Source organism: Aromatoleum toluolicum, from assembly GCF_012911005.2.
Lineage (GTDB): Bacteria > Pseudomonadota > Gammaproteobacteria > Burkholderiales > Rhodocyclaceae > Aromatoleum > Aromatoleum toluolicum.
The window spans coordinates 1-57,671 of the sequence record NZ_WTVS01000008.1 but is presented as its reverse complement, the minus strand read 5'-3'; the positions used below and the strand labels follow the sequence as shown (position 1 = coordinate 57,671).

Sequence of the window (57,671 nt, the reverse complement as noted above, 5' to 3'; positions counted from 1 at the left end):
CGAGCCAACCACTTCCGTCGCAGCGACCGCCGCAAGCCTGCAACCGACGGAAGCCGCCACCGACAAGCACGGCGCGCCGCCTCGCCGTCACGTACGCCCCATCGCGGTCCTGCTGGGCGGACTGGGCCGCAAGTAAGCCGTCCGACGGGCGACTGCGCGCAGCGGACGGCAATCGGGTGGAATTGGGGCCACCATTGCCAGCTATTCGGCGCAATCGTTGCGACACGTTCAAGTATTCTGGGGCAACGCCGAAACATCGCCCGAATACGTGGAATGATCGACCCCATGAACGCAGCCCGTCGCCCGCAGGGTAACGAAAACCCCGAAGAGCCCTTCATCCCGGATTTCTCCGAAGGCGCGGAGACGGGGCTCTACCTTGCTCTCTTCGAGCTGATCGACGAGGGACTGATCATCACGGGCGACGAGGTCGTGCTGGAAGCCAACAGCGCGGCCTGCCGCCTTCTCGAACGCGACTACCGGCAGATTGCCGGCAAGCCCCTCGCCGACCTCTTTCCTTCCGAGCGCGATTTCCTCGACGCGCGCGCCCGTCTCTTCATTCAGGGCGAGATGCGCGGCAGCCTGCGCGTGTCCTTGCCGGGCGAGCGGCATCGCGACCTGCGCTTCGTTGCCGCGGCGCGCATCCGACCAGGCATCCACGCGCTGATCCTGAGCCCGGACGTCATCGCCGAGGCCTACGCAAGCAGCACATTCGACGAAACGCCGGCAGTCGATGCGTTGTGGCCACGGCTTGCCGCAGCGCTCGAGCAGCCGGTCATCGTCATCGACGAGCGCGACCGCATCGCCGCTGCGAACGCGGCGGCCCTCGGCGCACTGGGGCTCACGCGCGGCAGCCTGGTCGGGCAGGCGATCGGCGATTGTCTCGACATCGACTGGCCGACCGCGGACGCCGCCCAGGTCGCACGGCTGAACGTACCGGGACGTGCCGGCAAATTCGCCGCACGCGTGCTCGCCGGACCGAAGCCGGACTGGCGTCTGCTGATCCTTCCGCCCGCACAGCACGGCACGGCTACGGATAACCTGCCTGCGGGACCCGGCGAGAGCGTGCTGGAGCGCATGTTCGTCGACAGCCCCTTGCCGACGATGCTGTGCGAGGGGCCGCAGCTGCGCATCCTTGCCGCCAACGCGGCCGCGGCGCGGGTGTATGGCTATTCGCGCGAAACCCTGTGCACGATGGAAATCGGCGCCCTGCGCACGACTCCGGGCGACGGCCGGCATGCCGCCGAACCGGGCATCTGGCAGCACCGGCGTCGCGACGGCAGCACCTTCGACGTCGACGTCGTCACGTATGCGCTGGACGCAACCGCCCATCCCGGACTCGTGGTGGTGATGCACGATCTGCCCGACGCGCCCCTGCTGGCCTTCGAGACGCGCTTGCGCCAGGCCGTCGATCTCGGTCAGCTGGACGTCCATTTCCAGCCACTGGTAGACGTCCGCGACGGCACCGTGCATGCGGGAGAAGCCCTGCTGCGCTGGCAGCATCCCGAACTCGGGCTGATCCCGTTCCAGCGTTTCGGCGGCGTCGCCCGCGATTCGGGCCAGCTCGTGCGCATGGGCGACTGGGTGCTGCATGCAGCCTGCACGGCCGCAGCGGCATGGCCGCGGCACGATGGTGGTCTCGTGCGCGTCGTCGTGAACGTGGCACTCGAGCAGTTGCTGTACGGCAATCTCGCGGAACGCGTACAACATGCGCTGAGCGCGTCGGGCCTAGACCCCGCGCGGCTGGAGCTGGATCTCGACGAGCGCGTGCTGAACGACGAGCACACCCGCCTGATCGGAATGCTGCAGACGATCGCGGAAAAAGGGGTACGGCTTGCGATCGACGATTACGGCCGCGGCCTGTCGTCGATTCCCCGGCTCAAGCGCTATCCGCTGCACGCCCTGAAGCTCGACCCCCTGCTCGTGCGCGAGGTCGGAATTCGCGAGGACAGCGAGGCCATCGTCGAGGCGATCACCGGCATGGCCGGGGTGCTCGGACTGGAAGTGCTCGCGCGCGGGGTCGAGACCGAGGCGCAGGAAGCCTTCCTGTCCGCCCTTGGATGCCGGTTGCAGCAGGGGCCACTCTTCGGCCCGCCGATGACGACGGACTCCTTCTGCGGCTTTCTCGCCTAGCGGCGGATCAGTAAGCGAGCAGCGTCCGGCAGGTTTCCGCGCGGCCGGTGATGCGGCTGAAACTCGCGAGCTGCGCCTTCACGAAATCGTCCGGCACGCGGTCATCTGCGCAGTAATCGCGCAGCTGCAGCGCATAGGCGAGGTTCTGGAGGTCACGCTGCGTGCGCGACAACGCGGGATAGCGGTAGCCGGCGGTATCGCGGAAGGGGCGATCCGGTTTAGCTGTTTCCGGCGCTACAGCAGAGGCAGACGGCGTGTCCGCTCTCGCGGGCACGGTCTGCGCCGGCAGGGCCGCGGGGAACAGCAGGGTCACACTCGCAAACAGGGCGCGCAGTTGCATCGGCCAGTCCTCGCCAATCACCGGTTCCCGATTTTACGGCACGACCCGCCGCTGACTGAAGCGGCCTGCGGCCCCTTGCGGGCGCCGCAGGCCGCCTACGGACGACGCTCAGACCTCCAGCGCCTTCACGTGGGTGATGACTTCGCCGATGATCTGCTGCGCGCTGCCGTACAGCATGCGGCAGTTGTCCCTGAAGAACAGCGCGTTCTCGATACCGGAGTAACCCGCGCCCTGGCCGCGTTTGACGACGATGACGTTGTGCGCCATGTCGACGTTGAGGATGGGCATGCCGTAGATCGGGCTGGACTTGTCGGTGCGCGCGACCGGGTTCACGACGTCGTTCGCGCCAATCACCAGTGCCACGTCCGCCTGCGGGAAGTCGGCGTTGATTTCCTCGAGGTCGAAGATCTTGTCGTAGGGCACGCCGGCTTCGGCGAGCAGCACGTTCATGTGACCCGGCATGCGGCCCGCGACCGGATGGATCGCGAACACCACCTCGACGCCACCTTCTTCCAGCAACTGCGCCATCTCCCACACCTTGTGCTGCGCGCCCGCCACCGCCATGCCATAGCCCGGCACGATGATGACCTTGGAGGCATAGCGCATGACCGAGGCCGCATCGAGCGCGGAGAGCTCCTTCATCGAGCCCTCGATCGCCTCGCCACCGCCCGCAGCCTCACCGGTGATCGGCGTGAAGATGATGTTGCGGATCGGGCGGTTCATCGCCTTGGCCATCAGCTGGGTGAGCAGCGTACCGGAGGCGCCCACGACGATACCCGCTACGATCAGCGCCGGGTTGCCGAGCACGTAGCCCTCTAGGCCCACCGCCAGACCGGTGAAGGCGTTCAACAGCGAGATCACCACCGGCATGTCGGCACCGCCGATCGGGCTGGTGAGGATCGCACCGAGCGCCAGCGCGACGACGAAGAAGGCGATCACGAGGGCCGATGGCGGCGTCTCGACGACCACGATGCCCAAGCCCAGCAACACGGCGAGTGCGGCGAGGCCGAGGTTCACCATGTTCTGCGCCGGCAGCCGCCAGGCCTTGGTCATGATGCCCTGCAGCTTGGCGAAGGCGATGCACGAGCCGGAGAAGGCGACAGAACCGATCAGCGCGCCGAGCACCGCCAGCGTGGTGCCGGCCACGCCGTGCGTGCCGCCACGCGCGAACTCGAGCGCCGCGATCGCAGCCGCCGCACCGCCGCCCATGCCGTTGTAGATCGCGACCATCTGCGGCATGTCGGTCATCTTGACCACCCGCCCACTCCACCACGCGATGCCGCCGCCAAGCACGATGGCGGTGATCATCAGGCCGTAGTTCTGCATGCCCGGCGTGTAGAAGGTGACGAGAGTGGCCGCGATCATCGCGTAGCCTGCCCAGACGATGCCCTTGCGCGCGGTGACCGGCGAGCTCATCGCCTTCAGGCCGAGAATGAACACCACGGCGACGCCAAAATACGCCAACTGGATGAGGCCGCTCATTGCGCACCTCCCGACTTCGACTTGAACATCGCGAGCATGCGCTCGGTCACGACATAGCCGCCAGCCGCGTTGGCCGCACCGAGGAACACCGCGACGAAGCCGATGGCCAGTTGTGCCGGATCCTCCGGATCGGCGTGGCCGAGGACGACCATTGCGCCGACGAGCACGACGCCATGGACAAAGTTCGACCCCGACATCAGCGGGGTATGCAGGATGACCGGCACGCGCGAAATCACCTCGTATCCGGTGAATGCGGCCAGCATGAATATGTACAGCGCGGTAATGCCTTCCACTTTGCGTCCCCCTTTACAGTCCCAGAACCTGCTTGACGCCCGCGTGCCGCAGCTCGCCCGCGTGGGTGAGGCAGCAGCCGGCCACAACTTCGTCCTCCCAGTCGAGCACGAGCTCGCCGTCCTTGATGAAGGGGGAGATGAAGTTGAAGAGGTTCTTGGCGTACATCTCGGACGCATGCACGGGCATGCGGCTGGCGATGTTGGTGGGGCCAATGAGGAGCACGTCGTTGACCCAGGTCTTCTCGCCGGCGATGGTGCCCTCGACGTTGCCGCCGGAGTCGGCCGCCATGTCGACGACGACCGCGCCCGGCTTCATGCGCGCGACCATGTCGGCGGTGATGATCCTGGGCGCCTTCTTGCCCGGGATCGCGGCGGTGGTGATCAGCGCGTCGCACTGCGCGACGGCCTTTGCGAGGCGTTCGGCCTGTTTCGCCTTCTCCTCGTCGGTCAGTTCGCGCGCGTAGCCGCCCGTACCGGCAGCGGACACGCCGGTGTCGACGAACTTCGCGCCCAGCGATTCGATCTGCTCGCGCGTCTCGGGGCGCACGTCGTAGGCCTCCACCATCGCGCCGATCCTTCGGGCGGTGGCGATGGCCTGCAGGCCCGCGACACCCGCACCGATCACGAGCACCTTGGCCGGACGGATCGTGCCGGCCGCATAGGTGAGCATCGGGAAGAACTTGGGGCTGTGGTCGGCGGCGATCAGCGCGCACTCGTAGCCGGCGACGGCGCCTTGGCTGGAGAGGGCATCCATGCTCTGCGAGCGGGAGATCCGTGGCAACAGTTCGAGCGCGAAGCTGCTGATCTGTTTTTCCATCAGCTGCTGCACGCGCTCGGCGCTGGACCAGGGCTGCAGCATGCCCAGCAGCACCGCGCCCGGTTTCATCGCCGCGATCAGCTCTGCCGAAGGCGGCTGAACGCACAGCACGGCGTCGGCCGCGGCGCACAACTCGACGCCGCTCGACGCGAACTGGACCTCCGCGAACATGTCGTCGCGCAGATGCGCGGACACGCCGGCGCCGGTCTGGATCATGACCTTGGCACCGAGGCCGAGGTATTTCTTCACTACATCGGGAACGACCGACAAACGTCGCTCGCCCGCAATCGCTTCCGCTGGCACTCCGATCAACAGAGCCATTGGTGTCCTCCCAGACTGGGTTGGTAAATGTGTACGCTTGCGCGGGCCAACTCCGACGGCGGACATAGCAACACTGCGGCCGACTGCTCCGCAACGCAATTTCCGTTTTCGACTCTCCGATGATCCGCGACTGAATCTGCAGGTGCTTGCGCCATCACCTGTTCTATTGTTTCGATGCAAACTGCAAATTCCTTGCAATTTGCGCAGGGCGCTTGACGGATAATACCGATTGCGATTTACAGCGCAACCTGTTCATGCAAGAAAGTTCCCGATGAAGACCTCACGCAACGGCACCCGACGCCGGAAAACAAAGGCCATCACCACGGCGAAGGCCGGTCTTCCACCCGGTTCGCTGGTCCACGTCGGCGCGGTGAAGACCGATCGCCCCGAGATCACGCTTATCGCCTACGACGAGAACGGAATCGAGGAGAGCCGCTTCGCGAGCATCGTCGAATCGCGCGAATACAAGCCGGCACACAACCGTCTGTGGCTCAATGTGCACGGCCTGCAGGATGCCGAGATCCTCGGCGAGATCGGGCGGCGCTTCCACCTGCATCCCTTGGTGCTCGAAGACATCCTTAACACGCACCAGCGACCGAAGATCGAGGACTATGGCAGCTACCTGTTTTGCGTCCTGCGCGTGTTCGAGTACGACCCGGAATCGCGCACGCTCGGTTCCGACCAGGTCAGCGTGGTTCTGGGGGAAAACTTCGTCCTGACCTTCCAGGAGCGGCGCACGGGCATCTTCGAGCCGATCCGTGACCGCCTGCGCACGCCCTTGGCACCCATACTGAAGCGCGGCACGGACTACCTCGCCTACACCCTGCTCGATGCCGTCATCGACCGATATTTCATCGTCGTCGACCAACTCGGCGACACGGCCGAACAACTCGAGGACGAGGCACTCGCAAGCCCCACCCCGGAGCTGCTACGCACGATCAATCTGGTCAAGCACGACACCCAGCTGCTGCGACGCGCAATCTGGCCGCTGCGCGAGGTCCTGAACAGTCTGCTGCGCGGAGAAAGCGCATTCTTCCAGCAGGAAACCCGCCTCTACCTGCGCGACGTTTACGACCACACCATCCATGTGATCGAGACGCTGGATGCCGTGCGCGAGTTGCTCGGCGACCTGATGGACATCTACCTGTCGGCCGTCAGCAACCGGCTGAACGTCGAGGTACGCATCCTCACGGTGCTGACGACGCTGTTCCTGCCGGCGACACTCATCACCGGCATCTTCGGCATGAACTTCGAACGGATGCCCTTGATCGCGGACGAACAGGGTTTTTCCGTCGCGCTGGCGATCATGGCCGCAGTCGCTGCCGCGATGGCCGCGGCGTTCTGGCGGCGCAACTGGCTCAGGCTATGAGGCGGAAGCCTCGACGAGCTTGATCAGCGCCAGGGAGATGTTGTCGCCCGAGCCCGCCCCGCGCTTGCGCGCCCGCTCGATGAGCACCTCGGCAGCATCACGGGCGCGGCGCGAGCATACCTCCGCGGCGATCTCCGCATCCGAGAGCAGGCCCCAAAGCCCGTCCGAACACAGGAGAAAACTGTCGCCGGCCTGCGGCCGGACAGCCTGTCCGAGGGCCACCTCGGGAGGCCTCTCGCTTCCCAGGCAGGACAGCAGGACATTGCGCTGGGGGTGAATGCGGGCTCCGGCATCGTTGAGCTTCCCCTTGCGCTGCAAGTCGCCGACGATGGAATGGTCCTCGCTGCGGGCCACCAGGGCGTTATCACGAAAGTGATACAGGCGAGAATCTCCGCAATGCGCCCAGCGTATCTCGCCGGGTTGCAGCACGAACACCACCGCGGTGCTGTGAGGCTCCTTCTCGCTCGTCAGACGCGTGAGGCGGATGATCAGGTGAGCCTCGCTGACGATGGTGTTCAGCAGGCTCCCGGCATCCTCCGAGCGCGGCGAATAGTCATCGAAGTTCTGCCGTGCCTTGAGCAGCACCTGCTCTGCCGCCATGGCCCCGCCGGTATGCCCGCCCATCCCGTCGGCCAGTACCGCCATGAGCATCCCGGGCTGGCGCGGGTGCGCGAACACCCCCACCCGGTCCTGCTGTTCGCGCCGATCACCGATGTGGCTCGCAACGCAGGTTTCTACGGTAATTGGCATGGGCGACAAGGCTCGTTCTTTTTCGCCGATATTACAGTGCCTACCCAATTGGCGGTAGATCGCGCGCCGCCGGCTTGCACGTCGTCGTGACGAGAATCACACCCCGAAAGGGGCATCGGCGCGCCACCCCCGCGATGCTGCCGCACGGGGGTGGCGAGGACGCGAGCACGACGCACGTATCGCCTGCGCAGCGAAACGGCTCACCCCGGATGGAGCGCGCCGCAGACGCTCAGAGCGGGAAGCCGTTGAGCCGGCTATCGACCAGTTCGACCCAGTGCCGCACCGGTGTCGAGGTGCCGGCCTGCAGGTGGGTCATGCAGCCGATGTTGGCCGAAGCGATCATCGTCGCCCCGCCTTCCCCCAATGCCGCAAGCTTGTTGGCACGCAGCTGCTTGGAAAGTTCCGGCTGTAGCAGCGAGTAGGTACCCGCCGAACCGCAACACAGATGCCCGTCGCGCACCGGCGTGAGCGTGAAGCCGGCCGTCGTCAGCAGGCGCTCGACCACACCACGGATCTGCTGGCCGTGCTGCAGCGTGCACGGCGACTGGAAGGCCACCGCGACGACTTCGCCGCGCCGCGTCGCGAGCAGCTCCTGCAGCTTCTCGCCCTCGGCCGCGACGATCTCGCTGACATCGCGCGTCATGGCGGAAATGCGGGCCGCCTTCTCCGCATAGGCAGGGTCCTGAGCGAGCAGGTGCCCGTAGTCCTTGATCTGCACGCCGCAGCCCGAGGCTGTCATCACGATCGCCTCGACCTCGCCGCGTTCCACCGCCGGCCACCACGCGTCGATGTTGCGCCGCGCGTCGTCGCGCCCGCCGTCCTGGTCATTGAGGTGGAAGCGCACAGCGCCGCAGCAACCGGCACCTGGCTGCTCGACGAGCGAGATGCCGACGGCGTCGAGCACGCGCGCCGTTGCGGCATTGATCGACGGCGCCATCGCGGGCTGAGCGCAGCCGGCCAGCGCGGTCATGCGTCGGGCATGGCGTGGCTTCGGCCACGGGCCGCTGGGACGCATATCGGGAATCTTCTCCTTCAGCGCTTCGGGCAGCAATCCGCGCACCGCGCGGCCGACCTTCATCGCGACACCGAACACGTCGGCACGCGGCACGAACTCGCGCAGAGCCCAGCGTTTGGCCGCCTCCGCGCCGCTTCGCGGCACACGCTGCTCGACGATGTGGCGACCGATGTCGGCAAGACGGCTGTAATGCACGCCCGACGGACAGGTCGACTCGCAGGAACGGCAGGTCAGGCAACGGTCAAGGTGCAGGCGCGTCTTCTCGGTGACGTCGTGACCTTCGAGCAGCTGCTTGATCAGGTAGATGCGCCCGCGCGGGCCGTCGAGCTCGTCCCCGAGGAGCTGGTAGGTCGGACAGGTCGCGGTGCAGAAGCCGCAATGCACGCACGCGCGCAGGATCGCCTCGGCCTCGCGCCCTTCCGGCGTGTCCTTGATGAAATCGGCAAGTTGGGTCTGCATGTTCAGATTCCGTCGTAGAGGCGGCCGGGGTTGAAGATCCCGGCCGGATCGAAGGCCTGCTTGAGGCGGCGCTGGATCGCCATCACCGGAGTGGGGAGCGGCTGGAAGACGTCGCCCGGGCGGTCGAAACTGCGGAAGGCCGTCGCATGGCCGCCCAGTGCGGCGACACGCTCGCGGATCGTTGCCGCAGGCGCATCCGAGCACAGCCAGCGCAGCGCACCGCCCCACTCGAACAGCTGCTTGCCGGGAAGCTTTACTGGAGCCGCCGAACTCGGCAGCGACAAGCGCCACAGCACCTCGCCCGGCGCCGCGTCCGCGAAGAAGGCGTCAGTCTGCTCACGAATGTCCTGCCACAGGGCAGCAGCCGCATCGTCCGCCAGCACGTCGCCGCCGAGCTTGCGCTCGGCCGCACGCACCGCCGCCTCGGCGCCCGACAGGCGCAGGTGCAACGCGCCATCCGCCCAGGTCGAGGCAGAAACCGGCAATGGCTGCCCACCCCAATCGTTGAGGCGATCGATCGCATCCTTCTCGCCGATCGCAAAGCGCAAGGTGGTCTCCGCTAGCGGCCGCGGCAGCACCTTCAGCGACACGTCGAGGATGACGCCCAACGTCCCGAGGCTGCCTGCGATGGCGCGCGACACGTCATAGCCGGCGACGTTCTTCATCACCTGGCCGCCGAACGAAAGCACCTCACCGCGTCCGTCGAGGATGCGCACGCCGAGGACGAAGTCGCGCAGCGCCCCGGCCGTCGCACGCCGCGGGCCTGACAACCCGGCCGCCACACACCCGCCGACCGTCGCGCCGGCACCGAAATGCGGCGGCTCGAACGCGAGCATCTGTCCGCTACCGGCGACCTGCGCCTCGAGTTCCGCCAGCGGCGTGCCCGCCCGCACGGTCACGACCAGTTCCGTCGGCTCGTAGCTGACGACACCCGCATGACCACGGGTATCGAATACTTCGCCGACCGGGGTGCGCCCATAGAACTCCTTGGTTCCTCCACCGCGCACCTGCAGCGCCGTAGCCGCCGCCGCGGCGGCGCGCACCTGCTCGCGCCACTGTTCAGTCAAATCGCTCATTCCCTCTCCGCCTTGTTCCCTGCCTTGTCCTTGATGCCAAGCTCTACCATCCCCTGTGCCTTCGGCACGCCCGGCTTCCGGTCGTGCCGCTCGGCGATCGCCCGCAGCGCGAGCCACGAGCCGATCAGCGACAAGATTGGCACCACCACCAGAAGAAACTGGATCCAGCCCCGATCCATCAGAAACGGGGGATATCCGGATACGGGACATGCCCGTTGCTCACTCGCATGCGTCCGTACTCGGCACAGCGGTTGAGCGTCGGGATCGCCTTGCCCGGATTGAGCAGCCCGCGCGCATCAAATGCGCCCTTCACGCGGAAGAACATCACGAGCTCGGGCCGCGTAAACTGGCTGCACATCTGGTTGATCTTCTCGATGCCGACGCCGTGCTCGCCGGTGATCGTGCCGCCCAACGCGACCGACAGTTCGAGGATGTCGGCACCGAAGGCCTCCGCACGCTCGAGCTCGCCTTCCTGGTTTGCATCGAACAGGATCAGCGGATGCAGGTTGCCGTCGCCGGCATGGAACACGTTGATGCAGCGCAGGCCGTGCTTGCCCTCCATGTCCTGGATCGCGGTGAGCATCTCGCCCAGGCGCTTGCGCGGAATCGTCCCGTCCATGCAGTAGTAGTCGGGCGAGATGCGCCCGGCCGCCGGGAAGGCCGCCTTACGCCCGGCCCAGAATTTCATGCGCTCGGCCTCGTCGCGCGACACACGGATCTCCGTCGCGCCGCTGCGCTCCAGCACCGCACGCACGCGCTCGATCTCCTCGGCGACCTCCTCGGGCGTGCCGTCGGACTCGCACAGCAGGATCGCCTTTGCGTCCAGCGGATAGCCCGCATGCACGAACTGCTCGACTGCCACCGTCGCGGGCTGGTCCATCATTTCCAGCCCGGCGGGGATGATGCCGGCGGCAATGATCTCGGCGACCGCCTCGCCCGCCTTGATGACGTCGTCGAAGGCCGCCAGCACGCACTGCGCGAGTTGCGGCTTGGGCGTCAGCTTGACGGTCACTTCGGTGACGACCGCGAGCATGCCTTCGGAGCCGATCACCAGCGCCAGCAGGTCGTAGCCGGGCGCATCAAGGCCGTGGTTGCCGATCTCGACGATCTCGCCGTCGATGGTGACACCGCGCACGCGCAGCACGTTATGCACCGTCAGGCCGTACTTCAGGCAATGCACGCCGCCCGAGTTCTCCGCGACGTTGCCACCGATCGTGCACGCGATCTGCGACGACGGGTCCGGCGCGTAATACAGCCCATGCGGCGACGCCGCCTCGGAGATCGCGAGATTGCGCACCCCCGGCTGCACGACCGCCGTGCGCGCATGCGGATCCAGATGCAGGATGCGATTGAAGCGCGCAAGCGACAGCACGACGCCGAACTTGTGCGGCAGCGCGCCGCCCGACAGGCCCGTGCCCGCACCGCGCGCGACGACGGGCACGCCCATCTCGCTGCACACCTTCAGCACCGCCACCACCTGCTCCTCGGTCGTCGGTAGCGCCACCACCATCGGCATCTGACGATACGCCGACAGGCCGTCGCATTCGTACGGCCGCAGATCCTCCGCGTCGTACATCAATGCGCCCGCGGGCAGCACCCGCGCCAGCGCCTCCACCACGCGAGCCTTGTCGACGGAAGAGAAATCCGCCTCCTGCTCGCCCAGGACCACCGGGTCCGCCGCAATGTTCATCGCCCCTCCTCCAATCTGTGCAGCTCCTCGTGGCGCGCATCCGCCGCGCCCCCCCCCTTCGTCGCAACCACCTCGCCCCAGCGCCGCTCGTCCAGCCCGAGGCGCCGCACCGCTCCGGCGAGATGCTCCGTGGCAGCCGCCCGTGCGGCGGCGCCGTCGCCCGCCGCGATCGCCTCGAATATCCGCACGTGCTCGGCCTGCGAGTCCCGCGCCAGGCCGGCGCGATGCCCCGCCTCGTTCCAGGTCGGCGCACGCGAATCTGAAAACTGCTGCCCCATGAACGCCTGGAAACGCTCGATCTGCGGGTTATGCGTGGCTGCCGCAACCGCGACGTGAAAGGCATCGTCGTCCGTGTGCGCGTCGGCGCCGGTCTCCAGCGCGGCCGCCATGCGCTCCAGTGCCGCGCGCATGCGCTCGAGTTCCTGCGGCGACCGGCGCAGCGCCGCCAGCTCGGCCGCACCCGCCTCGACGAGGTAGCGCAGCTCGAAGATGTCCGATATCTCGCGATCGGAGACGCCGCTGTCCGTCTCCCCCTCGCCATTGGCGCCCCCCCGCAACAGGCGGAAGGTCCCCTGGCCCGGCCGCGCCGCGACATATGCGCCCGAACCCTGTCGCGTCATCACGCAGCCGTCGGCCTTCAGGCGCGAAATCGCCTCGCGGATCACCGCCCTGCTCACACCGAAGCGCTCGCACAAGACCCTCTCGGTCGGCAGCAACGCTCCCGCTTTCAGCCCCTGCTCGCTGATCCAGGTTTCGAGCTGGCCCGCGACGACGACGCTCAACCGCGGTCCGCGCCCCGATCCTTCACTTGCCCCCATAAGCCCGGCACCCCAAGTTGTCTGACAACATTTGCATCATAGATCCACTTCGCCCCGATGTCAGCATTGGGGAATACCCGCATCCGGCAACATGCCCGCCAAGCCCCCGGCACCTGCGCCTAAGCGCTGATTTCCTTGACGATTATTTGGCCGATCGTGTAAAGTGCGCGATTCTTTGCAAACCCATCAACTGGAGCAACACCATGTACGCGGTGATAAAAACCGGCGGCAAGCAGTATCGCGTCGTCGCCGGCGAAAAGATCAAGGTAGAACAGATACCGGCAGACGTGGGCTCCGAAATCACCATCGACCAGGTTCTCATGGTCGGCGAGGGCGAGTCGGTCAAGATCGGCACCCCGGTGGTTTCCGGCGCCGCAGTGAAGGCCACCGTGGTTTCCCACGGCCGTCACGAAAAGATCACGATTTTCAAGATGCGCCGCCGCAAGCACTACCAGAAACACCAGGGCCATCGTCAGAACTACACCGAGCTTCGCATCGAAGCGATCTCGGTCTGATTAGCCAAGGAGGTAATTCGTCATGGCACACAAAAAAGCTGGCGGTAGTTCCCGTAACGGCCGCGACTCGGAATCGAAACGACTTGGCGTGAAGCGCTACGGCGGCCAGTTCGTGCTCGCAGGCAACATCATTGTTCGCCAGCGCGGCACCGAATACCACCCGGGTGAAAACGTCGGCATCGGCAAGGACCACACCCTGTTCGCGCTGAAGGACGGCACCGTGCAGTTCACCGTGAAGGGCGCCCTGCGTCGTCGCACGGTCGTGATCGTACCCGAAGCCGCCTGAGTTCCGGCGTCAAGGTTCGAAAAGCCCTATCCTTGCGGTAGGGCTTTTTTGTTTTTGCCATAGGCACTGCTGAGCACAGCACCATGAAGTTCATTGACGAAGCGCGTATCGAGGTCATGGCCGGCGACGGCGGCAACGGTTCGGCCTCCTTCCGGCGCGAAAAATTCATTCCGCGCGGAGGCCCCGACGGCGGCGATGGCGGTCGCGGCGGCAGCATCTTCGCGGTGGCCGACCGCAACCTCAACACGCTGATCGACTTCCGCTACACGCGCATGCACCGCGCCGAGCGCGGCGAAAACGGCGGCAACAAGGATTGCTACGGCAAGAGCGGCGACGACATCACGCTGCGCATGCCGGTCGGCACCGTGATCACCGACTTCGAAAGCGGTGAGTTGATCGCCGACCTCGACATCGACGGCAAACGCGCGCTGATCGCCCGCGGCGGCAAGGGCGGCCTCGGCAACCTGCACTTCAAGTCGAGCGTGAACCGCGCCCCGCGCAAGCGCACCCTCGGCGAGGAAGGCGAGCGCCGCATGCTGCGCCTGGAACTCAAGGTGCTGGCCGACGTCGGCCTGCTGGGTATGCCCAACGCCGGCAAGTCGACCTTCATCCGCTCCGTCTCCGCCGCCAAGCCGAAGGTCGCCGACTACCCGTTCACGACGCTCGCGCCCAACCTCGGCGTGGTGCGCACCGACGAGAACCGCAGCTTCGTCATCGCCGACATCCCGGGCCTGATCGAGGGGGCGGCCGAAGGCCATGGACTCGGCCACCAGTTCCTGCGCCACCTGCAGCGCACCCGCGTATTGTTGCACCTCGTCGACCTCGCGCCCTTCGATCCGGAAGCCGATCCCGTGCACGACGCGAAGGCGATCGTCGAGGAACTGCGCAAGTACGACGAGTCGCTCTACAACAAGCCGCGCTGGCTCGCCCTGAACAAGCTGGACCTGATCCCCGAGGAAGAGCGCGCCGAGCGCGTCGCAGCCTTTCTCGAGGCCTATGGCCCGGTGGATCGTCATTTCGAGATATCCGCCCTCACCGGCGACGGCGTACGTCCGCTGGTCTTCGCGATCCAGGACTTCCTCGACGCCGACCGCGCCCAGGCCGAAGCCGAGCGCACAGCCCGCGCCGCCGAGGAAGCCCGTCTCGCCGCGGAAGCCGAAGCCCGTGCCGAGGCCGCCTACCAGGCTCGTCTCCAGGCAATCCTCGCCGAAGAAGAGGACGGAGACGAGGACGAGGACGACCTCGACGAAGCGGATCGCCCGGCGAAATCCGGCAACTGATCCCGGATCCGGCCGTGTGCCGGAACACCCTTCCCGTTAGCCCACGCTTGCCGTCACAGATCATGCGAAACAAGATCCGCAACGCGCGCCGCCTGGTGGTCAAGGTCGGCAGCGCCCTCGTCACCAACAACGGCACCGGCCTCGACAAGGCCGCGATGGCGGACTGGGCTCGCCAGTTCGCAGCCCTGCGCGACTCCGGCAAGCAGGTCCTGCTGGTGTCCTCGGGCGCCATCGCCGCGGGCATGCAGCGTCTGGGCTGGACGAAACGGCCGCACGAGATGCACAAGCTGCAGGCCGCTGCGGCGGTCGGGCAAATGGGACTCGTCGAAGCCTACGAGGACGCCTTCTCGCGCCACGGCATCCGCACCGCACAGATCCTGCTCACGCACGACGATCTCGCCGATCGCAAGCGCTACCTCAACGCACGCTCGACCCTGACGACGCTGCTCGAGCTCGGGGTGGTGCCGATCATCAACGAGAACGACACCATCGTCACCGACGAGATCAAGTTCGGCGACAACGACACGCTCGGCGCGCTGGTCGCCAACCTCATCGAAGCCGATGCGCTGATCATCCTCACCGACCAGAAGGGCCTCTACACGGCCGATCCGCGCCAGGATCCGGCGGCGACGCTGGTTTCCGAGGGACGCGCCGAGGACCGCACCTACGAGTCGATGGCAGGCGGCGCGGGCTCCGGCATCAGCAAAGGCGGCATGATCACGAAGATCCGTGCGGCCCAGCGCGCGGCCCGCAGCGGCGCCCACACCTGCATCGCCAGCGGCCACGAAGCCGACGCGCTGGTGCGCCTCGGCAAGGGCGAAGCGCTGGGGACCCTGCTCTACGCCACCAGCTCGCCGCTGCAGGCACGCAAGCAGTGGCTTGCCGACCACCTGCAGCTCGCAGGCGACCTCGTCATCGACGACGGCGCCGTGTCGGCGCTGCGCAGCGGGCGCAGCCTGCTGCCGGTGGGCGTGATCGAGGTGCGTGGCGACTTCGAACGCGGCTCGGCGGTCGCCTGCCGCACGCCGTCGGGCGAGGAGATCGGCCGCGGGCTGGTCAATTACAGCAGCACGGAATGTCGCCGCGTGGCGCGCAAACCGAGCACCGAGATCGAGCCTTTGCTCGGCTACATCGACGAGCCGGAACTGATCCACCGCGACAACATGGTGCTGCGCTAGTCCGCTGAAGCCGGAACGGCGGCACCACCCCCCGCGCGGTCGCCTGCTGCCGGGCCCGCGCCGGGCGCCGTCCCCACAGCCGTGTCGCCGCCCGCCTCGAGCGGCCTGAACACCCACTCGGCATAGCTCTTGACCTCTCCCGTGAGCCCGCCCAGCTCCTTGGGCAGGTCGTGCTGCCTGATCGGCACGCCCTGGGCAAGGCTGTACACGCCCGAGATGCGTCCACCGGCCTTTTCCAGCCCCCAGACGGGCTGCCCCGTGAACGGATCGCGATAGATCCGGCGCAGGTGCCTGACAAGCACCGGACCGCGCTTGTCCTCGACGAGCTGCTGCAGACTCTCAGGGAGACTATGATCCGCGCCAGCCTTCGCATAGCTCGACAACGCACGCGAAAACTCCACGCCGATCACCAGCAGTTCGGCTTCGCGGTCGCGCTGTGCCGCCTGATGCCACACCAGTCCCGTCTGCGCGACCAGCAGTCCGAGCCCGGCGACGATGAACAGCACCAGCAGGTAGGTATAACCGGACTGCCGCGCCCCGGCCGCATGGGGGGCAGGCATGCCGTCCGCACGGCGACAGCTGTGCACGATCTCACCACTCGGCAAAGCGCGTCCCGTCCTTGGCCGTGCCTTCGGCGCCGCTATGCAGGTCCCACACCCCCGCCTCTTCCTCGCCCGGAGGGGGCACGAGCAACCACGAGTCGCTGCGCTCAGTAACCGGGTCGACGGGAATCTTGCGCAGGTAGCGCTTGGCGACCAGGGTGTCGAGATCGTCGGGCCACTTGCCGATATCCGAGTGGTAGCGGTCGATCGCATCGCGCACGACCAACAGCGTCTGGCGCAGGGACGCCTCGCGGCTGCGGTCCAGGTGCTCGAAATAGCGTGGCGCCGCGATCGACATCAGCGTCGCGATGATGGCGAGCACCACCAGCAGCTCGATGAGCGTGAAGCCGGCCGCAGCCTTCCTGACCGTCATGCCGCCGCTACCATTCACGCCGTCCTTACCATTCACGATATGGCACGCCGTTGAGTCCGCTGCGGGTAGATTTCGAATAGACGTCATACACGTCCTTCCCTTCCGCCGGCTCGTCGGGAGGGCTTGCATAACTGCGCAGCCCCCAGGTCTCGGCGGCAGGCGCTGCCGGGTCGGGATGAAAGGGATCCCGTGGCAATCGGCGCAGGAAGTAGATGCGCTTGCCCGAGGGCGTGCTGACGTCCGGCACCCCCTTCACGAGGGACGCGAGATCCGGCGGGTAGCCGGACGCATCGACGCGCTGCTCGATGCGCTGCGCGACGTAGGCCGCCTTGTAGGCGTCGAGTCCGGCGCGGATCTGGCGCAGGGCGATGCGCAGCTCCGACTCCCGCTCGCGCTGGGCCGCCAGTTCGGCGAGCGGCATCGCCCCGGCCGCGAGGATTCCAATGATGGCCACCGTCACGACCAGCTCGATCAGGGTGAATCCGCGCGTCACCGTGCTCTCACTCGACGATGCGCACCGTGCCCCCGGCCGACAGCGCCACGTCCTCGTCACCCGTCTCGCGGCGCAGCTTCATTCCTGTGACGACCATGGTCGCAACGCCCGAAGCATCGGGTTTGGCGCGGAGGCGTACGACCAGATCGGCCCGTCCGCCATTGAGGCTCACGGGCAACTGGGCCGTGCCCGGAGTCATCGCGCCGTCTACTTCGAGTCGATTGGCGTCGTAGGCGATCGTGACGTCGGCGGAGGTTGCCCCGACGGCGCCGCTCACGCGCACGATGACATTCGCCGATTCGCCGCGGCGGGCCGTTTCGGGGATGATCAGCGCGACTTCAGGCGCTTCCGGCTCCTCCTTGGCCTCCGGCGCCTCGGCTGCTGCCGGGCGCTCTTCGGGGGCCGGGCGCGGCAGCGCCGCGGGAGAAGCGCCAGGTGCGACAGGTGCCCGCGAGTCGCCGACGAGCCCCAGGCTGCGCGGCGCAGTGGGGCCGATCCGCAGCGGCTCGGCACCGATGTTCGATTCCGTCCCTGCAGGCATTTCGGCCAGCAGCGCGACCGGCGGCAGGACGTTGCGCACGATGCGCGGCGTGATCAGCAGCGCGATCTCGGACTTGTTGTTGCTGTCGCGCTGGGCCGAGAACAGCCTCCCGACCATCGGCAGGTTGCCGAGTCCGGGCAGGCGCTGCGCGGACGAGCGCTCCTCGTCGTTGATCAGGCCCGCGAGCACCTGCGTCTCGCCGTTGCGCAGGCGCAGCGACGTGGACGCGCTGCGCGAACCGACCTGGTAGGCCAGGGAACTGGAGGGGCCGGGCACCTCCTTGACGATGCTGCTCACCTCCAGGCTGAGCTTGATCCCGACCTCGTCGTCGCGATAAACGGACGGCTCCACCTCCAGCTTCAGACCGACGTCGAGATAGGACACCGACGCCGACACGCCGACGTTGGCCGTCGAGGTGGTGGTGAAGACGGGCAGCTTGTCGCCGATATGGACTTTCGCCTTGTCGCGGTTGCGCACGCGGATGCGCGGGTTCGCGAGCATGCGCGAATCGCCGTCCTCGCTGCGCAGGCGCAGCACCGCGCCGGGGTTTGCGATGAAGGGCACGAGCTCCTTGCGGTTGTGACGCAGATCGATGTTGCCGTCGAGCAGCTTGCCGCCGAGCTGAGTGGTTCCGGGAACCGGAACCCCATTAACGAATCCGATGGTGCTAGGAACATCCGGTGTCAGCAGACCGTAACCGATCTGGTCCGGGAAATCGATCCCGAGGTCCAGCAGCTTGTTGCGGCTGACCTCCAGCACCTCCAGCTCCAGCATCACCTCCGGCTCGGGCACGTCCAGCGTCGCGACGAGCCGTTCGGCCATGCGCACCGCCTCGGGCGTGTCCTTCATCACGAGCAGGTTGAGCTTCTCGTCGATGAACACGTCCCGGCTCTTCACCAGCTGCTTGATCAGCGTCTGCGCCGCCTTCGCTTCCGCATTGGCGAGATAGAAGCTGCGCGTCACCAGCTCGACGTGCTCACGCTGCTTGGCGGTCGTCACCGGGTAGATCAGGACGGTATTGGCATTCAGCAGCTTGCGTTCGATGCCCTGCGTCGCCGACAGCAGGCGCAGCACCTCGTCGACCGAGTTCTCGCGCACGAACAGTGTCACGCGGCTGTCGGCGCGCACGTCCTTGTCGAACACGAAATTGAGCCCGCTCGCGCGCGACAGCGCCTCGAACACGACGCGCAGCGGCGAGTCACGGAACTCCAGCGTCACCGGCTTCGCCATCGCCCCCTGCAGGGATTCGGCGCGCGGCTTGCTCGCGCGCTCGGCACGCTCGTCCAGCTCCAGCACCAGCTCGCGCGCCGCCCGGTCCCCGGGTGCTTCGGCATACACGCCGCGCGCGATACGTCCCGCCATCGCCGCGTCGCCGGCCGCCAGCGCGGCCCTGGCTTGCCCCAGCCGCTCGGCGCGGCGACGCGCACGCTGGACGTCCTCGAGTCCGAGCCGGGCCCGGGCGTTTTCCGGGTCGATTCTCTGCACGTCACGGTACAGCGTCGCCGCCTCGTCCAGCTTCCCCGCCGCATGCGCTTTCTCCGCCACACTGAGCTTCTCCGTCACGACCTGATCGCGCTGTCGGACGTAATAGCTGCGCAGTTCGAGGTTCTCGGGGTCTTGCTTCACTGCCTGCTCGAGCCGCAGCAGGGCCCCCACGCGATCGCCGGCAGCGAAGTCGCGGCGGCTCTGTTCGAGCGCGGCATTCGTCGCGCACGCGGCGAGAAGAAGGACCGAGATTGCCGGGAGCAGGATTCTTCGCAGCGCCCCTGCCAGCGGGAGGCCGCTCCGCGCCGGAGCAGCGCTGCACGACGCGCCGCTCGCGGGCATTGAACGAAGGACTTGGCGATCCCTGCATTGCGATAAGGTCGAACTCTTCGTTTTCATGGATTCTGGCGATTGAGAGTCTGCATTTTCTTGAGCGGCAGATAAGTGAATTCGACTGCGGAGGGGGTAATGCGCTCGACACGGTAACGGCCTGCGATTTCCTCTCCGGGGCGCGCCAGGCGGACCTGCGCGCCCTCGAGCAGAAACACGGCCTTGCCCTGCGCGTCGTCGATAGCACCGACATAGCGGAACGGCAGCGGCGGCGCCTGCGGCTCGACGGGGACCAACGCTGCGGCCCGCGGCGGAGGCGGCGCGAAACTGACGATGCGCGCCAGCGGCTCGGAAAGTTCGGGCCACGGCGCCCGATCCTCATCGAGTCTGGTCAGGCTCCCTCCGGCTGATGACGGCGAATCGGCCGATGCCCGCGATCTGGCGGCGACCGGAGCCCGGGCGGCCCGCTCGACGGGCTGCACCACGACGACGTCACCCGAGTCTTCATTGACCGCCCACCAGCTCGCAACCAGCGTTGCCAACAGGGTGGCAGCCAGGAGAACGTGGCGCATTGTCATGAGCGCCCCCGCAGATAGAGTTGCAGGCGGATATCCGCCTCCACCGTCTCCGCATCGCTCGTCTCGCGCTTGAGACTCACCGACTCCAAGGCGATCTCGGGCATTTCGCGCAGCAGCGCGCCGAGCCAGACGTAGAGCGCCTCGGCCTCAGCCTGCACGGGAATCGTGAGGCTGACCAGCGTCAGCGGCGTGCCGGTCACGGCGGTACTGCGGTAGTCGGCACGCTGCACGCCAATATCATGGGCCGCGGCGTGTTCGTTCAGGCGCCGCAGGCTGTCGGGCAACGCGCTTACCGGCGGGAAACGCGCGAAAAAATCCATCACGCGGGTGCGCCCGTCTTCCCCCGGAGCCGGCGCGTTTGCGCTACGCTCGATCCGGCCCTGCTCCTGCGCAAGCTCGGCGGCGCGGCGATCATTGTCCGCGCGTGCGACGTAGCCCCCCAGCACAGCGGCCGCCACCAGGACGACGCCCAGTGCACCGGGAAGTCCCGCATTCAGCGCGAGGCGCCCGACATACTCCCTGACCATCCGGAACGACGGCCCGCCACTACGTAACAGGCTCCCCTGCGGCGCGGCGCCCCCCGCAACCTCACCACCGCCGGTCGCAGGCGCGATCGCCGCGAGGAAACAGGGGCTCCAGTAGCGCACGAACATACCAGCGCCGGGCATCACGGACGTCCGCTCCATTTAGCGTTCACGGTGAATTGCACCGCATTCCCGGCGTCGACACGCACCCATTCGTAATTCGCCAATTGCGCCTCATGTATCCCCTGCACGGCCCCGAGCCGGGCCACGAACTCGAACATCTCCGCCAGCGAGCGGGCCTGCCCCGCCACCGCGAGCGTGCCCCGCGCCTGATCGGCCTGCAGGTTCAGCCACGTCACGCCCTCGCCTTGGGCCCCCGCCACACCGCCGAGCATTGCCCCCCAGTCGGCGTTCAGGCGTGCGGCAACGCCGAGCGCGGCCTTCGCTTCCTCGGCGCCCACCGGGTTCCTTTCCGCCGCAGCCTCGGGCAGTGCGCGCCGCGCCGCTTCGCGCGTACGCGCCACGGCCGCCTCGCGCGCATCGATCTCGTCACTTGCACGGCGGAATTCGGCAAACTGAAGTCCGCAGGCAAGCAGACCGGCTGCGAGCAGTCCCCACCCCGCGACGCTCACGCGTCGGCGGGTTTGCAGAAAATCGAGATCGACCGGCAAGGGAACCCGTCTCATCCTTCCCACCCTTCGGCATGCAGCGCGACCTTGCGCCATCCGGCAGGAACCCGCGGCCCCTCCCCGATGCAATACAGGACGCCGGCTTCGGCCTGAGTCGCCGAGCGCAGCGCCTGCGATTCCAGGTACAGGCCCAGCGACGTATCTCCGGCCGGTCCAAGCGGCTGGCTGCGCAAGGACTGCCACTGCGCGTCGCGCCAGAATCCCAGCGTGACCCGCCCGTCACGCTGCACCGCCAACGCGCCGAACGGGTTCTCCAGTTCGTGACGCACACGGTTATATGCGGCGAGGAACTCGCCCGTGACACTACCAAAGCGCAGCCGGTGCGCCCTTCCCCACGCGGCCACCGCCTCGACGTGCGCGGCAGGCACGGCGCAGGCGATGACGGGAAAATCCGTGGCGCCGCGCTCGACGACGATGCGCCACTCGGGCGCCCCGACCCCGTGCACCTCCCTGAAACGGAGCGCAACGAAGGCCTCGCGCTCGGGTCCGCCGCGCAGGCCGGACGGCCACTGGATGATCAGATAGCGCACCACCGCATCGGCGAACAGTACGTCCCAGCGCGACCCGCGCTGCACCCCGCCATCGGGTGCCGCGGCCAGCGCCGCCAGGGCGGCATCAGGCGCCCACTCGTAGGCCAGGCGCTTCTGCGTCGTGCCGTGCCCGACGCGGATCGCATCCTGCTCGATCAGCAGGCGGCGGACCTCAGCCGAGAAGCGTGACACGATTCACCTCCTGCAGCGTGGTTTCCCCGGAAGCCGCCACCGCGAGCGCCGCGTCGCGCAGACCGCGGAATCCGTTGCGCCGGGCCGCTTCCTTGACCGTCCGGATCGGAGCGCGGGCGACGATCAGCTCGCGGATCTCGTCGTCGAGCAACAGCACTTCGGCGACCGCGCGCCGACCGCGGAATCCCGTCCCGCGGCACTGACCGCAGCCATGTCCCGCACGGAAGCGGAAACTGCTCGCATCGCCGATGCGCGAGCGCGTGATCAGCTGTGCGTCGGGCGGCACGTCCTCGGTGCAGTAGGGACAATTGATGCGCAGCAGGCGCTGGGCGACGATGCCGTTGAGCGCGGCGACGAGATTGAACGGATCGATCCCCATGTGCATGAATCGCCCCATGACGTCGAAGACGTTGTTGGCGTGCACGGTGGTAAACACAAGGTGGCCGGTGAGTGCCGCCTGCACCGCGATTTCCGCCGTTTCACCGTCGCGGATCTCGCCGACCATGATCTTGTCCGGGTCATGGCGCAGGATGGATCTGAGGCCGCGCGCGAAGGTCAGGCCCTTCTTCTCGTTCACCGGGATCTGCAGCACGCCCGTGAGCTGGTACTCGACCGGATCCTCGATCGTGACGATCTTGTCGAGCCCCTGGTTAGTCTCGGCAAGCGTGGCGTACAGCGTGGTCGTCTTGCCCGAACCGGTCGGCCCGGTGACGAGCAGCATGCCATAGGGCTCGGTCGCGAGGTGGCGCAGCGCGCCCCGTGTCTCGTCGTCAAAACCCAGCGTCTCCAGCGTCAGCCCGCTCATCTCGCGGCTGAGGTGCTCCTTGTCGAGGATGCGCAACACGGCATCCTCGCCGTGGATGCTGGGCATGATCGAGACGCGGAAGTCGATCTCGCGCCCGCCCGAACGGACCTTGAAACGCCCGTCCTGCGGCACCCGGCGCTCGGCAATGTCGAGCTCCGCCATCACCTTGATACGGGAGATGACCTGCTCCGCAAGCTCGTTGCCCTGCGCACTGCCGACACGCACCAGCACGCCGTCGAGGCGGTACTTGATCACCAGCCCGCCAGGGACCGACTCGAGGTGGATATCGCTCGCAAGCTGCTTCAGGCCGTCATAGAGGGTCGAATTGACCAGCTTGACGACCGGACTCGCGTCGGCGCTGATGCGCTTGAGCGACAGATCCTCGACACCGTCGCCCTCGCCGCCCTCCTCGCGCGACTCGATCAGTCCGGCCGCGCGGCGGACCTCGTCCTCGTGCCGCGCCAGGCAAGCCGCCAAATCGTCATGGTCCGCCAATAACAGCTCGTATGGCTCGCGGAGGCGAGCTCCCAGGCCATCCAGCAGGTCGGAGTCGAAAGGATCTGCAATCACCACGAGCAGCGCGCCGTCCTCGCCACGCAGCGCGACGCACTCCCGGCGCAGCGCCATCTCGAACGGAATCGCGGTGAAATCCGGCTCGAGAGCCATCAGACGCCCGTGCCCGATGGACGTCAGCCCGAGCGCGGACGCCAGGCGCTCCACGCGCAGTGCGGGATTCGGCTCAAGCTTCGCGAGCCCGTCAATGGCGCGCTCGCCACCCGCCGCCGCGGCTGACAGTTCTGCCGCGGAAAAAGGGGGCGGGGGAGCGGGAGCGAGTTCCGCAGTCAACGATTCGCTCATCGAATGCTCTCTGCAAGCATGAATATCGGAATGTACATGAGCACGACGATCAGCCCGATCGCACAACCGATCAGCAGCATCAGCAACGGGCCGAACAGGCGCGTGAACCACTCTACCTGCCTCGCGGTATCCTCTTCGTGAAATTCCGCCGCGCGTGTCAGCATTTCGCCCAGATTCCCGGCATGTTCGCCGACCTCCAGCATGCGCAGCGCGACGGGGGTCGTCAGGCCGCGCGCCGCCAGCATCGACGAAAAACTGCGCCCCTCACGTATCGCCGATATGGCAGCAGCGAGACTCGCCTGCAGCGACGGCGAAAGCAGCCCCGACACCATCCCCAGAGCGGTCACGACCGGGATACCTCCCGAAAGCAGCATGCCCACGGTCCGGTAGAACCGTGCGAGCTGAAACACCCGCATGCGCTCACCAACGAACGGCATCCGCCACATGTAGCGCCCGACCGTCGCCCACAACACGGGGCTGCGTACCACCACAACCCCTGCCCCCAAAATTGCCACCACGATCACCCCGAGCAACACGGCGTGCCCCTCGACGAACTGCCCCCACTCCAGCAGCAGGCGTGACATCCACGGCAGGTTGGTGCCCACGTTCTGGTATATGTGCGAGAAACGCGGCACGACGTAGCCGAGCAGGAACAGCACCACCAGGCCACCCACACCAACCAGCAACAGGGGGTAAATAGCCGCACTGATCAGCTTGTCGCGCAGGCGCTCGCCATCCTGCTGGTATGCGATGTAGCGCGCAATGGCCCGCTCGAGATCGCTGGTGCGCTCGGCCGCACGAATCAGCGCGACATACAGGGTCGGAAAAGCCTGCGGCGCCGACTCCAGCGCACTCGACAGGCTGCGTCCTTCACGCAATGCATCACGCAGCCCCTGCATCACCGACCTGATCGCCGGCCACCGCTCCTTCTCGGCGAGCGCCGAGATTGCCTCGGTAAGCGGAATGCCCGCGCGCAACAGCGCCAGCAGTTGCTGGTTGAACAGGAGCAGCGGAAATCGACTGCGACCTCGGCCACGCTCCAGCGCCTTGAGCGAAAGTACGGACAAGCCCCGCGCCTCGGCCAGCGCACGGACATCCGCCTCGCACCCGGCCTCAAGCTCGGTTTCGACGACCGATGCGTTCGCCCCGAGCGCCCTGACACGATAACGCATGGATCACCAAAGTTCGTTAACTCACACTATCCTTAAGATGTCCGAGATCCCGACAGGTACCGCTACGCACACCATGCGCCTGTTTGCCACGCGAACGGCATCGAGACCGGTACCGCGCCAACATTAGCATAGAAAGCATCATCGAAATCCTACATACTTGAGCGCGAATACCGATCAAGCCTCAAGATGCTGCACACTGATCGCATACGGACTCCCAACACTTGCGAGGGCATATGAGCGGTCCGGCACATACGACCTACGACCGCTCGCGCTCCCTGAACGTGGTCAGAGTCATGTCCGTCGCAAACGCGAGCAGTCGACGGGTAGCGATTGCGGCAAGTGCTGCGGTCGCATTCTGGTGCGCAGGCCCCTGCTGGGCCGACCGTCTGTACGGTTACGCAGATGAGCGCGGCGTCTTCAACTTCAGTGACGCCCCGAGCACGCCGAGACACCGCCTGATCCTCGAGATTCGCCCCGTCCCCAAGGCGATTGAACGCGCGCGTAGTATGGTCGCCGCAAGAAAATCCGACCGCGGCCATGCCCCCACATCCCTGTCACCGCTTATCCGCAACGCGGCACACCGCGGGCGAATTGATCCATCGCTAATCGAGGCGATCGCCAATGTCGAAAGCGGTTTCAATGAACGTGCCCGCTCCCCCAAGGGCGCACTTGGGCTGATGCAACTGATGCCTGCAACGGCCACGCGCTTCGGCGTGAGTGACCCGCTAGACCCGGAGCAGAATCTCCTCGGCGGCGCACGCTACCTGCGCGAACTGCTCGATCGCTTCGATTCGTTGCCGCTGGCACTCGCCGCATATAACGCTGGCGAGGCAGCTGTTCAGCGCTATGGAAACGCCATCCCTCCGTATGCCGAAACAATGCGCTACGTACCCGCGGTATTGGGGCATTACGAGCGGCTGCGGGATAGCGCGACAATCGGCACAGCGCAATCCACCCGCGTCGCGCCAGACTAACGCTTAATCAATGGAGTACGGGCCGCACGCGACACATCCTGCGGCGCTCTCTCGACAATGGTCAAAGCGAAAATTCTCTTCTTCGCCGAAGGTGCGACGCTCGCACATGTCGCCCGGCCGTTTGTTCTGGCGTCCGGACTCGACCCACAACGATTCGACGTCGTATTCGCTAGACCGGCGGCGTTCGGTTGGTTGACTGACGGAGCGCCATTCAAGGTCGTTCCGCTAGAGTGCCAGGCAACGTCGGTCTTTTCCCGCCGGCTGGAGCATGGCTTTCCCCTGTATGACATCGATACGCTTTCCCGTTATGTCGAGGCGGACCACGCCCTTATCGATACCGAACGGCCTGACGTCGTCGTGGGCGATTTTCGCCTTTCGCTGTCGGTCAGCGCGCGCTCGCGCGGTGTTCCCTATGCGACGATCTGCGACGCCTACTGGAGCCCCGAGCGTCCCCTGCAGACGCCCATGCCCGTTCTTGCCATAACGCGTTTTGCACCGCTCTCGATCGCGAACGCCATATTTCGGAGGATTTCTCCGCTTGCACTGAAAATGCACGCGCGGCCGATGGAGGTGCTACGGGCGCGTCACCGACTCCCACCCCTGGGCCACGATCTTCGGCGAAGTTACACGGATGCCGATCTGCGACTGTTCGCCAACTTTTCCGAGTTGTTTCCGGAAGTCCGAGAAAGTGCCACGGCAAGATTTATCGGCCCAATTGCATGGTCGCCCGACGCTGCTGCCGCTGTGTCATTAGAGGACGGCACGGACACTCCCCTGGTTTACGTCACCATGGGCAGTTCGGGCGATCCACGCGTGCTGCGGGATCTGGTGCCCTTACTCGAAGCGACCGGCGCACGCGTACTGTTGGCCTCTGCGGGAAAATCCCTGCCGACACAATTCACATCGCCACGAACCCGGGTCTTCGACTACCTTCCCGGTCAATTGGTGTGCGAGCATGCGAACCTCGTCGTCTGCAACGGCGGCAGTCCGACCACCAACCAGGCCCTGACGGCCGGCGTTCCCGTGCTGGGGATCGCCCGAAACATGGACCAGTTTCTGAACATGCAGGCCATCGAGCGCTTTGGCGCCGGTCTTCTCGTTCGCTCGGATCGCGCAACCGCTGCCGTCCTGCGGCAGGCAGTAACGAGGCTCCTTGGAGACCCGAGCTTCGCCGCTTGCGCGCATCGCCTGCGCGAGGCCGCGGCAAGTGATCCTCGACGATCCGACCTTGCACCTCACCTCGAACGATTGATCGCCGGGCGAATCCTGCCCACAAGCTGATTTGCTGCAGCCAACGCCACCATTCGGTCAATAACAAAAACCGCGCTGCCGGGCGGTTCGCCCTACAGCGCGGTCGGGTCTGCCAGCAGACGCGGGTTACTTCAGGTCAAAGCCGGTCAGCGGGTGGATCTGGAAGTTGCCACCATCGATGTAGCCATATACCTCGTAGATCTTGTCGGTCTTGTTGAGTCCCGGCACATCGCCATTGGCGTCGAGGATGACCTTCCCGTCGGCATCCACTGCGGGTTGCACGCCCTTGTAGATGGTGATCCGGTAGAAGTCTGCGCAACCGCAGTCGGCAATGTTGTCGGTCACCGGCGGATCCGCGAACGGGTTGTTACCGGATCCGGCCGGCGGGCAGTTTGCCCCAGGAACCGGCGTGTTCGGGTTCTCGCTACCCCCCTCCCCCAGATCCTCGATGTGCACCTGGAACCAGTGATAAGTCGGCACCGCTTGATTCGGGCGTTGCCCCTTCGGCTCGGGGATAACCTCATCGATCCCGTCGAAAATCACTCCGTCGCTCGCGGTGAAGGTGTTGTTGCTGATATTGCTGAAGGTACCCACGCCAACGAAGTCGATCTGCTTGTTCGGCGCCGGGCGTGCCTGTTCGCACCACCCCTCATCGGTACAACGGATCTCATCGATCTGTGTGCCCGCCGGAGCGTTCCGTCCACCATGGAACGCGAAGCTCAGACCACTCGGGCTGCTGTGGTTGTTGTGCTCCCATTGGCCTTTCGGCTGCGGTGGCAAGGCCGTATTCGCACCCGCCTGCCCGCCGAATGAATAGTCATAGTAATTGGTCACGGTGCTCGACTTGGCGGCCTTGCCTTTCGGCTTCAACAGCACCGACGGCTTCAGGGAGTCGACAGCAAAGGTTCCGTCCCATCCACCTTCGGCTACGTTGATCCCGGAAGTATCGTTCCCACCGCCGGTCACCCGACATGCCTGAGCCGTCGGAATGAATGCGAAGTTGTTGCTCGCATCGGTCTGAAGCAGCATCTCAGGCCCGGACGCACCGTTGATCGCGCCAACTACTGCGGCATCGACGCCCGAATCCGTCTCGAAATTCTGCGAAGGATTGGTTTCCAGATACGGTACGTTTTGCTGGGTCGTAAAATTCAGTATCGTGCCTGGCTCAACCCCGCTCTTGAAAAATTCGGGATCTGCGAACTGCACCATCACTGCGATGCTTTGCGACCCCTGCCCCCTCACCGTCTGCGTACCAGCCCAGTTGTCGGTACCGAACTGGTCGAGCAGGCCTACCGAGCCATCGACTCCGAAGTTGCCGACGATCTCGACCACTACGCCGCGCAGAATCTGCCTTCCGTCGCCATAGCCGAGGCCGCTTAGCGACGCGCCCTTGCTACCCGAACCGTCAGTCAGATCGTCGTAGTACAGATAAAAGAAGTTGCTCTGGGAAGTTCCGTCGAATGCGAAGGTCGCTACCGAACCGCTCGCATTGGTCGTCACCGTCTCGCCCGAGCCCGCGATATAGGTCAGTTCAAACGTCGAATTGAAGCCGGTCGGATCCGGATAGGGATCACCACCGGGATTCAGCAGGCCGCTAAGGGCTCCGTGAACATAGGTCTGGACGGACTTCGTATTGGCTACACCAAGCGGAATCGCAGGAGCTCCGCCGGCAGGCGCGGTAACCAAGGCATTCCCGTTGCCCCAGTCGAAGGCACTCACCGTTTGTGGCTGATTCGATCCATCACCGTCCGGGTCGAAAAGGATTAGGCTTGCGGCCCCCGCATCGCCCATCGCTACGAACAGAGGAACCAGCGCGATCGCGCCAGAACCCAAGATCCTTTGAAGTTTCATGACAGCATCCCCTTGTGAGTACAAGGGCTCGAGCGATGCTGATTGGGTACAACATCAGCGCCCTCGAGCCACCCTGGATACGTCTTTCAGAAACACCCCGCCTGCGGGGCTCAGATCATCCTCATACGGTCCTTCTCCGCGACGACACACGGCCGATGCCGAGCATCACGAGCGTCAGGCCCAGCAGCGCGAGGCTCGACGGCTCGGGCACGGTGGTCTGGAACGAGTTGCTCGCGTCGGTTTCGAGAATGCAATCCGGACCATTGACGCAGTTGATCGTGCCCAGACTGATCCCACCACCTGCCAGAGTCAGCGCGCCACCACCGAGGTCAGTGTCGAAGGACTTCGACGGGTTCGTGTCATCGACGGGGAGGTTGTTGCGGGTCGTGAAGAACAGATCCTGCGAAAGCGCGGTGATCAGCGACTTGAAGAAGTTGGAATCCTGGAACGTGACATCCACTTCGATCGAGGTCGAACCTTCACCGTAGGCGGTCAGTTGCCCTGCCCAATCGTCACCGTTCGCGCTCTGGTCGAGCAGGCGGCCGGCGTTGACCGGATCGCCGGTGGCGGGATCGATCGCAGCTTCCTCACCTGCGTCGTAGAGCCCGTTGCCGTTTGTATCGACGAAGAACCAGTTCGACGTGAAGGTGCCGGCGCTCGTGAACTGCGAAACGGTCCCTGACAGGATCAGCGTTCCGTCGTCGAAGCCGAGACCGGTGAGCGAGCTGGCCTTCGTCCCGTCGCCAATCACATCGTCGTAATAGACGGCGAAGAAGTTCGTGGTGCCGGTCGTATCCAGGTTCAGGTTGATCGTGCTCGTGAACTGGTAGACGTCATCGGTTTGATCAAGAGGCGTTCCGCCGTCGCTGACCTGAACGATCGTCGGCGCTCCCGCAAGCGTCGCAGTTTCCGCGAAGCCCGCGATCGCGGTGATCTCCCACGTCCCATTCATGTTCGCCGGATCGGGGACGGAGTCACCACCCGTGTCAGTGAAGCCGTCCAGCACCGCGTGGGTATACAGATTGAATGACGAACCCGTGGTGGGAATGCCTTGGTCGATCAAGCCGGACGATACTGCCCAGTCGAACGAGCCGTAGGTCTGCGTGTTCGCGTTGGCGTCGGTCCCATCTGCATCGAACTGGATCGGATCGGCAGCGAAGGCGGGCATCCCCCACCCCAGAGCCAGGGCAAGGCCTGCCGCAATCGCGCTGGAACGGATGCGGTGCGGAAGTTTTTTGGTCATGGCGAGACTCCTTTTGAGGGGTTGCCGATTCGGCACAGGGGCGATTCAACGCCCGACGCCCAAATAGGAGCAAATTCCACGCCAGATCTTTTTTTTCTTTTACATCAACTGCTTAGAAATAACGCTCACGAACGCACCGATTCACTGTAAAAGAATCCGACACGAAAATCAGGAGCGCGCGCGGTCCTTCGGGCAATACGGTCGCAGCCGATGAACGCCGCCGATCCTTCACCGGAGGCGACGCGCCGGGTTACCCCCCCACACCTCGCCGGCATGGACATGGATACCCTTTGTGACGACGGAACCGGCAGCAATGATCGCGCCGTCTTCGATGGTCACACCCGACATCACAATCGACTTCGCTCCGACGGTAACCTTGGAGCCGATGCGAATTTTCGCGTGAGCCAGGCGCTCCCCTTCCATGGCATGCGAGAAGAGCACCGCATCGTGCCCGATGATCGTATTCGAGCCGACCTCGGTAAGGATGGGATCGAGGATTACACCCGCACTGTACGTATCCTTGCCCAACCGAGCGCCTAGAGCCAGATAGATGACACGCATGAGCGGCACCGGAAGAACATGGTTGCGGGTGATCGGATAGAACAGCAGCAGAAAGAACAGCACATACACGTTGTAGGTGAACTCGTCGCGCGACCCCGGTGCGATGTCCCCCTCGCGCAGCGGCATCACAGAGAGGAAAAGCCGATACGCGACAATCGCCAACACATAGAACGTGATCACGAAGATGCCGCACAGCACGACCCCACGAAAATCACCCAGCGGCAGCTTGCCGGCCAGCGTCGATGTGGCGAGGACGGCACCGGCGGCGGCACCGGCGACAAGAATCAGAAAGATGAGGATTTGCGACACTCCGATCTTGCGCATTCAGGATGCCCCCTAGAGTGAAAGCCCGCAGGCTCGAGTTGCGCGGGCAGGAATAGGGCGCCGGTCGCGTTCCCGCACATTGCGGGGGAAGCGGCGAGATCCTGCCGGTCGCAGTCACGGCTTCGTCATGAGCTCGTCGAGGCTCCGCCGGATCGAGCGCGAGACAGGTTGGCTCGCATTCCCCACTCGACAGAAGAAGGCGAACGGATCCGTCGCTCCACTGCCAGTCAGCGCATCGAAGCGGCTGGCAAGCAGCCGCACCGCGTCATCAATTCCAGGCTTGGCGGATAGCGGGCGAGCCGCTTGGGCATACCAGCGGAAAATCACCGGCGTCATCTGTGGCTGAAGGTACAAGCCGAGCGCCGCAACGGTCAGCCAGAGCCTCTGCATCGCAACCCCGGCTTCAACGCAGTCGCCGTGCGTAGTCAGCGGCCTCCGCGGACGAAGCAACACGTGGGCCGCACATGCCATTGCCGGAATGAAGTCGAGCTGGATGCGAGGGGCGACCGTTCCCAAAAGGTAGCGATTGAAGAACTCTACCCGCGCCCAGCTCTGCATCACCCATCGCATCAACCTTGCCGTCATCGGATCGACGCCGACGGCCTCCTCGGGGATGCGATCCTTGCTGAAGCGGGCTCCCCACTCGATGATCTCTTTGTGCACGGCGTAAGCTTCCGGGCAGGTCAAGCGGACGTGAGCGCTGCCCCACAGCAGCTTCGCCACTTCGAACCGTTCGGCGAACGACTCGAAGAACTGCACCTGAAAGCCGGGGCCGGTTGCAGCAACCAGTCGCTCGCGCTGCGCTGCGCTGAGCGGCGTGGTATGCATCGGGCGGCGCTGGACAACTCGTGTCTCGATGTGCGACAGCAACGGATCGGCAGCCAACCCGGGTGCCTCGTGCACTGTGACGTCGTAGACCGGCGCCGTGGCGGTGCATCCGGCACGAATGGCCCAGCGCGCATCGAGGCCGAAACCCGTTGCCGCGATGCGTAAAGTTTCAAGCAACGCGCCATGTGCCATGTAGCTAGGCCGACCGTCGAAGTCATACAGGCACCAATCGCGCGTGTCGAAGCCGTATACCACGATGTGGTCGCCCGAGACGACTTCGAAGCGCCACGGCTGCGTGTTGTCCCCGCTCGGAGCCCAACGCGCGAGGTCAAGGATCTTGAACAAGATGCCCCGTTCAGCCACGCTGCGCCCCCTGCTCGCGCATCCGCCGCAACTGCCTGCGTCCAATCCACAGCCCCAGGCGTTGAAGGGGGTTCCGATTGCCACCCGGGCGCCAAGTGCGGACCATCCGGTTCCGGTACGCGTCGAACTGGTAGCCCCACGGTGCAGCGAGCACCTTGCCCCGGCCCAGAAGAATCTTCAGCGACTCGGCCGCCGTCACTCCCGCGCAAAGCTGGCAAGCGATGATCGTCGAGGGTCCCCGCCGCTCGCGTAAATTGACGCGCGTCGGGTCCGCAAGATATGAACGCTGGAGCATGCCCGGCGACAAGCCCAGTAGAAAGCGGATCGACATTTCCTCCTCATCGCAGCCTTCGAGACAGAAATATTCCTCGAAACTCATCTGCCCCGGCAGGAAGACAAGCACGGCCGTTCCCATCCCGAGCGGCGCCGCGGTCACAGCCGGAATACCGAGGCGGTGGCAGGCAGCGAAAGTTGCGCGGCGAATGCCGAACGAGAAGAAATCGAGGCCGTCGACGTAAAGATCGACATCCTTCAGGAATTCGTCGAGGTTCGCGTCCGAAAGGCCTGTTGGGAAGCGATGCAAAGCGATTTCCGGGTTGATGTCGAGCGCCATCTCGCCCAGGACGTCCACCTTGGGGCGCCCAACCGAAGACATCATCGCCCCCGCCTGACGATTGAAATTGACAAGATCAAAAGTGTCGAAATCGGCGATATTGAAGGCACCGATCCCAAGGCGCGCGAGCGTCAGCAAGTGCACGCCACCAACGCCCCCCATCCCCGCAATGGCGATGCGCTTTCCGCGCAGCGCTGCCTGCTCCTCCGCGGTCACCCAACCGAGGTTGCGGGCAAACGCAGCGTCGTAATCGAATAATGTATTCACCATACCCCCTGATCGCTCCCCGAATCCATCATAGAGAATTCGGCCCGCGAGAGAAACCGCGACGCAACTTGCGTACTGAGTCTTCCCGCGCGGAATTTGGTACACACCGGGAAACGTGAAGATGGACTATGATTAGGCACGAAGAATCGCTGCACCGAAGGCCCCCGGGGCGGGTTGAACAAGCGAATCCCTACAGGCCTGGCGCCCGACCCATCACCCTCCCCGACAAGGAGACTGCGTTGCTCCTGTTCGACCGATTCAATCTCGGCCACGGATTCAGGAAGTACTTCGAGATCCATCCGGCAACCGACGACGCGCTGCGCGACTCCGTGTACCGGATTCGGCACGAAGTGTATTGCGAGGAACTAGGCTTCGAGCCGGTACGCCCAGATCGACGTGAAACCGACGAATACGATGCGCACAGCGTGCATTGCCTGTTGCGCACGAGTTCGGAGCCCGTAAGACCGGTCGGGTGTACCCGCGTAGTACTGACAAGGACTGACGATCCGGATTACCCCCTGCCCTTCGAGCGCACCTGCGCCGCAACGCTCGACCGCTCGATCGTTGACCCGGCCCGGCTGCCCCGCGAGCGGATCGCCGAGGTCTCCCGGCTGGCCGTGCGCTCGAGCTATAGGCGCCGACGCGGCGAGTCATTGGCCGACGCTCCGATCCATGCCGAGGACTTCGGCACGACCGTCCACCCCCGCTTCCCGTACATTCCCATCGGCCTGTACCTGGGGGCAATCGCACTTGCCGAGCGCGCCGGAATCGAAACGCTCTTCATCCTGACCGAACCTCGACTGGCCTCGCATTTTGCGAAGTTGGGTGTCGATGTCCGCCAGATCGGCGGACCTGTCGAACATCGAGGTATCCGTATTCCGTCGATGATGGACGTTCAAGGCATCATCAAGGGCATGCGCTTCCTGCTGAAACCGATGTGGCGAACGATTCACGACGAGATCGAAGCCGCCTACGAGGGAGTGGCCCAAGAGGGACGCTCCACCTGAGGTTCTGTGAGGTGGCACCAGCCGTCAGGGAAGATTTTCTCGCCTAGCTGCAAAAAAACGCGCCTCACGGCGCGTTTTTCCTCCCGAAGCCCTGACTCAACCAGCCAGCGCGACCTTGATCTGATCCAGCGTGCTCGGATCGTCGATCGTCGTCAGGTCGCCGGCATCACGGCCTTCCGCCAGCGCCTGGATGGAGCGGCGCAGCATCTTGCCGGAACGCGTCTTCGGCAGACCGGAGATGAAATGCACGCGGGCCGGACGGGCGATCGCACCGAGGAGGTTGTCGACGGTCTTCATGACCTCCTTCTCGAGCACGGCACGCTTCTCGGCACTATCGACACGCGAAGCGTCCTTGACCACCGCAAAGGCCATCGGCATCTGCCCCTTGAGCTGGTCGGCCACACCGACGACCGCGACTTCGGCGATCGCCGAATGGGCCTGGATCGCTTCCTCGATCTCGCGGGTGCCGAGACGATGGCCGGCGACGTTGATCACGTCGTCCATGCGCCCGAGGATGGTGTGATAGCCGTCGGCGTCCTTGATGCCCCAGTCGGACGACGAGAAGATCACCGGATCCTTGAACAACGTGAAGTAGGTGCTGACGAAACGGTCATCCTGCCCCCACACGGTCGACAGGCAACCTGGCGGCAGCGGCGGCACGACACCGACGATGCCCTTCTCATCGGCCCCGCACTCGGTCCCGTCTTCACGGAAAATGCGCAGGTCGTAGCCATATACCGGGAAGCTCGGCGAGCCGTACTTGATCGGCGTCTTCTCGATGCCGCGGATCGCCGAGAGCATCGGCCAGCCGGTCTCGGTCTGCCAGTAGTTGTCGATGACCGGAATGCCCAGTTCGTCCATGATCCACTTGTGCGTGGTCTCGTCGAGCGGCTCACCGGCGAGGAACAGGTGCTTGAGCGAGGACAGGTCGTACTTCTTGAGGAAGGCCGGATCCTGCTTCTTCAGCACACGCACGGCGGTCGGCGCCGAGAACATCACCGTGACCTTGTATTTCTCGACGATCTGCCACCAGATGCCTGCATCCGGGCGCAGCGGCGTGCCTTCGTACATGATCGTGGCCATGCCGGCGAGCAGCGGGCCGTAGATGATGTAGCTGTGGCCGACGACCCAGCCGATGTCGGAGGTCGAGAACATCGTCTCGCCCGCATCGCCGGTGAAGATGTGCTTCATCGACGCGGCCAGCGCCACGGCGTAGCCGCCGGTGTCACGCTGCACGCCCTTCGGCTTGCCGGTCGTACCGGACGTGTAGAGGATGTAGCTCGGCTCGGACGATTCTAGCCAGGTCACCGGAACCTTGGCATCCATGTGCTTGGCGCGCAGTTCGCCGTAGTCGACATCGCGGCCGGCGACCTTCGGGAAGCCCTTGTCCAGGCCACGATCGACGATCAGGACCTTCTGCGGCGGGAACTCGGCCAGTTTGCAGGCCTCATCGACGAGGTGCTTGTACGGCACCGGCTTGCCGTTGCGCATGCCGGCGTCGGAGCTCACCATCAGCACCGGCTTGGCGTCGTCGATGCGGGTTGCCAGCGAACCGGCGGCAAAGCCGCCGAACACCACCGAGTGGATCGCGCCGATGCGCGCGCACGCGAGCATCGCGAAGGCCGCCTCGGCGATCATCGGCATGTAGATCAGGACGCGATCGCCCTTCTTGACGCCGAGGTCCTGGTAGATCGCCGCCATGCGCTCGACTTCGCGCTGCAGTTCGGCGAACGAATAGACCTTCTCTTCGTCGGTTTCCGTTGAAATGTAGACCAGCGCGCGATCGTTCGGACGCTTCGCGGCGTGGCGGTCTACAGCATTGAAGCAAAGGTTGGTTTCCCCCCCCTTGTACCACTTCACGAACGGCGGATTGGAAAAGTCGCAGATCTGCTCTGCGGGCTTGTTCCAGTCGATGAGCCCGGCCTGCTCGGCCCAGAACTCGTCACGCTTTTCGATGGAACGGCGGTGAAACTCCTTGTACGTAGTCATAAGCTTCCTCTCCCTACTTTAATCCCTGCATTTCTTGCTTTAGATACGCAATCCGGCGCCGCCGGCCCCTTTCCTCCAAGGGACAGCGGCGCCACCTTTCACTGCTTTGTTGTTATTGTTCCCGGGGATAGCGGCTCAGGCCTTCTGCGTGCCTTGCGCGCCAGTCCCAGAGGCGGAATTGTAGTTACTAAGGCGGTCCAGCGGAATCCCGCAGCCGAGTCGGGCCTCGATCAGCTGCAGCAGTGGCATCAGCGCGGCGACCGCCGCCGGCAGCTGCGCGTCGAGTTCGGCACCGCCTCCCGCGCGGATCTGGCCGAGCAGCTGGTCGATGCTTACGACCTGCCTGAGCAGTCGATCGACCGCGTCCTGGGTGACTTCGCCCTGGTCGCCTACCACGCGGTTTCCACCGGCCTGCCGTCCCGCCTGGGCCCGTTTCACGGCCATGCCGATCAGCTCGCTGACGCTCTGCGCTTCGTCCACCGACGAGCTTGCGACGCCTATCGTCACGCTGATGCGGATGCGATCCTCGCGGTAGGTCATCACCAACTTTTCCATCGCCTGCTGCATGCGCAGCGCGAATGCGCAGATGCCCGCGAGATCGGTACTGGGCGATAGCACGACGAACTGCGAGGGCGCGATCTGGGTGACTGTATCCTCCTTGCGCACCCGCGTCGCCAGGATGCCCGACAGCTTGCGCCCGACGAGCTGGGCAACATGGGCGCCGTAGGTCGTGATCAGTTGGTCGTAGCGATCGATCTCGACGAGCATCGCGCTGAGGTCGGCGTGATGCCTGCGGGCCAGCGCCAGCTCCTGTTCGCCGCGCCAGTTCATGTACGACTCGGTGACGAGTCCCGACACGGGGTCGACCGGGCTCTGCTTGGCCAGTGCGGCCCTGCTCTCTTCCAGTTCGCGCCGTGTCTGGGCAAGACGCGTCAGCGAGTCGAGACGCGCCAGAAGCTCCGTCGCACCGATGCCCTTGGTGATGAAATCGTTGGCCCCCAGCTGGCGGGCGCGTTCGCGCACGGCATCGTCTTCCTCGCCGGAAATGACGATCACCGGGAGCTCCTGGATACGCGACACTTTGGAGGCCCGGATGCGCTGGAGCAGCCCATAACCGTCGAGCTGGGGCATCCCGATGTCGCTGAGGACGAGTTGGATCGACGGGTCGACGAGCAATGCCTGCCAGCCGGCTTCGCCGTCGGCCTCCTCGCGGAATTCGAAGCGCCCGCGGATGAGTTTGACGAGGGAGGCCCGCACCATGCGCGAGTCGTCGACGATCAGCACCTTGGGTAGCGGCTGATTTTCCTGTTCGCTCATGGCCGGAATCTCCCTTGCCGCTTCAGGCGCCGATCCGCACGACTGTACGCCCCTTGATCGCGCCCTTGATATACGCGTCGAAGGCGTCCGGCAACTCGTCGAGCGTGATGGTGCGCGTCACGGCCGCAAGTTGGCGCGGCTTGAGGTCGGTCGCGAGACGATCCCACACGCGCTGACGGATCGGAAAGCCGATGTAGCCCGAGTCGATGCCGAGCAGGCTCACGCCGCGCAGGATGAAGGGGAACACCGTCGTATTCAGGTTGAAACTCGCCGCATTGCCGATGCTCGCGACGGTGCCGGCCTGCTTCATCGTCGCCAGCACCCAGTGCAGGATCTGACCGCCGACGTTATCGACCGCGCCGGCCCACTGGGCCGCCTCGAGCGGACGCACCTTGTCGAAGTCGATCGTGCTGCGCAGTTTCACCTCCGCCGCGCCGAGCATCTTCAGGTAGTCGCTTTCGACTTCCTTCCCGGTGAGCGCGACCACGTGGTAGCCGAGCCGCGCAAGCATGTCGATCGCAAGGCCGCCAACGCCGCCCGTGGCGCCGGTCACGATGACCGGCCCGTTGGCCGGCGCGAGGCCGTTGTCCTCCATGCGCACGACGCCCAGCGCCGCCGTAAACCCGGCAGTACCCAGCGCCATCGACTCGAACAGGTCCAGCCCCTGCGGCAGGGGCACGACCCAGCCAGCCGGTACGCGGGCGTACTCCGCATAGCCGCCGTGATGCGCGACGCCGATATCGAAACTGGTGGCAATGACCTTGTCGCCGGGCTTGAAGCGCGCATCGGTGCTCTCGACGACGTCGCCGCTCATGTCGATGCCGCCGACGCACGGAAAGCGGCGGATGATCTTGCCCGCGCCGGTCGCGGCGAGGGCATCCTTGTAGTTAATGCTGGAGTAATGGACCCGGATCAGGACCTCGCCTGCATCCAGATTCGCCACGTCGAGAGTCGTCAGCCCGCTGACGATCTTCTTGTTTTCGTCCTGATCGATCAGAAAAGCCTTGAAGGGTGTATTCACTTGCGCTCTACTCCTCTCTGGTCGGGACGCGACACCGTGCCGCGCTTTTTGCGCCGATTATAGCCAAATAGCCGCACGCTACCCCGGCAAATGGCATCCGCTCTTCATTTCGCCCGATCCGCTGCCGATAATTCCGACATCAGCTTGGTCCCGACCCTCATGGCCTTCATCGACACTCCGCTCGCATCGGTCGACGCCTATGTCGAATTCGTATCGGCACAGGATGTGCCCGTGCTGCGCCGCACTGTCAGGGAATTCGAAGCTCTCGCGGCGCACGACTCGACCGGCGCCAGGCACGTAGCGGCCGCCGTGCTCGCGGATCCTTTGATGACGATGAAGCTGCTGACGACGCTGCAGGCCCGACGCGGCGCGAGGCAGAATCACGACATCACGACCGTCGAGCGGGCGGTCATGATGATGGGGCTGACGCCGTTCTTCGAAACCTTTTCCGGCATGAGCACGTTGGAGGAACGCCTGGCCAAGCATCCGCAGGCACTGGTCGGCGTGCTCAAGTCCATCGGCCGTGCACGGCGAGCGGCGCATTTCGCGCGCGACTGGGCCATTCTCCGCCATGATCTGGATGTCGACGAGATCACCGTGGCGGCGCTGCTGACCGACGCCGTCGAGATCATGTGCTGGACCTTCGCGCCTGCGATGACCCTGCGGGTATTCGAGATGCAGCGCGCAAACCGCTGGTTGCGGCGCAGCGAGGCGCAACGCACCGTCTTCGGCGCCACGGCGCAGGAGATACAGGAAGCGCTGGTGCGCGCCTGGAACCTGCCCGAACTGCTCATCTGCCTGATGGATGCGGACCAGGCGGACAATCCGCGGGTGCGCAACGTCCAGCTGGCGGCAGACCTTGCGCGGCACCTGCAGACGGGCTGGGACAACGATGCCCTGCCCGATGACATCGCGGAGGTGGGCAAGCTCGTCCGCATGAGCCCGGAACAACTGCTCACGCGCCTTGGGGCCCCGGCCGAAGAACTCCACCGCTTCTTCCCGCCGGCGACCTGAGGCGCGCGCGTACGGCCACACCGCCGGCTTGCCGCAAATTGCGTATATCATGCTGCGGCAACAAGGGGAGACATAACTATGAGCATGTCCGCTGCCATTACCCTGGGCGCATTGGTCATCGCCCTGCTGTATGCGATCGTCGTTTATAACGGCCTCGTCGGGCTCAAGCACAACATCGCCAAGGCATGGGCGAACATTGACGTACTGCTGAAGCAACGACATGACGAATTGCCCAAACTCGTCGAAGTCTGCAAGCAGTACAAGCAGTTCGAGCAGGAAACGCTGCAGCGGGTCACCGAAGCGCGCGCGCGCGTTGCCAGTGCACGCGAACACCAGGACGTTGCCGCCCTCGGCAAGGCGGAAGGGATGCTGCGGACCGGCTTGGGGCAGATCTTCGCCGTCGCCGAAGCCTACCCCGAACTGCGTGCCAACGAGCACTTCATGCAGTTGCAGACGCGCATCACGGCGCTCGAGAACGGCATCGCCGACCGTCGCGAGTGGTACAACGAATCGGTCAATCTGCTCAATGTCCGCATCGAGCAATTCCCCGACGTCTTCGTCGCCCGCATGTTCCAGTTCGAACCCAAGCCCCTGCTCGAATTCGCGAGTGGCGAAAAGTCGGACGTCGACCTGAAGACGCTGTTCAGCACCTGAGCGGACGGCCGCCCGCAGTATGCTGACCCGTCTGCGCCGCGACATCGCGCACGTCACGCTGCCGACGCTGCAATTCATCACCGTCGCGATAATGCTCAAGACGGCACCCGGCAAGGGGTGGGCATTCGGCATCGGTGTTCTCGCCGTCAGCGGACTCGCCGGCTGGCTGCGCTCGCTCAGGACGACGCGCGCGATTTCCGACACCCCGACCTCGCGCATCGCATCCGCGGCCCAGGGCTACGTCGAGCTGACCGGCCGCGGCCGCCCCCTCGACGGAACGCCGCTACTGTCGCCGGTGAACGGGCTCCCCGTGCTCTGGTATCGCGTGGAGACATCGCGCCGGCAGAGCGACGGCAAATGGCGCCACGTTTCCACGGACGAGAGCGACACGTCCTTCCTGCTCGACGACGGCAGCGGCGTATGCGCCGTGGATCCCGAAGGCGCCGACATGATGGTCAGCCGCAAGGAGACCTACACGCAGGGCGACACGCGACACACGCAGTGGTGCCTGATCAACCAGGACCGCATTTACGTGCTCGGCGATTTCGCCACGCTCGGCAGCGTCGCCCCCGATTTCGACATCGGGCGACAGACGCGCGAGCTGCTGGATCACTGGAAGTCGGACCGCACACGTCTGCTCGAACGCTTCGATCTCGACCGCAACGGCGAAATCGATCTCCGCGAATGGGAACTGGCGCGAAGCCAGGCTCGCCGCGAAGTGACGAAACTGCGCGACGAGATCCTCTCCGCGCCGGAATCGCACGTCGTGCGCAAACCCGCATCGAAGGCGCTGTTCCTCATTTCCGACCTCCCCCCGGACCGGCTCGCTTCCCGCTATCGCTGGTGGTCGGTGTATCACGTCGCCGTCTTCTTCGCCTCCGCCGCCGGGGCCGCAGCATGGCTCAACAACGTCAGCGGCCTTGCCCTGTAAGCGCCGACCTCAGCCGGCGCGACTCTCCAGCGCTTCCCAGCGCACCAGCGCATTTTCGATTTCCGTATCGAGCACCTCCAGGCGCTCCTTGATGCGCGCCACCTCCTGCGGCGCCTGCTGATACAGCGCCGGGTCGGCCATCCTTGCGTGCAATGCCGCCTGCTCTGCCTCGAATGCGGCGATGCGGTCAGGCAAGGTCTCCAGCTCGCGCTTTTCGTTGAACGACAACTTCCCGTCTTTCGCGGCCGCCGGCTTGGACGCGGCCGGTGCAACCGGTTTCGGGGCAGCCGCCTTCGTCTCTTCGGCCGCGCGCTCCGCTGCGGCCTGCTTCACCCGTTGCCAGTCGGCATAACCACCGGCGTACTCACCCCAGCGCCCGTCGCCCTCGGCTGCGATCACCTGGGTCACGACGTTGTCGAGAAATGCCCGATCGTGGCTCACGAGGAAGAGCGTGCCGTCGTAGTCCGCCAGCAGCTCCTCGAGCAGGTCGAGCGTCTCGATATCGAGGTCGTTGGTCGGCTCGTCCAGCACCAGCACGTTCGCAGGTCGTGCGAACAGCCGCGCGAGGAGCAGCCGGTTGCGTTCCCCCCCCGAGAGCGACTTCACCGGCGAGCGCGCGCGCTGCGGTGCAAACAGGAAATCGCCGAGGTAACCGATCACATGCTTGCGCTCGCCCCCGATCTCGACGAAGTCCGATCCCGGGCTGATCACCTCGGTCAGCGGCAGTTCCGGGTCGAGCTGGGCGCGCAGCTGGTCGAAATAGGCGACCGTCTGGCGCGTGCCGCGGCGCACGGTACCCGAATCCGGAGCGATCTCGCCGAGGATGAGCTTGAGCAGCGTGGTCTTCCCCGCCCCGTTCGGGCCGATCAGGCCGACGCGGTCGCCACGCACGATGCGCGTCGAAAAATCGCGCACCACCACGCGCTCGCCGAAACGCTTGGTGACGTCGGTCAGTTCCGCGACCATCTGGCCGCTCTGCTCGCCCTTGTCGACCGCCAGCTTGACGTTCCCCAGACGGTCGCGCCGGGCAGCGCGGTCGCGCCGCAACGCCTCGAGCCGTCGCACGCGCCCTTCATTGCGGGTGCGGCGCGCCTCGACCCCCTTGCGTATCCATACCTCCTCCTGCGCCAGGACCTTGTCGAAGCGCGCACTGGCTTTCGCCTCGGCCTCCAGCTCCTCGACCTTGCGCCGCTGGTAGTCGCCGAACTTGCCCGGGTAGCTGCTCAGCTTCCCGCGATCGAGCTCGATGATGCGCGTTGCAACGTTATCGAGGAACACCCGGTCGTGGGTGATCACGACGACCGCGCCACGGAACTCCCGGATCAGCGATTCGAGCCAGACGATGCCGTCGAGATCAAGATGGTTGGTCGGTTCGTCGAACAACAACAGTTCCGGCTCGAAAACCAACGCCCGTGCCAACGCCACCCGCTTGACCCCACCCCCCGAAAGGCTGGACACCAGCGCATCGCCCGGAAGCGCGAGGCGGACGATGATCTCGTCGACGCGCTGGTTCAATCGCCACGCGTCGGCCGCATCCACTTCGTGCTGCAGGGCGTCAAGCCGCGCCAAGGCCTCTGCGCTCGCGGATTCCGCCACGGCATGCATTGCATCGTGATATTCGACGAGCAGGCGCGCCGCCTCGCCCAGTCCGTCCGCGATCGTCGCGAACACGTCGCGATCGAGGGGGAAGTCAGCTTCCTGCGGCACATAGGCGACCTTGAGGCCCGACTGGCGCCACACCGTGCCGTCATCCAGCGTCGCTTGGCCCGCCAAGGCCTTCAACAGACTGGACTTACCCGAACCGTTGCGACCGATCAGCGCAACCCTTTCCCCGGCATCGAGCTGAAACTCGGCGCGGTCGAGCAGATCGACGTGACCAAAGGCAAGGCAAGCGTTGTCGACGGAAAGGAGCGGCATGGGATGTTACTCGCGGTAAAGGATTCGCATTTTAGCGGTCTGTTAAGATGCCAGGCTCACGCGATTTTTGCGCACCGCAACATTGGATCGCCGCTGCGACACGAATGGAGACCGGATGGATCGACTGCTGGAACGCCTGGACGACCCCGACAGCGACGAACTCGCACAATGGAAGACCCTCATCGGCCAGTTGCGCCCGCCCAGGGCCAGCGACGCCGCGGGCGCGGAATCCCGGCTACGGCAGCTCATCGATACGCTCAAGGCGCGTCCGGACCTGCGTCGACGCCTGAACTCGGCGTTCCGCAGGCTGTTCCACGAACGCAAGCAGGTGTCGCTCTACGCTTCGTCCGGCTTGCTACCCTCGACCGGATTCTTTTCCGAAACGGCGCGACGCCTCACCGGACGGCTGCTGCCCGACTACCTCGACACCGCGTACATGAAGGACGTGCTCGCCGTCCTGTTCTGGCGCAACGACGACGAAGTGTGGGTCAACGCTATCTCCGATGAACTGTGGTGCGAGCTGATCTGCACCGTCCTCGGGGACGAAGCGCCGGCGTCGGAGGCCGACAGCCGCGCCTTGCCCGAAGCGATCGCGGAGATCCTCGAGGCCCTCCGCGTGCTCTCCTATCACGCCAGCGCGATCGGGCTGGACCCCGAGTTCATCCGTATTGACCCCGAACTCGAAGAACACGAATCGGCCTTTCTCGCACAGAACGCCGAACTGGTCGCCTACATCCGCAATTACGCTCAGTGGTGGGAAACGCCGACGACGCTCGTGGAGGACGAACGGCACGTCCAGGTCATGCTCGACCAGTGCGAGGAAGCCCTGGTGCGCATACGCCGGCGCGCAGCCAAGCTCGGCACCAGCCTCACCCTGACTTTCAAGCTCGAACGCCTGCACCAACACCTCCGACGCATCGGCCGCCTGCTGCGCCTGCTAGCAGGGCTGCGGCAACGCCGCATGCTCGCGGACGTAGCCCCCGAGATCGTCGATCTGTTCAAGGAGCTTGTCAGCTCGGAATGCCGCAAGCACCGCCTCTCCGACTATCTCGGCAAGAACGTGGAACTGCTTTCGCTGCGCATGACCGAGAGCGCGGGCAAGACCGGCGAGCGCTACATCACGACCACCCGCCGCGAGTACTTCGGGATACTGCATTCCGCTGCATTGGGCGGACTGATCATCGCCTGCATGGCCGCCTTCAAGCTCGTCCTTGCAACGTTCGGCCACGCGCCGCTCACGTCCGCTGTGAGTTTCTGCCTCAACTACGGCATCGGCTTCGTCATCATCCACATTATCGGCGGCACCGTGGCCACGAAGCAGCCGGCCATGACGGCCAACGCGATCGCGGCATCGATTGGCGAGACTCAAGGTAAGAGCCGCAATCTCGACAACCTGGTCGAACTGATTGCCCGCACCGTGCGCAGCCAGCTCGCAGCGATTGTCGGCAACGTCGGCGTAGCGATCCCGGCCGCGATGGCGATCGCACTGATCGTTCACGCCACCACTGGCGCCCATTTCGTGCCGCCGGACAAGGCGCTAGTGCTGCTGGACGAGATCGACCCGGCCGGGGGCGCAGTATTCTTCGCCGCAGTTGCCGGCGTCTGCCTCTTCCTCTCCGGTCTCATTGCCGGCTATCACGACAACCTTTGCGCCTATGCGCGCATTCCCGAGCGTCTCCTGCAGTTGCGCTGGCCGCGTCGCCTCCTTGGCGCACACCGCATGGAAAGCATCGCCCGCTACGTCGAAAACAACCTCGGCGCGCTCGCAGGCAACTTCTTCTTCGGTTTCCTGCTCGGTGGCGTCACCGCAGTGGGCGTACTGTTCGGCCTCCCTCTCGACATCCGCCACATCGCCTTCTCTTCTGCCTATGTCGGGTTTGCCGGCGCAGGCCTCGATTTCGCACTGGGGTGGCAGGCTGCCGCCCTCGCCGCCTGCGGCATCGCCCTGATCGGCCTCACAAATCTGGGCGTCAGTTTCTCCCTTACCCTGTACGTGGCAATGCGCGCGCGCCGGATCACCTTCGCCCAAGGGCGCACCCTCGTGTGGATGACCCTACGACACATCCTCGGCCAGCCTCGGGACTTCCTCTTCCCGCCGCGCAGCGACCGTACCGACCTTACGACCGGACACGATGTCGAACCGAAGCCTCACCACGCGATTGATCCCTGAACGCCCATACCAATTGCGCACCGCGCTTGGTGCGCGACGCGCAACCGGATAGAATTGCGCGCCTCTCCCTGTAGTTCAATGGATAGAACGAGCGCCTCCTAAGCGCTAGATGTGAGTTCGATTCTCGCCGGGGGGACCACCATCACCGGACATCCATCAGCAAAGCACGAAGGTGCGAGACGGGAATCGCATAGGTGATTCCGGACGGCGCACTCAACGCATTCTCCTTAGTACCCTTCACAAAGACCATGTTGACGATCCCCAGCACCTCACCGCTGTCCGGATCGAACACCGGGCTGCCGCTATTGCCCGGATACGCCGTTGCATCGAGCTGGTAGACACGGAACGTGTCCCCCGCAAGTCGCCGGATCAACGCCGGATTGAGCTGGCGGGAATTCGCCTGCGGAATGCCGATCGGCGTCACTGCCGCGACGATGCCCCGGTGCGTGACCGGCGTGAGTCCCAGTGCGCTGCCGATCGGGAACCCCATGAATGCAATCGACCGGCCCTCGGCAACGAAACTTTCCTCGGCGAGCTGCAAAGCGGGCAAAGGCTCGCCATCGAGCCGCAGGACGGCAAGATCGGTATTCGGATCGACCGCCGCCTTCGCGACCTTGCGCATGGCGCCTTGCGCGGCACCCGGCACGACAACGACCAGGGACTCCAACTGATCGTCCGAAATCGACACCGACACGACATGCGCATTGGTCGCGATCAGTCGGCCGCTGCCCACCGCGAACCCGGTGCCAAGGAATCGGAATTGCGGTGAACGCGCGCGCTGAAACGTTCCCACGGCAACCACCGAGGGCTTCAGTCGCGGTAGCACTTCGACGAGACCCGCTACCGCCAGGTGCGGAACAGAAATGGCAGCACAGAGCACGACAAGCCACATCCACGCATCACGCCGCGCCGGACACCCACCGCCTTTCACGAACCTCCCCCGCGCTCGCTGACGAGTTGCAACGCAGGAGCGACCGGGCTCGGATCAGTGATACGGCTGTCGTATGCATGCTTGCGTCGCTGCATGAAGGCGAGGATACGCGCGACGTAGGCCTGCGTTTCGGCGTAAGGCGGCACCCCCCGATAGCGATCGACGGCGCCCTCGCCAGCGTTGTATCCGGCTGCAGCCATGGCGATGTCCCCGCGGAAATAGGCCAGGAGCCAACGCAGATATGCTAGACCGCCCCGGATGTTTTCCTCGGGGTCGAAGGGCTTTCGCACATTGAAGCGCGCCGCAGTATCGGGGATCAGCTGCATCACCCCCACTGCATTCTTCGGCGAGACAGCTTCCGCGTCGAGGTTCGATTCGGTCAGTGCAATCGCGAGCGCGAGCCTCGGGCTGATCGCGTATTCAGCGGAGAGGTCGACCACGAGTCGCGCCAGTTGCTTGCGCTGCGCCGACAGTGCCGCGATGTGGGCTTCGGCGCTCCATCCCGGTTCGAGTGACTCATCGGGAGGAGGCTGCAGACAGTCGGGCACGGCCCCCACATAGTCGCCGGTGTATCGGCGCATCTGATCGGCCTGCGGATGCCCGAAAAACGCAGCCATCGCAAACAACGTTCCCGCATAGGCATCATTGCGGTCCAGCCCCCGTCCGTTGGCGTACATCCAGCCGAGCGAATACATGGCCTCGACATTGCCCAAACGCGCAGACTCGCAATACAGCGCGGCAGCCCTGGCAGGTTCACGTTCCACCCCCTCACCGTGCTCATGGGCCACCGCAAGATCCGCCAAATAGCGCGCGTGATCTACAAAAACGGCCTCAACGGCGGGTCCCGCCAACTCGACAGAATCACCCTTCGCGGCAATCGACGCGTGCGACACGGTGGCTAGCAATGCTGCCCCCAACAAGTGAAGGCTTCGGCTTACATATAACCCACGCCTCATCATTGCCTCCCGCATGGCGCACCGCTTGCGAAATGCGACCTCTCCCGCTAGAGCCGCCAGACAGTCACCCCGGACGCCGCCAACGCGTCGCGGTCATACGCCGACTTCACATCGACGAAAATACCGTCCGGCAACAATTTCCCGGTGATCGTCGTGAGCGGCATTTCCAGGTACGCCTTGTGCGAGACCGCTGCAACCACAGCCGTCGCGCGCGGCAGCTCCGCCCAGGACACAAGGGCCTCGCCATACTCATGCTCGGCCTCCGCCGTCGCTGCAACGGCATCATGCACATGCACCCTGCAACCGAAGCTGCGCAGCTCTCGGATCACGTCGATGACCTTGCTGTTGCGAAGATCTGGACAGTTCTCCTTGAAGGTGAGCCCCAATACGATGACGTCGCAGCCACGCACCGGATGCCCCGCCTGAATCATCTGTTTGACGGTCTGTTCGGCAACATACTTGCCCATCCCGTCATTGATACGCCGTCCGGCCAGGATTACGTCCGAGTGGTAACCCAGCATCTCCGCCTTGTGTGTCAGATAGTAGGGATCGACCCCGATGCAGTGTCCGCCGACGAGGCCCGGACGGAACGGCAGGAAGTTCCACTTCGTCCCTGCGGCTTCGAGCACCTCGAGCGTGTCGATTCCAATCTTGTGAAAGATCACTGCCAGTTCGTTCATCAAGGCGATATTGAGATCCCGCTGCGTGTTCTCGATGACCTTCGCCGCCTCTGCGACCTTGATCGAGCTTGCAGCATAGACCCCTGCGGTAATGATCGCCCCGTAAACCTCGCGAACCTTCGCCAGTGTCGCGGGCGTATCCCCCGACACCACTTTCGCGATCTTCGTGACCGTGCGCTCCTTATCGCCCGGATTGATCCGCTCGGGCGAGTAGCCGACGAAAAAGTCCTCCTTCCACTTCAGGCCCGATTCCCGCTCGATAATCGGAATGCAGACTTCCTCGGTAGCACCGGGATACACCGTCGATTCGAATACGACGATCGCCCCTCGCTTCAGGTTCTGTCCGACGGTCCGCGATGCACCGACCAGTGGCGAAAAATCGGGCTGGTGTGCCTGATCCACCGGTGTCGGTACTGCTACGACGACGAAATCGGCTTCGGCGATCACGCCCGCATCCGCATGGCACGAAAGCATCGTCGCGGCGCGCAAGTCCTCGCCTGAAACCTCCCCGGTCGGATCGAAATGTTCGCGATATGCTGCGACCTTGCTGACCGAAAGATCAAACCCCAAGGTCTTGAACTTCTTGCCGAATTCAACGGCAAGCGGCAGGCCGACATAGCCCAGGCCAATAACGGCGACCGTAGTCATCACTCGCACCCCAGAAATAAACCATAAAGCATAATTCGGATAACTGCCGCGATCATAGCTTCTCCTTCAGCGCCGTAGCCTCGGCACGAAGGGGACTGCTCGGCGGAAGCGACTGCAGAAGGACATCCGCCTCTTTCGCCGCATCCTGCTTGCGACCGGTTTTCACATATGCTTTCGCGAGATTGAGACGCAGAGTCGGTACCGTAGGCGCAAGAGCAACCGCCTTTCGGAGATTCTCAATCCCGTTCTCGGGCTGGCCGCCATCGACTTGCAGCACACCTAGCGTCGCGAGCACATTCGGCTCCTCCGGAGCCAGCCTCACAGCCCGCTCGGCAAGTCCCATTGCTTTGGGATCCCTGCGTTGGCCGGCGATCCACGCCAGATTGCTGAGGACTTTGGGCGTGTCCGGTTTGAGCTCATCGAGCTTGCTATACAACTGTTCGGCCTCATCGAATCGCCGGGCGGCAAAAGCCCGCTCGGCAAGATAGGAGCGCACGCGTACATCCTTCGGTTCCTGCCGCAACCATTCGGAAACCGTTTTCTCTGCATCTCTTTGTTTACCGGACTGAATCTGAACCGCATGGAGTTTGATTACCGTCTCTGCCGTCGACCTGACACCGAACGATTTCCGGTAAGCGACAATCGCCGAGGGGTAGTCCTTTACGAGAAGGTGCAGATCGCCTTCAAGATTCCAGCCAACGGGCGTCTTGGGCCGTTGCTTCTGTACCGTATGGGCAACCGCGATCGCCTCCTTGACTCGTTGTGTTCCTGCAAGCAATGCGGCGAGTCGCCGTTGCGCGTCGATGAGATCCGGCTTCAGCCCGAGCGCCCGTCGCAGGGACTGCTCCGCGGCAGCGGAGTTCTTGGCCAGTTGCTGGGCATCCGCAAGCCGGATCAGCGGTGCCGGCAGTTTCGGCTGCAGACTCACCTGTCTGTTGAACGCGGTGATCGCCTGCTGGACGTCACCCGCCAGCAACTGGGCTCGGCCCATCATTTCGTACGCACGTGGATCATCCGGATGGGCGGCGATGACTTCCTGCGCGAGCGAAATCGCCTTCTTCGCGTCCCTCTGCCCCAAAGCCTCCGCGGCCAAGGCGAGTTTCGGCGTCGCCTCCGTGGGCGTTGCACGACTCACGCGCTCGAGCGTTTCACGCACCTTATCCGAGGTAGCACCGGTCGCCTTTTGCAGGTTCGCCAATAGGAGTGACGCAGCAACGTTATCAGGATGCTTGGCAACGATTGCCTCGACACGCTCCAGCGCATCCTCGGGCTTCCTGTCCGCCAGATCCATGCGAGCGAGATTCACTGCAGCCGGCAGGTAATCGCTCTTGAGCGTAAGCGCCTTTTCAAACGAAAGCCTTGCGCCGACCGGATCTCGCCTGCCAAGCGCGATTCCGCCTTGCAACATATACGTACGCGGGTCATCGGGACGCTTCTCCTCGAGCCTCCGTTGCGCCGCCGCAGCCTTGTCGAGTGCACCCTGTCGCAGATACACCATCACCAACGCAAAGTCGGCCGCTCCGGAACCACCTTCGAGCGCCGAAGCGGACTCGAGATCGCTCAGACCGGCCGCAGCATCGCCCTCGAGCAGCCGTGCCACCCCCAGCTGCGTGCGTGCAAGCTCGTCGGACGGCCGCACGGCAACGAGCTTCTCATACGTTTCCGATGCCGCATCCAGCTTGCCCTGGGCCAGCTGGATGCGCGCAGCCAGTTGCAGGCTTTCGGGGTCCGGAGTCTTTACGGAAAGGAGGGGCTTGAGCGTTTCCATTGCCTTGCCGGGGTCGCCTGAACCAAGTTCCAAACGCGCAAGCCCCAACCGGGCGCCCCTTTCCTGAGGAGCACGACCGACTACCATCGCCAGATGTTCGCGTGCAACGACATTCTCGTTCAGGCTGGCGTGAATCAAACCCGCGAGAAGGCGCCCGGGCAGGTATTCAGGCGCCAGCCGAATGGTCTCCGCGATGTGATCGCGAGCCGAAGCCGCCTTGTCGCTTCGATGGTCATGCATCGCGAACAGATAATGCGTGAGCGGGTGCTTCGGCGCGACCTTCTCCATCGCCGCAAGTCGCACCGCAGCGGTATTCATGTCGCCGCGCTCGAGCAGCAGCGAGATCAGCGCAAAATGATACGCAACCGACTCTGGGCGAGACTTCACCGCCTCGTTCAGCGCAGCGAGGGCGTCGTCGACCTGCTTTCGTGCAAGCAGCACATTAGCGCGCAACGCGTGGGCATCCCCTTCCTCCGCCCCCCCCACGCCGCGAGCCAGCACGGCCTCCGCCTCCCCTAACGCACCGTCGACGTCCCCGGTCATGTATTTCATACGGCCAAGGCCGATGCGGGCGGGAGCGTCATCAGCATTCGAACTCAATGCTGCCTCGAACGACTCACGTGCCTTGGAAAAGTCCTTTCGTTCTAGATAGGCATCTCCGACACTTGCCCTCAGTTGGGCGTTCGCCGCCGGATCCTGGAGCTTGGTATCCCCGAACTCCTTGATGACCTGCTCGGACTGTCCCATCTGCACCATCGCACGCGCCAGAAGCGGACTCACCTGTTCGGCAGGTGCGCCCAATTCAATTGCGCGCCGAAATTCCTTCTCGGCTGCAATCGAATTTCCCTGCCTGAGGTTTACGGCTCCAAGCAGGTATCGCGCTTCGGCGAGCTTGGGATCTTCCTGCAAGGCGTTCTTGAGCTGAATGCTTGCCGCCTGAAGGTCGTTCTTTGCAAGATAATCGCGGGCCGAACCCACCATCGAATCGGGGCTCGCGCCACAGCTGGCAAGCAGACCGGAAAACAGGAGCGCCAGTGCAACTCGCCGTCTGGACCGCGGAAAGACATTCGGACGGAACACTTCAACTCTCCTTCTTGAGCCCGAAACGGTTCATCAAGTCGTACAAGGACGGCCTGCTGATGCCAAGAGCATCGGCAGCGCGCGCTATATTGCCGTTGGTTCGCGCCAATGCCCGGATCACCGCCCGCCGCTCCGCTTCATCCCTGACGTGGCGCAGATTGAGTTCCTTCAGATCAGATTCCGCACCGTCGAGCCCGAGGTCCGCAGCCGTAATCCGGTTCGACTCCGCCATGATCACCGCGCGCTTGAGGCAGTTCTCCAGTTCACGCACATTCCCCGGCCAAGGATGCGTCTCGATTGCTGCGAGAGAGTCCTCGCCGAGATGCATGGCGCCCCGCCCGTTGTCCTTTGCAAAGCGCTGAACGAACGCATGTGCCAGAAGCACGGCATCCCCATCGCGCTCCCGCAGGGGCGGGATATCGATGACGATCTCGGCGAGGCGGTAGTAAAGATCCTCCCGAAAGAGGCCTGCCTGGATTCGCGCTTTCAGATCCCTGTGCGTCGCACATACAACGCGCACATCGACCGGAATTTCCTCTCGCCCACCGATGCGCTCGACGACTCTTTCCTGCAGGAAACGGAGCAGCTTCGCCTGCAAGGACATCGGCAAATCACCGATCTCGTCGAGAAAGAAGGTCCCCTTGTGTGCCGTTTCGATCTTTCCCGGCGTCTGTTTGGCTGCACCGGTGAAGGCGCCTTTCTCGTAGCCGAACAACTCGCTTTCCAGCAAATTCTCGGGAATCGCCGCACAGTTGATCGCAAGGAACCGTTCCTTGGAACGCGACGACAATGCGTGCAAGGCGCGCGCCAGAACCTCCTTGCCCGTCCCGCTCGCGCCAAGCAATGCTACGGTGACATTTGCCGAGGCAACCCTTTCAACGGTCCGACACACCTTCAACATCCCGGGATCGCGGGTGATGACTCCGGAAAATGGACTGGTCTGCTGGGCCATGAGACGATGATTTTCCGCCTGCAGGTCATGCAGGCGAAATGCACGGTCGATTGTCAGCGCGAGCAGTTCCGGTTCAAAAGGCTTTCCGAAGAAATCATAGGCGCCCATTGCGACCGCCCTCACCGCGTTCTCGCGATCATGCTGGCCGGTGAGGACGATAACCTTCGTTTCCGGAGCCAGCACCAACATTTCGCCCAAGAGCCGGAAACCTTCGCTCACGTCATCCGGATGTGGCGGCAAGCCAAGGTCCATCGTGACGACAGCGGGCTCATGGCGACGCAACTGGGCGAGCGCGCTCTCCCTGTCATCAGCGACAACGGTTTCGAACGAATCGAATGCCCATCGCATCTGCTTCTGCAGCGCAGGATCGTCCTCCACAACCAGAAGCGTACGTCTCTTGTCGTTCATGATCCCTGTGTCATCACCACGGTCTTTATTTCATCCCGTACGTCGCGGACAACTACCGGCAGTGTGATCGCTACGCGAGTCCCATCCCCGGGTTCGCTATCGACCGCGATGCTGCCCCCGATCTCCCGGACGTACTGCTGAACCTCAAATGCACCGATACCCATTCCTCCCGCCTTGCTGGTCTGGAACGGCCGGAACAACCGCTCCCGAACGAATTCCTTCGTCATGCCACATCCGTTGTCGGCAACGCTCAGGACCACCGAACCTTCGCCCATCCGCTTGATGCTTACCACCACCCTACCATCGTCTGGTGTCGCTTCCAGCGCATTCTGCAACACATGGCCGATGACGCGTTCAAGTCGCTCCGGGTGCGCAATCACCTCGACCGCCTCCTCCTCCCCCGCCTCAAACTCGATCGGAGGGCGTTGGTGACGCTTCGCCAGCCTCAGACGTTCGACCACAGCGTTGATCTCCACGCGCCGCGGCGGATCTATCGACCGCTTCTCCTGCAACTGCGCCATCAGGCCGCGCATGCGCGACTCCACATTCGCAACGGTCTCCAGCATGTCCTCCTGAAACGCCGGGTTATGCTTGTGCCGCTCCGCGTTCTTCAGCATCAGGGAGAGCTGCGCGACAAGATTCTTCAGATCGTGAACAACGAATGCGGACATGCGATTGAACGAGTCGAATTTCCTGGACTCGATCAGAGCCTCCATCGCCTGCATGCGTGACAGATAACTCGCCGCCTGCGCCTGCGCTGTCTTCAGCAAGTCGAGAACCTCCCAGTTAACGTCGACCGGCGTCCTTGGCGCGCTAAGCAGCACAAAGCCCACGAGAACGCCCCCGGATTTCAGTGGCAGAACCAGCCAAGCGCTCGAAATCTCGGACAACCACAGGGGGAGCTCCAACATCGCGTAATTAGAAGACCCGGACCGGTACTCCTCGAGATTGATCACCCATTCGCGTTCCGCGAGAAATCGACAGAACGAACTGCCCTCGTCCTCCGTCACCTCGATCGCCGGGTGGTTGAGCCGCGACTGGACGCAATAGCGATGTCCGCCCGACTCCCGAAGCCAGAGCACTCCCCCGGGGCTCTCCACGAGGTCGGACAGCCCCTTGATCACCGACTCACCCAGGTCAAGCGCACCATCAGCCGATGACAGGGCCTGCGTGAACCGCAACCACTCGCTCCGATAGTCGTAACGGTAGGGAAACAGGTGCTTGTTCAGGAAGACACGCAACCTTGCTCGTTGCGCCCCGGATACCACAAACACGCTCAAAAGCAGCAGGCCGGCAAAAAGCAGCGTCAATTGGAGCGCACGGCCCCAATCGCCACCGAAGAAGCGCACGTAATACCCGGCTGCCGCGATGGCCAAAAGGTAGGCCCCGGACAGTGCCAAGGCCGTTGAATGAAACACCACGTCTCGCGAAACCTTAATGCGGAAAGCCCAATCGGGATTTCTACCCGCCGACACCGCGACGAGCGGGAGCGTCAACGCATGCGCGATGCCGCGCACCTCCCATACATCAGCATCCAGCAGACCGAATAGGAATCCTTCCGCGAAAAGGTAGAGTTCGAAGACATAACCCGCCGAGAGCGCCAGACAGAGCGGCTTCAGGGCCCAGCGTGATTCCGGGGGAACAGACCGAAACAGCTGCTCGACCAGTACCAGTCCCAGCACTGCTCCTGCAAGAAAGCTACCCAGGTGCAAGTTAGTCTGCGACAGAAAGCTCGCCTCGATCCCGAAGACACCGAGCAACTGCGCGATTGCCACGATTGCCGTGGCGACGATCGGCCAACGCACCATGCGTGCATTGGCGGCATGCAAAAGAATGATGACAAACGCCAACCAGCTGACCTGACGAGCTGTGTCGCTCACCCACGCCAGCGTCAGTGCCGTCGATGAAGGGTTACGGACGACAAAGACGTTCGCAAGCGTCCACAGGGCACTCGCCCCGACAGCCAGCAGGAGGGCTCCGCCACGCGGCCGCTTGCGCCAGCCAAGAAGCAGGTAAATCCAGAACAGCGTGTACGCACCGCAAGCGATGCCGTATGCCACACCAGCCGACTCTGACAAATCAGTCCCCTGGACCTTAGCGTCGCAAAGCTACGCAGCTGACGGAGATCTCCCGATGCACACAGCGAGGCGGCAACCGGCCCGACAGCGGCTCAGTGTGCACCTTCGCCCGTCAGCACAACCCGCACCGTTTCGAATAGCACCAGGATATCGAGGGCCAGATTGTGGTTCTTCACGTAGTACAAGTCGTACTGCAATTTCTGCATTGCGTCGTCGACCGAAGCACCGTACTGGTAACGAACCTGGGCCCATCCCGTAACCCCGGGCTTGACGCTGTGACGCACCGAGTAGAACGGTATCTCGCGGGTCAGCTGATCGACGAAATACGGACGCTCCGGCCGCGGCCCGACCAGACTCATCTCGCCCGACAGCACGTTCAACAGTTGGGGCAGCTCGTCGATGCGAAGACGTCGGATGACACGTCCCACACGCGTCACCCGGTCATCGCCCGACTGAGCCCACCGTGGCGTCCCATCACCTTCGGCGTCCTGCCGCATGCTCCGGAACTTGATCACCTTGAACACGCGCCCGCCCCGCCCAACGCGCTCCTGCCGGTACAGCACCGCCCCCCCATCTTCCAACAGGATAAGACACGCCGTAACGAACATGACGGGTAGCGCAAGTATCAACAGCATCGAAGCCGCGACCAGATCGAAGCACCGCTTGACGGTCCTACGCGCCGCCCCCTGGCGAAAACCGTCGCCATAGATGAGCCAACTCGCCTTCAATGAAGCAATCGGTACCTGTCCATGAGTGCGTTCGAAGAATGACGACAGGTCGAGAACCTTCACCCCCCTGAGCTTGCAATCGAGCAACTCCCGGATCGGAAGCACCCCTCCCCTGCGCTCCCTGACCGCCACGATGACTTCGCTCACGTGGAGCCGCCTGACCGTGTCAAGAAGGTCCCCGCCTTCCGAAAGAATTCGTCCCGGATCCACTGTCGGAAAGTCCTCCCCGACCGATCGATAAAATCCGACGAGATCCACGCCAACCCCTCGAGCTCCCAAGGACTTGGCAACCGCCTCCGCTTCAGCCCCCGTGCCAATGATCAGCACCCGCGGGTCGAACGTGGACGCCGCACCGCGCCGGTTCGCCAATCCACGCATGACAAGCAGAGCGCCCAGCAGCAGGACAATGGAAATCTGCACTGCCTCGGACTGGAAATACCCCCACGGCAGTATCGCGAACACGCCAAATGCGACAATGACACTAACGACAACCGAAACCAAGATACGGGAGGCAGTACTCCGCGCGGCCCCATCCGACGCTCCCGCGCGGTAAAGGCCAAGCGCACCGTTGAGCACGATCATCAGCACGGCAAAGAGCAACGCCGACGGAACGACCACCCTCCAGTCGACCGCACTGCCACGCGAAGGAAGGGCGGTCGCAAGCAGAACGGCGAGGAACAAGATCGACGCGTCGAAAATGATCTGCTGCAACGCGTGCGACGGCACATACTGTTTCAACACCTTCAACATCGCGCCTCCCCTCGCCACACGGACGACCGCTGCTCGTGCGCGATTACACGACGCAACAGGCCGCCTCCCTTGCCGTGGTCCCTAGGGAAAACTGTAGTGCTTTACGCTAGCCGCCGTTGTTAAACAGGTCACGCCGTTCCGAACTCCCCTTTGATAAAGCACGAAACTCCCGCGACAGCGCGCTCGCGCTACACGGCGTCGACGCCCGGCCTGAGCCGCTGGCGAATCTGCATCGAGATCAGGTCGACCACCTCATGCGCCTCCGGGAACCACTTTCCCAAGGTAACGAAGCCATGCACCATCCCCTGGACGCCAAGATGTTCAACAGTCACACCTTCGGAGCGCACACGATCGACAAACGCGATGCAATCATCACTTAGCGGATCGCACTCCGCAGTAACGACGAGCATAGGCGGAAGACCCGCAAGCGACTTCGCCTTCATGGGCGAAGCTCGCCAGTCATCAGCTTCTCCGCCGGGAAGATAGCGCTCGAAAAACCAGGCCAGGCTTTCCCGATCAAGGAAATACCCCGACGCGAAGGCCTCCCGCGAGGGGCGACTGCTTTCAATCTCGGTGCAGGGATATATAAGACACAGGAAGCGCAGAGCCGCCGTTCCCCGATCGCGGAGCATCAACGCCGTCACCAGCGAAAGAGTGCCTCCCGCGCTGTCGCCGCCCAACCCGAACCGATCCCGGTCCACCGTCAGTTGATCGGCATTCGCCCGCGCCCACTCCACTGCGAACAGCGCATCCTCCACGGCGGCCGGGAAAGGATGCTCCGGCGCCAGCCTGTAATCTACCGACAGCACCGCACACCCAGCCCGATTCGCAAGCTGCCGGCACAATGTGTCATGGCTTTGCACGCTACCGACACACCACCCACCGCCGTGGAAGTAGATCAATAGCGGCAGCCCCTGAGCCGGACCTGCCTCACGGGGCCGATAAAGGCGCCCAAGCAGTACGCTGCCGTCTGGGCGCGCCATTGGAACTTCCAGCGTCGAAGCAACCGCCTCCGGATCGCCACCGAACACAAACTGCAATTTTTCGAATGAATGTCGCGCCTGCGCGACCGTAAGCTCGTGAAACCGCGGGGCACCGACCCGATACACCATGTCCAGCAAAGCTTGCGCCTGATCCGTGAGAGCCATTGAGAGATACCTGACAGCAGAAACGATCGCCAACCCCACATTGCGGAGCGTTGCGAGATCCTAGCAGAATGGAATGGGGTGCCCGACATCGGGTACGCCGTAGACGTAAAAAAGCCGCTACCCTGGAGTTGGGGTAGCGGCTTTTTTGGGTGTAGGTAGTCTGACGATGACCTACTTTCGCACTCACGAAGAGCACTATCATCGGCGCGGTCCTGTTTCACTGTCCTGTTCGGGATGGGAAGGAGTGGTTCCGGGACG

51 protein-coding genes, 1 tRNA gene and 1 rRNA gene (1 of these 53 running past the window's edge) are annotated in these 57,671 nt (G+C 64.4%); 15 read left to right on the top strand and 38 right to left on the bottom strand.

Annotated elements, in window-relative coordinates; translation table 11 throughout:
• On the top strand, positions 1-136 hold the final stretch of the coding sequence (locus tag GPA27_RS05545) for a DEAD/DEAH box helicase (RefSeq protein ID WP_169138396.1). The gene continues 1,340 nt to the left of window position 1, outside the view; only the last 136 of its 1,476 coding nucleotides appear in the window; the start codon falls outside the window, past its left edge; its stop codon occupies positions 134-136.
• 149 nt (positions 137-285) lie between these two features.
• Positions 286-2,130 carry an EAL domain-containing protein gene (locus GPA27_RS05540; protein WP_246260953.1) on the top strand — a complete coding sequence of 615 codons (1,845 nt, stop codon included), beginning with the start codon at positions 286-288 and terminating at the stop codon, positions 2,128-2,130.
• Positions 2,131-2,137: 7 nt separating this feature from the next.
• Here GPA27_RS05540 and GPA27_RS05535 read toward each other — a convergent pair whose 3' ends face one another.
• From GPA27_RS05535 to GPA27_RS05520, 4 genes are all read right to left on the bottom strand, one after another.
• Entirely contained in the window at positions 2,138-2,470 is a 333-nt protein-coding gene (locus GPA27_RS05535; protein ID WP_169138392.1) for a hypothetical protein, read from the bottom strand.
• 108 nt (positions 2,471-2,578) lie between these two features.
• Complete coding sequence (locus GPA27_RS05530; RefSeq protein WP_169138390.1) at positions 2,579-3,952, bottom strand: NAD(P)(+) transhydrogenase (Re/Si-specific) subunit beta; 1,374 nt, start codon at positions 3,950-3,952, stop codon at positions 2,579-2,581.
• Positions 3,949-4,245, bottom strand: coding sequence for an NAD(P) transhydrogenase subunit alpha part 2 (locus GPA27_RS05525; protein ID WP_169138388.1), 297 nt, complete (start codon positions 4,243-4,245; stop codon positions 3,949-3,951). The genes GPA27_RS05530 and GPA27_RS05525 overlap by 4 nt, the downstream gene beginning before the upstream one ends.
• A 13-nt stretch (positions 4,246-4,258) precedes the next feature.
• Positions 4,259-5,383, bottom strand: coding sequence for an NAD(P) transhydrogenase subunit alpha (locus GPA27_RS05520; RefSeq protein WP_169138386.1), 1,125 nt, complete (start codon positions 5,381-5,383; stop codon positions 4,259-4,261).
• A gap of 271 nt (positions 5,384-5,654) precedes the next feature.
• Between GPA27_RS05520 and corA the strand changes: the two genes are divergently transcribed.
• Complete coding sequence (gene corA / locus GPA27_RS05515) at positions 5,655-6,752, top strand: magnesium/cobalt transporter CorA (RefSeq protein ID WP_169138384.1); 1,098 nt, start codon at positions 5,655-5,657, stop codon at positions 6,750-6,752.
• Here corA and GPA27_RS05510 read toward each other — a convergent pair.
• From GPA27_RS05510 to GPA27_RS05485, 6 genes are all read right to left on the bottom strand, one after another.
• A complete protein-coding gene (locus GPA27_RS05510) occupies positions 6,747-7,502 on the bottom strand; it encodes a PP2C family protein-serine/threonine phosphatase (RefSeq protein ID WP_169138382.1) in 756 nt (251 codons plus the stop codon). The two genes, corA and GPA27_RS05510, sit on opposite strands and share 6 nt — an antisense overlap.
• A gap of 229 nt (positions 7,503-7,731) precedes the next feature.
• Positions 7,732-8,976 carry a glycolate oxidase subunit GlcF gene (glcF, locus tag GPA27_RS05505; RefSeq protein ID WP_169138380.1) on the bottom strand — a complete coding sequence of 415 codons (1,245 nt, stop codon included), beginning with the start codon at positions 8,974-8,976 and terminating at the stop codon, positions 7,732-7,734.
• Between the two features lie 2 nt (positions 8,977-8,978).
• Complete coding sequence (gene glcE / locus GPA27_RS05500; protein ID WP_169138378.1) at positions 8,979-10,052, bottom strand: glycolate oxidase subunit GlcE; 1,074 nt, start codon at positions 10,050-10,052, stop codon at positions 8,979-8,981.
• On the bottom strand, positions 10,049-10,231 hold the full coding sequence (locus tag GPA27_RS05495; RefSeq protein ID WP_169138376.1) for a hypothetical protein: 183 nt from the start codon (positions 10,229-10,231) through the stop codon (positions 10,049-10,051). Before GPA27_RS05495 ends, glcE begins: the two co-directional genes overlap by 4 nt.
• Positions 10,231-11,742: an FAD-linked oxidase C-terminal domain-containing protein gene (locus tag GPA27_RS05490; protein WP_169138374.1), complete on the bottom strand. Its 1,512-nt coding sequence runs from the start codon at positions 11,740-11,742 to the stop codon at positions 10,231-10,233. Before GPA27_RS05490 ends, GPA27_RS05495 begins: the two co-directional genes overlap by 1 nt.
• Entirely contained in the window at positions 11,739-12,524 is a 786-nt protein-coding gene (locus GPA27_RS05485; protein ID WP_246260952.1) for a FadR/GntR family transcriptional regulator, read from the bottom strand. Before GPA27_RS05485 ends, GPA27_RS05490 begins: the two co-directional genes overlap by 4 nt.
• Positions 12,525-12,763: 239 nt before the next feature.
• On the opposite strand from GPA27_RS05485, the gene rplU reads away from it, so the two are divergent.
• From rplU to proB, 4 genes are all read left to right on the top strand, one after another.
• A complete protein-coding gene (rplU, locus tag GPA27_RS05480) occupies positions 12,764-13,075 on the top strand; it encodes a 50S ribosomal protein L21 (protein WP_050416911.1) in 312 nt (103 codons plus the stop codon).
• Between the two features lie 22 nt (positions 13,076-13,097).
• Positions 13,098-13,361, top strand: coding sequence for a 50S ribosomal protein L27 (rpmA, locus tag GPA27_RS05475; protein WP_121427261.1), 264 nt, complete (start codon positions 13,098-13,100; stop codon positions 13,359-13,361).
• An 83-nt stretch (positions 13,362-13,444) separates the two neighbouring features.
• Positions 13,445-14,641, top strand: a complete 1,197-nt coding sequence (gene obgE / locus GPA27_RS05470) for a GTPase ObgE (protein ID WP_169138370.1) — start codon at positions 13,445-13,447, stop codon at positions 14,639-14,641.
• A gap of 62 nt (positions 14,642-14,703) precedes the next feature.
• Complete coding sequence (gene proB, locus GPA27_RS05465) at positions 14,704-15,819, top strand: glutamate 5-kinase (RefSeq protein ID WP_169138368.1); 1,116 nt, start codon at positions 14,704-14,706, stop codon at positions 15,817-15,819.
• Here proB and GPA27_RS05460 read toward each other — a convergent pair.
• Genes GPA27_RS05460 through GPA27_RS05415 form a run of 10 tightly spaced genes read right to left on the bottom strand, consistent with a single transcriptional unit; the run spans position 15,816 to position 24,991 of the window.
• The gene (locus tag GPA27_RS05460) at positions 15,816-16,406 is read right to left on the bottom strand and encodes a type II secretion system protein (protein WP_256222790.1); all 591 of its coding nucleotides are present in this window, start codon (positions 16,404-16,406) and stop codon (positions 15,816-15,818) included. The two genes, proB and GPA27_RS05460, sit on opposite strands and share 4 nt — an antisense overlap.
• A 4-nt stretch (positions 16,407-16,410) precedes the next feature.
• Positions 16,411-16,830 carry a type II secretion system protein gene (locus GPA27_RS05455; RefSeq protein WP_308446322.1) on the bottom strand — a complete coding sequence of 140 codons (420 nt, stop codon included), beginning with the start codon at positions 16,828-16,830 and terminating at the stop codon, positions 16,411-16,413.
• On the bottom strand, positions 16,820-17,287 hold the full coding sequence (locus GPA27_RS05450) for a type II secretion system protein (RefSeq protein WP_169138364.1): 468 nt from the start codon (positions 17,285-17,287) through the stop codon (positions 16,820-16,822). Before GPA27_RS05450 ends, GPA27_RS05455 begins: the two co-directional genes overlap by 11 nt.
• Positions 17,288-17,294: 7 nt before the next feature.
• The gene (locus tag GPA27_RS05445) at positions 17,295-19,655 is read right to left on the bottom strand and encodes a secretin GspD/PilQ domain-containing protein (protein ID WP_169138362.1); all 2,361 of its coding nucleotides are present in this window, start codon (positions 19,653-19,655) and stop codon (positions 17,295-17,297) included.
• 53 nt (positions 19,656-19,708) lie between these two features.
• Entirely contained in the window at positions 19,709-20,221 is a 513-nt protein-coding gene (locus GPA27_RS05440) for a hypothetical protein (protein WP_169138360.1), read from the bottom strand.
• On the bottom strand, positions 20,218-20,874 hold the full coding sequence (locus GPA27_RS05435; protein ID WP_169138358.1) for a hypothetical protein: 657 nt from the start codon (positions 20,872-20,874) through the stop codon (positions 20,218-20,220). Before GPA27_RS05435 ends, GPA27_RS05440 begins: the two co-directional genes overlap by 4 nt.
• 14 nt (positions 20,875-20,888) lie before the next feature.
• Entirely contained in the window at positions 20,889-21,416 is a 528-nt protein-coding gene (locus tag GPA27_RS05430; protein WP_169138356.1) for a hypothetical protein, read from the bottom strand.
• A gap of 11 nt (positions 21,417-21,427) precedes the next feature.
• Positions 21,428-22,156, bottom strand: coding sequence for a hypothetical protein (locus GPA27_RS05425; RefSeq protein ID WP_169138354.1), 729 nt, complete (start codon positions 22,154-22,156; stop codon positions 21,428-21,430).
• Entirely contained in the window at positions 22,137-23,819 is a 1,683-nt protein-coding gene (locus GPA27_RS05420; protein WP_169138352.1) for a GspE/PulE family protein, read from the bottom strand. Before GPA27_RS05420 ends, GPA27_RS05425 begins: the two co-directional genes overlap by 20 nt.
• Complete coding sequence (locus tag GPA27_RS05415; RefSeq protein ID WP_169138350.1) at positions 23,816-24,991, bottom strand: type II secretion system F family protein; 1,176 nt, start codon at positions 24,989-24,991, stop codon at positions 23,816-23,818. Before GPA27_RS05415 ends, GPA27_RS05420 begins: the two co-directional genes overlap by 4 nt.
• A gap of 293 nt (positions 24,992-25,284) precedes the next feature.
• Between GPA27_RS05415 and GPA27_RS05410 the strand changes: the two genes are divergently transcribed.
• Both GPA27_RS05410 and GPA27_RS05405 read left to right on the top strand, forming a co-directional pair.
• The gene (locus tag GPA27_RS05410) at positions 25,285-25,965 is read left to right on the top strand and encodes a lytic transglycosylase domain-containing protein (protein WP_169138348.1); all 681 of its coding nucleotides are present in this window, start codon (positions 25,285-25,287) and stop codon (positions 25,963-25,965) included.
• 57 nt (positions 25,966-26,022) lie between these two features.
• Positions 26,023-27,246 (top strand): glycosyltransferase, encoded by a 1,224-nt coding sequence (locus GPA27_RS05405; protein ID WP_169138346.1) that lies wholly within the window; start codon positions 26,023-26,025, stop codon positions 27,244-27,246.
• Between the two features lie 96 nt (positions 27,247-27,342).
• On the opposite strand, the gene GPA27_RS05400 is transcribed toward GPA27_RS05405, so the two are convergent.
• The 5 genes from GPA27_RS05400 to GPA27_RS05380 form a co-directional block, all read right to left on the bottom strand.
• Positions 27,343-29,067, bottom strand: a complete 1,725-nt coding sequence (locus tag GPA27_RS05400) for a hypothetical protein (protein ID WP_169138344.1) — start codon at positions 29,065-29,067, stop codon at positions 27,343-27,345.
• A 121-nt stretch (positions 29,068-29,188) separates the two neighbouring features.
• Positions 29,189-30,310: a PEP-CTERM sorting domain-containing protein gene (locus GPA27_RS05395; protein ID WP_256222789.1), complete on the bottom strand. Its 1,122-nt coding sequence runs from the start codon at positions 30,308-30,310 to the stop codon at positions 29,189-29,191.
• A 228-nt stretch (positions 30,311-30,538) separates the two neighbouring features.
• Positions 30,539-31,195, bottom strand: coding sequence for an acyltransferase (locus GPA27_RS05390; RefSeq protein WP_169138340.1), 657 nt, complete (start codon positions 31,193-31,195; stop codon positions 30,539-30,541).
• A 114-nt stretch (positions 31,196-31,309) separates the two neighbouring features.
• Entirely contained in the window at positions 31,310-32,368 is a 1,059-nt protein-coding gene (locus tag GPA27_RS05385; RefSeq protein WP_246260951.1) for a nitroreductase family protein, read from the bottom strand.
• Between the two features lie 10 nt (positions 32,369-32,378).
• Positions 32,379-33,269, bottom strand: a complete 891-nt coding sequence (locus GPA27_RS05380; RefSeq protein ID WP_211164842.1) for a ThiF family adenylyltransferase — start codon at positions 33,267-33,269, stop codon at positions 32,379-32,381.
• A 236-nt stretch (positions 33,270-33,505) separates the two neighbouring features.
• Between GPA27_RS05380 and GPA27_RS05375 the strand changes: the two genes are divergently transcribed.
• Entirely contained in the window at positions 33,506-34,273 is a 768-nt protein-coding gene (locus tag GPA27_RS05375) for a PEP-CTERM/exosortase system-associated acyltransferase (RefSeq protein ID WP_169138336.1), read from the top strand.
• Between the two features lie 96 nt (positions 34,274-34,369).
• Here GPA27_RS05375 and GPA27_RS05370 read toward each other — a convergent pair whose 3' ends face one another.
• The 3 genes from GPA27_RS05370 to GPA27_RS05360 form a co-directional block, all read right to left on the bottom strand.
• Positions 34,370-36,262 (bottom strand): propionate--CoA ligase, encoded by a 1,893-nt coding sequence (locus GPA27_RS05370; RefSeq protein ID WP_169138334.1) that lies wholly within the window; start codon positions 36,260-36,262, stop codon positions 34,370-34,372.
• Positions 36,263-36,397: 135 nt separating this feature from the next.
• Positions 36,398-37,579: a GGDEF domain-containing response regulator gene (locus tag GPA27_RS05365; protein ID WP_169138332.1), complete on the bottom strand. Its 1,182-nt coding sequence runs from the start codon at positions 37,577-37,579 to the stop codon at positions 36,398-36,400.
• Between the two features lie 22 nt (positions 37,580-37,601).
• A complete protein-coding gene (locus tag GPA27_RS05360; protein ID WP_169138330.1) occupies positions 37,602-38,600 on the bottom strand; it encodes an oxidoreductase in 999 nt (332 codons plus the stop codon).
• 159 nt (positions 38,601-38,759) lie between these two features.
• On the opposite strand from GPA27_RS05360, the gene GPA27_RS05355 reads away from it, so the two are divergent.
• The 3 genes from GPA27_RS05355 (at position 38,760) to GPA27_RS05345 (ending at position 41,199) form a co-directional block, all read left to right on the top strand.
• Positions 38,760-39,614 (top strand): HDOD domain-containing protein, encoded by an 855-nt coding sequence (locus GPA27_RS05355; protein WP_169138328.1) that lies wholly within the window; start codon positions 38,760-38,762, stop codon positions 39,612-39,614.
• Positions 39,615-39,692: 78 nt separating this feature from the next.
• Positions 39,693-40,268, top strand: coding sequence for a LemA family protein (locus GPA27_RS05350; RefSeq protein WP_169138326.1), 576 nt, complete (start codon positions 39,693-39,695; stop codon positions 40,266-40,268).
• Positions 40,269-40,287: 19 nt separating this feature from the next.
• The gene (locus GPA27_RS05345; RefSeq protein ID WP_169138324.1) at positions 40,288-41,199 is read left to right on the top strand and encodes a hypothetical protein; all 912 of its coding nucleotides are present in this window, start codon (positions 40,288-40,290) and stop codon (positions 41,197-41,199) included.
• Between the two features lie 9 nt (positions 41,200-41,208).
• Here GPA27_RS05345 and GPA27_RS05340 read toward each other — a convergent pair whose 3' ends face one another.
• Positions 41,209-43,116 (bottom strand): ATP-binding cassette domain-containing protein, encoded by a 1,908-nt coding sequence (locus GPA27_RS05340; protein ID WP_169138322.1) that lies wholly within the window; start codon positions 43,114-43,116, stop codon positions 41,209-41,211.
• A 115-nt stretch (positions 43,117-43,231) separates the two neighbouring features.
• On the opposite strand from GPA27_RS05340, the gene GPA27_RS05335 reads away from it, so the two are divergent.
• Together GPA27_RS05335 and GPA27_RS05330 are read left to right on the top strand one after the other, a co-directional pair.
• Positions 43,232-45,286 carry a site-specific recombinase gene (locus GPA27_RS05335; protein WP_169138320.1) on the top strand — a complete coding sequence of 685 codons (2,055 nt, stop codon included), beginning with the start codon at positions 43,232-43,234 and terminating at the stop codon, positions 45,284-45,286.
• Positions 45,287-45,350: 64 nt separating this feature from the next.
• A tRNA-Arg gene (locus tag GPA27_RS05330) sits at positions 45,351-45,425 on the top strand.
• Between the two features lie 3 nt (positions 45,426-45,428).
• Here the strand turns inward: GPA27_RS05330 and GPA27_RS05325 are convergent.
• From GPA27_RS05325 to rrf, 9 genes are all read right to left on the bottom strand, one after another.
• Complete coding sequence (locus tag GPA27_RS05325) at positions 45,429-46,178, bottom strand: S1 family peptidase (RefSeq protein ID WP_169138318.1); 750 nt, start codon at positions 46,176-46,178, stop codon at positions 45,429-45,431.
• 35 nt (positions 46,179-46,213) lie between these two features.
• Positions 46,214-47,122, bottom strand: a complete 909-nt coding sequence (locus GPA27_RS05320; protein ID WP_246260950.1) for a lytic transglycosylase domain-containing protein — start codon at positions 47,120-47,122, stop codon at positions 46,214-46,216.
• A gap of 98 nt (positions 47,123-47,220) precedes the next feature.
• The gene (locus GPA27_RS05315) at positions 47,221-48,501 is read right to left on the bottom strand and encodes a nucleotide sugar dehydrogenase (protein WP_169138316.1); all 1,281 of its coding nucleotides are present in this window, start codon (positions 48,499-48,501) and stop codon (positions 47,221-47,223) included.
• Between the two features lie 52 nt (positions 48,502-48,553).
• Positions 48,554-51,349, bottom strand: a complete 2,796-nt coding sequence (gene prsT / locus GPA27_RS05310) for an XrtA/PEP-CTERM system TPR-repeat protein PrsT (RefSeq protein WP_169138314.1) — start codon at positions 51,347-51,349, stop codon at positions 48,554-48,556.
• A gap of 1 nt (position 51,350) precedes the next feature.
• Entirely contained in the window at positions 51,351-52,709 is a 1,359-nt protein-coding gene (gene prsR, locus GPA27_RS05305; RefSeq protein ID WP_169138312.1) for a PEP-CTERM-box response regulator transcription factor, read from the bottom strand.
• Complete coding sequence (prsK, locus tag GPA27_RS05300; protein ID WP_169138310.1) at positions 52,706-54,787, bottom strand: XrtA/PEP-CTERM system histidine kinase PrsK; 2,082 nt, start codon at positions 54,785-54,787, stop codon at positions 52,706-52,708. The genes prsR and prsK overlap by 4 nt, the downstream gene beginning before the upstream one ends.
• A 92-nt stretch (positions 54,788-54,879) precedes the next feature.
• On the bottom strand, positions 54,880-56,265 hold the full coding sequence (locus GPA27_RS05295; RefSeq protein ID WP_169138308.1) for a TIGR03013 family XrtA/PEP-CTERM system glycosyltransferase: 1,386 nt from the start codon (positions 56,263-56,265) through the stop codon (positions 54,880-54,882).
• 188 nt (positions 56,266-56,453) lie between these two features.
• On the bottom strand, positions 56,454-57,413 hold the full coding sequence (locus GPA27_RS05290) for an alpha/beta hydrolase (RefSeq protein WP_169138306.1): 960 nt from the start codon (positions 57,411-57,413) through the stop codon (positions 56,454-56,456).
• 158 nt (positions 57,414-57,571) lie between these two features.
• Positions 57,572-57,671: ribosomal RNA gene (rrf, locus tag GPA27_RS05285) — 5S ribosomal RNA — on the bottom strand; the annotation flags it as partial.

What these genes read in the sequence shown, in the direction of transcription:
- GPA27_RS05540 (WP_246260953.1), top strand. Translation starts at nt 286, where the DNA reads ATGAACGCAGCCCGTCGCCCGCAGGGTAACGAAAACCCCGAAGAGCCC.
- GPA27_RS05535 (WP_169138392.1), bottom strand. Translation starts at nt 2,470, where the DNA reads ATGCAACTGCGCGCCCTGTTTGCGAGTGTGACCCTGCTGTTCCCCGCG.
- GPA27_RS05530 (WP_169138390.1), bottom strand. Translation starts at nt 3,952, where the DNA reads ATGAGCGGCCTCATCCAGTTGGCGTATTTTGGCGTCGCCGTGGTGTTC.
- GPA27_RS05520 (WP_169138386.1), bottom strand. Translation starts at nt 5,383, where the DNA reads ATGGCTCTGTTGATCGGAGTGCCAGCGGAAGCGATTGCGGGCGAGCGA.
- corA (WP_169138384.1), top strand. Translation starts at nt 5,655, where the DNA reads ATGAAGACCTCACGCAACGGCACCCGACGCCGGAAAACAAAGGCCATC.
- GPA27_RS05510 (WP_169138382.1), bottom strand. Translation starts at nt 7,502, where the DNA reads ATGCCAATTACCGTAGAAACCTGCGTTGCGAGCCACATCGGTGATCGG.
- glcF (WP_169138380.1), bottom strand. Translation starts at nt 8,976, where the DNA reads ATGCAGACCCAACTTGCCGATTTCATCAAGGACACGCCGGAAGGGCGC.
- glcE (WP_169138378.1), bottom strand. Translation starts at nt 10,052, where the DNA reads ATGAGCGATTTGACTGAACAGTGGCGCGAGCAGGTGCGCGCCGCCGCG.
- GPA27_RS05495 (WP_169138376.1), bottom strand. Translation starts at nt 10,231, where the DNA reads ATGGATCGGGGCTGGATCCAGTTTCTTCTGGTGGTGGTGCCAATCTTG.
- GPA27_RS05490 (WP_169138374.1), bottom strand. Translation starts at nt 11,742, where the DNA reads ATGAACATTGCGGCGGACCCGGTGGTCCTGGGCGAGCAGGAGGCGGAT.
- rplU (WP_050416911.1), top strand. Translation starts at nt 12,764, where the DNA reads ATGTACGCGGTGATAAAAACCGGCGGCAAGCAGTATCGCGTCGTCGCC.
- rpmA (WP_121427261.1), top strand. Translation starts at nt 13,098, where the DNA reads ATGGCACACAAAAAAGCTGGCGGTAGTTCCCGTAACGGCCGCGACTCG.
- obgE (WP_169138370.1), top strand. Translation starts at nt 13,445, where the DNA reads ATGAAGTTCATTGACGAAGCGCGTATCGAGGTCATGGCCGGCGACGGC.
- proB (WP_169138368.1), top strand. Translation starts at nt 14,704, where the DNA reads ATGCGAAACAAGATCCGCAACGCGCGCCGCCTGGTGGTCAAGGTCGGC.
- GPA27_RS05445 (WP_169138362.1), bottom strand. Translation starts at nt 19,655, where the DNA reads ATGCCCGCGAGCGGCGCGTCGTGCAGCGCTGCTCCGGCGCGGAGCGGC.
- GPA27_RS05440 (WP_169138360.1), bottom strand. Translation starts at nt 20,221, where the DNA reads ATGACAATGCGCCACGTTCTCCTGGCTGCCACCCTGTTGGCAACGCTG.
- GPA27_RS05435 (WP_169138358.1), bottom strand. Translation starts at nt 20,874, where the DNA reads ATGTTCGTGCGCTACTGGAGCCCCTGTTTCCTCGCGGCGATCGCGCCT.
- GPA27_RS05420 (WP_169138352.1), bottom strand. Translation starts at nt 23,819, where the DNA reads ATGAGCGAATCGTTGACTGCGGAACTCGCTCCCGCTCCCCCGCCCCCT.
- GPA27_RS05415 (WP_169138350.1), bottom strand. Translation starts at nt 24,991, where the DNA reads ATGCGTTATCGTGTCAGGGCGCTCGGGGCGAACGCATCGGTCGTCGAA.
- GPA27_RS05410 (WP_169138348.1), top strand. Translation starts at nt 25,285, where the DNA reads ATGTCCGTCGCAAACGCGAGCAGTCGACGGGTAGCGATTGCGGCAAGT.
- GPA27_RS05405 (WP_169138346.1), top strand. Translation starts at nt 26,023, where the DNA reads ATGGTCAAAGCGAAAATTCTCTTCTTCGCCGAAGGTGCGACGCTCGCA.
- GPA27_RS05400 (WP_169138344.1), bottom strand. Translation starts at nt 29,067, where the DNA reads ATGAAACTTCAAAGGATCTTGGGTTCTGGCGCGATCGCGCTGGTTCCT.
- GPA27_RS05395 (WP_256222789.1), bottom strand. Translation starts at nt 30,310, where the DNA reads ATGACCAAAAAACTTCCGCACCGCATCCGTTCCAGCGCGATTGCGGCA.
- GPA27_RS05390 (WP_169138340.1), bottom strand. Translation starts at nt 31,195, where the DNA reads ATGCGCAAGATCGGAGTGTCGCAAATCCTCATCTTTCTGATTCTTGTC.
- GPA27_RS05380 (WP_211164842.1), bottom strand. Translation starts at nt 33,269, where the DNA reads ATGGTGAATACATTATTCGATTACGACGCTGCGTTTGCCCGCAACCTC.
- GPA27_RS05370 (WP_169138334.1), bottom strand. Translation starts at nt 36,262, where the DNA reads ATGACTACGTACAAGGAGTTTCACCGCCGTTCCATCGAAAAGCGTGAC.
- GPA27_RS05365 (WP_169138332.1), bottom strand. Translation starts at nt 37,579, where the DNA reads ATGAGCGAACAGGAAAATCAGCCGCTACCCAAGGTGCTGATCGTCGAC.
- GPA27_RS05355 (WP_169138328.1), top strand. Translation starts at nt 38,760, where the DNA reads ATGGCCTTCATCGACACTCCGCTCGCATCGGTCGACGCCTATGTCGAA.
- GPA27_RS05350 (WP_169138326.1), top strand. Translation starts at nt 39,693, where the DNA reads ATGAGCATGTCCGCTGCCATTACCCTGGGCGCATTGGTCATCGCCCTG.
- GPA27_RS05345 (WP_169138324.1), top strand. Translation starts at nt 40,288, where the DNA reads ATGCTGACCCGTCTGCGCCGCGACATCGCGCACGTCACGCTGCCGACG.
- GPA27_RS05340 (WP_169138322.1), bottom strand. Translation starts at nt 43,116, where the DNA reads ATGCCGCTCCTTTCCGTCGACAACGCTTGCCTTGCCTTTGGTCACGTC.
- GPA27_RS05335 (WP_169138320.1), top strand. Translation starts at nt 43,232, where the DNA reads ATGGATCGACTGCTGGAACGCCTGGACGACCCCGACAGCGACGAACTC.
- GPA27_RS05325 (WP_169138318.1), bottom strand. Translation starts at nt 46,178, where the DNA reads ATGTGGCTTGTCGTGCTCTGTGCTGCCATTTCTGTTCCGCACCTGGCG.
- GPA27_RS05315 (WP_169138316.1), bottom strand. Translation starts at nt 48,501, where the DNA reads ATGACTACGGTCGCCGTTATTGGCCTGGGCTATGTCGGCCTGCCGCTT.
- prsR (WP_169138312.1), bottom strand. Translation starts at nt 52,709, where the DNA reads ATGAACGACAAGAGACGTACGCTTCTGGTTGTGGAGGACGATCCTGCG.
- GPA27_RS05295 (WP_169138308.1), bottom strand. Translation starts at nt 56,265, where the DNA reads ATGTTGAAGGTGTTGAAACAGTATGTGCCGTCGCACGCGTTGCAGCAG.
- GPA27_RS05290 (WP_169138306.1), bottom strand. Translation starts at nt 57,413, where the DNA reads ATGGCTCTCACGGATCAGGCGCAAGCTTTGCTGGACATGGTGTATCGG.